Origin of the sequence: Oceanimonas sp. AH20CE76 (assembly GCF_039654065.1) — a bacterium.
GTDB classification, from domain to species: Bacteria; Pseudomonadota; Gammaproteobacteria; order Enterobacterales; family Aeromonadaceae; genus Oceanimonas; species Oceanimonas smirnovii.
In genome coordinates this window covers 132,672-189,644 of record NZ_CP155481.1, presented here as the reverse complement: position 1 = coordinate 189,644, position 56,973 = coordinate 132,672, and the positions used below count along the sequence as shown (strand labels likewise).

Annotated in this window: 53 protein-coding genes, 4 tRNA genes and 1 pseudogene (2 of these 58 running past the window's edge); 22 read left to right on the top strand and 36 right to left on the bottom strand. The window is 58.3% G+C overall.

Going from position 1 to position 56,973, the window contains the following annotated elements:
* The 4 genes from N2M06_RS00935 to N2M06_RS00920 all read right to left on the bottom strand — a co-directional run.
* Positions 1-1,085, bottom strand: the 5' portion of a protein-coding gene (locus tag N2M06_RS00935) for an NCS1 family transporter (RefSeq protein WP_346351324.1). Its footprint begins 304 nt before the window's first position; only the first 1,085 of its 1,389 coding nucleotides appear in the window; the start codon lies at positions 1,083-1,085; its stop codon lies beyond the left edge, outside the window.
* 87 nt (positions 1,086-1,172) lie between these two features.
* Positions 1,173-1,907, bottom strand: coding sequence for an aspartate/glutamate racemase family protein (locus tag N2M06_RS00930; RefSeq protein WP_346351323.1), 735 nt, complete (start codon positions 1,905-1,907; stop codon positions 1,173-1,175).
* A gap of 278 nt (positions 1,908-2,185) precedes the next feature.
* On the bottom strand, positions 2,186-3,568 hold the full coding sequence (locus tag N2M06_RS00925; RefSeq protein WP_346351322.1) for an ATP-binding protein: 1,383 nt from the start codon (positions 3,566-3,568) through the stop codon (positions 2,186-2,188).
* Positions 3,565-4,239, bottom strand: coding sequence for a response regulator transcription factor (locus N2M06_RS00920; protein ID WP_346351321.1), 675 nt, complete (start codon positions 4,237-4,239; stop codon positions 3,565-3,567). The genes N2M06_RS00925 and N2M06_RS00920 overlap by 4 nt, the downstream gene beginning before the upstream one ends.
* 168 nt (positions 4,240-4,407) lie before the next feature.
* Between N2M06_RS00920 and N2M06_RS00915 the strand changes: the two genes are divergently transcribed.
* Positions 4,408-4,737 carry a PepSY domain-containing protein gene (locus N2M06_RS00915; protein WP_317075667.1) on the top strand — a complete coding sequence of 110 codons (330 nt, stop codon included), beginning with the start codon at positions 4,408-4,410 and terminating at the stop codon, positions 4,735-4,737.
* Between the two features lie 140 nt (positions 4,738-4,877).
* Here N2M06_RS00915 and N2M06_RS00910 read toward each other — a convergent pair whose 3' ends face one another.
* From N2M06_RS00910 to bioH, 3 genes are all read right to left on the bottom strand, one after another.
* Positions 4,878-5,594 (bottom strand): YebC/PmpR family DNA-binding transcriptional regulator, encoded by a 717-nt coding sequence (locus N2M06_RS00910; protein ID WP_019934728.1) that lies wholly within the window; start codon positions 5,592-5,594, stop codon positions 4,878-4,880.
* A gap of 91 nt (positions 5,595-5,685) precedes the next feature.
* A complete protein-coding gene (locus tag N2M06_RS00905) occupies positions 5,686-6,006 on the bottom strand; it encodes a hypothetical protein (RefSeq protein ID WP_317075668.1) in 321 nt (106 codons plus the stop codon).
* Positions 6,007-6,082: 76 nt separating this feature from the next.
* Positions 6,083-6,853, bottom strand: a complete 771-nt coding sequence (bioH, locus tag N2M06_RS00900; RefSeq protein WP_019934726.1) for a pimeloyl-ACP methyl ester esterase BioH — start codon at positions 6,851-6,853, stop codon at positions 6,083-6,085.
* Positions 6,854-6,880: 27 nt separating this feature from the next.
* Between bioH and N2M06_RS00895 the strand changes: the two genes are divergently transcribed.
* Positions 6,881-7,576, top strand: coding sequence for a ComF family protein (locus N2M06_RS00895; RefSeq protein ID WP_346352141.1), 696 nt, complete (start codon positions 6,881-6,883; stop codon positions 7,574-7,576).
* 72 nt (positions 7,577-7,648) lie between these two features.
* Positions 7,649-8,227: a Fe-S biogenesis protein NfuA gene (gene nfuA / locus N2M06_RS00890; protein ID WP_019934724.1), complete on the top strand. Its 579-nt coding sequence runs from the start codon at positions 7,649-7,651 to the stop codon at positions 8,225-8,227.
* An 85-nt stretch (positions 8,228-8,312) separates the two neighbouring features.
* Here the strand turns inward: nfuA and gpsA are convergent, their stop codons facing one another.
* The 3 genes from gpsA to N2M06_RS00875 are packed head-to-tail and all read right to left on the bottom strand — an operon-like array spanning position 8,313 to position 10,267.
* Positions 8,313-9,317: an NAD(P)H-dependent glycerol-3-phosphate dehydrogenase gene (gene gpsA / locus N2M06_RS00885; RefSeq protein ID WP_019934723.1), complete on the bottom strand. Its 1,005-nt coding sequence runs from the start codon at positions 9,315-9,317 to the stop codon at positions 8,313-8,315.
* Positions 9,317-9,802: a protein-export chaperone SecB gene (gene secB / locus N2M06_RS00880; protein WP_019934722.1), complete on the bottom strand. Its 486-nt coding sequence runs from the start codon at positions 9,800-9,802 to the stop codon at positions 9,317-9,319. Before secB ends, gpsA begins: the two co-directional genes overlap by 1 nt.
* Positions 9,803-9,835: 33 nt before the next feature.
* Positions 9,836-10,267, bottom strand: coding sequence for a rhodanese-like domain-containing protein (locus N2M06_RS00875; protein WP_019934721.1), 432 nt, complete (start codon positions 10,265-10,267; stop codon positions 9,836-9,838).
* A gap of 215 nt (positions 10,268-10,482) precedes the next feature.
* Here N2M06_RS00875 and gpmM point away from each other — a divergent pair, with 215 nt between their 5' ends.
* Together gpmM and envC are read left to right on the top strand one after the other, a co-directional pair.
* Entirely contained in the window at positions 10,483-12,015 is a 1,533-nt protein-coding gene (gene gpmM, locus N2M06_RS00870) for a 2,3-bisphosphoglycerate-independent phosphoglycerate mutase (RefSeq protein ID WP_317075670.1), read from the top strand.
* A 10-nt stretch (positions 12,016-12,025) separates the two neighbouring features.
* Complete coding sequence (gene envC / locus N2M06_RS00865) at positions 12,026-13,231, top strand: murein hydrolase activator EnvC (RefSeq protein ID WP_019934719.1); 1,206 nt, start codon at positions 12,026-12,028, stop codon at positions 13,229-13,231.
* Positions 13,232-13,418: 187 nt separating this feature from the next.
* Here envC and N2M06_RS00860 read toward each other — a convergent pair whose 3' ends face one another.
* Entirely contained in the window at positions 13,419-13,670 is a 252-nt protein-coding gene (locus tag N2M06_RS00860; protein ID WP_019934718.1) for a YkgJ family cysteine cluster protein, read from the bottom strand.
* Positions 13,670-14,332 (bottom strand): gamma-glutamylcyclotransferase, encoded by a 663-nt coding sequence (locus N2M06_RS00855; protein WP_317075671.1) that lies wholly within the window; start codon positions 14,330-14,332, stop codon positions 13,670-13,672. Before N2M06_RS00855 ends, N2M06_RS00860 begins: the two co-directional genes overlap by 1 nt.
* A gap of 14 nt (positions 14,333-14,346) precedes the next feature.
* On the opposite strand from N2M06_RS00855, the gene N2M06_RS00850 reads away from it, so the two are divergent.
* Together N2M06_RS00850 and N2M06_RS00845 are read left to right on the top strand one after the other, a co-directional pair.
* A complete protein-coding gene (locus N2M06_RS00850) occupies positions 14,347-14,724 on the top strand; it encodes an acetyl-CoA sensor PanZ family protein (RefSeq protein WP_019934716.1) in 378 nt (125 codons plus the stop codon).
* Positions 14,725-14,752: 28 nt separating this feature from the next.
* Entirely contained in the window at positions 14,753-16,129 is a 1,377-nt protein-coding gene (locus N2M06_RS00845; RefSeq protein ID WP_346351320.1) for a class II fumarate hydratase, read from the top strand.
* Between the two features lie 57 nt (positions 16,130-16,186).
* Here the strand turns inward: N2M06_RS00845 and N2M06_RS00840 are convergent, their stop codons facing one another.
* From N2M06_RS00840 to N2M06_RS00820, 5 genes are all read right to left on the bottom strand, one after another.
* Entirely contained in the window at positions 16,187-17,032 is an 846-nt protein-coding gene (locus N2M06_RS00840; RefSeq protein ID WP_346351319.1) for an IclR family transcriptional regulator, read from the bottom strand.
* A gap of 183 nt (positions 17,033-17,215) precedes the next feature.
* Positions 17,216-17,292, bottom strand: a tRNA-Pro gene (locus tag N2M06_RS00835).
* Positions 17,293-17,408: 116 nt separating this feature from the next.
* Positions 17,409-17,495, bottom strand: a tRNA-Leu gene (locus tag N2M06_RS00830).
* A gap of 34 nt (positions 17,496-17,529) precedes the next feature.
* Positions 17,530-17,605 (bottom strand) — tRNA-His (locus tag N2M06_RS00825).
* A 25-nt stretch (positions 17,606-17,630) separates the two neighbouring features.
* Positions 17,631-17,707 (bottom strand) — tRNA-Arg (locus N2M06_RS00820).
* A 227-nt stretch (positions 17,708-17,934) separates the two neighbouring features.
* On the opposite strand from N2M06_RS00820, the gene N2M06_RS00815 reads away from it, so the two are divergent.
* The 7 genes from N2M06_RS00815 (at position 17,935) to pssA (ending at position 27,732) form a co-directional block, all read left to right on the top strand.
* Entirely contained in the window at positions 17,935-18,501 is a 567-nt protein-coding gene (locus N2M06_RS00815; RefSeq protein ID WP_019934713.1) for a TetR/AcrR family transcriptional regulator, read from the top strand.
* A 25-nt stretch (positions 18,502-18,526) separates the two neighbouring features.
* The gene (locus N2M06_RS00810) at positions 18,527-19,648 is read left to right on the top strand and encodes an efflux RND transporter periplasmic adaptor subunit (protein WP_019934712.1); all 1,122 of its coding nucleotides are present in this window, start codon (positions 18,527-18,529) and stop codon (positions 19,646-19,648) included.
* Between the two features lie 12 nt (positions 19,649-19,660).
* Positions 19,661-22,738 carry a multidrug efflux RND transporter permease subunit gene (locus N2M06_RS00805; protein WP_346351318.1) on the top strand — a complete coding sequence of 1,026 codons (3,078 nt, stop codon included), beginning with the start codon at positions 19,661-19,663 and terminating at the stop codon, positions 22,736-22,738.
* A gap of 76 nt (positions 22,739-22,814) precedes the next feature.
* Positions 22,815-23,723, top strand: coding sequence for a DMT family transporter (locus tag N2M06_RS00800; RefSeq protein WP_019934710.1), 909 nt, complete (start codon positions 22,815-22,817; stop codon positions 23,721-23,723).
* Between the two features lie 33 nt (positions 23,724-23,756).
* Positions 23,757-24,416: a GntR family transcriptional regulator gene (locus N2M06_RS00795; RefSeq protein ID WP_346351317.1), complete on the top strand. Its 660-nt coding sequence runs from the start codon at positions 23,757-23,759 to the stop codon at positions 24,414-24,416.
* Positions 24,417-24,425: 9 nt separating this feature from the next.
* The gene (locus tag N2M06_RS00790) at positions 24,426-26,216 is read left to right on the top strand and encodes an aminopeptidase P family protein (protein ID WP_346351316.1); all 1,791 of its coding nucleotides are present in this window, start codon (positions 24,426-24,428) and stop codon (positions 26,214-26,216) included.
* A 166-nt stretch (positions 26,217-26,382) separates the two neighbouring features.
* Positions 26,383-27,732, top strand: coding sequence for a CDP-diacylglycerol--serine O-phosphatidyltransferase (pssA, locus tag N2M06_RS00785; RefSeq protein ID WP_346351315.1), 1,350 nt, complete (start codon positions 26,383-26,385; stop codon positions 27,730-27,732).
* A 60-nt stretch (positions 27,733-27,792) separates the two neighbouring features.
* Here the strand turns inward: pssA and N2M06_RS00780 are convergent.
* Positions 27,793-28,547: pseudogene (locus N2M06_RS00780) on the bottom strand (IS5 family transposase).
* 119 nt (positions 28,548-28,666) lie between these two features.
* Between N2M06_RS00780 and recG the strand changes: the two are divergent.
* Together recG and N2M06_RS00770 are read left to right on the top strand one after the other, a co-directional pair.
* On the top strand, positions 28,667-30,739 hold the full coding sequence (gene recG / locus N2M06_RS00775; protein WP_346351314.1) for an ATP-dependent DNA helicase RecG: 2,073 nt from the start codon (positions 28,667-28,669) through the stop codon (positions 30,737-30,739).
* 309 nt (positions 30,740-31,048) lie between these two features.
* On the top strand, positions 31,049-33,073 hold the full coding sequence (locus N2M06_RS00770; protein WP_346351313.1) for a hypothetical protein: 2,025 nt from the start codon (positions 31,049-31,051) through the stop codon (positions 33,071-33,073).
* Here the strand turns inward: N2M06_RS00770 and N2M06_RS00765 are convergent.
* The 7 genes from N2M06_RS00765 to typA all read right to left on the bottom strand — a co-directional run bounded on the left by N2M06_RS00765 (position 33,070) and on the right by typA (position 39,589).
* Positions 33,070-33,960 carry a bifunctional GNAT family N-acetyltransferase/hotdog fold thioesterase gene (locus tag N2M06_RS00765; protein ID WP_346351312.1) on the bottom strand — a complete coding sequence of 297 codons (891 nt, stop codon included), beginning with the start codon at positions 33,958-33,960 and terminating at the stop codon, positions 33,070-33,072. The two genes, N2M06_RS00770 and N2M06_RS00765, sit on opposite strands and share 4 nt — an antisense overlap.
* A gap of 71 nt (positions 33,961-34,031) precedes the next feature.
* On the bottom strand, positions 34,032-34,469 hold the full coding sequence (dtd, locus tag N2M06_RS00760) for a D-aminoacyl-tRNA deacylase (RefSeq protein WP_317075687.1): 438 nt from the start codon (positions 34,467-34,469) through the stop codon (positions 34,032-34,034).
* Entirely contained in the window at positions 34,466-35,425 is a 960-nt protein-coding gene (pip, locus tag N2M06_RS00755; protein ID WP_317075688.1) for a prolyl aminopeptidase, read from the bottom strand. The genes dtd and pip overlap by 4 nt, the downstream gene beginning before the upstream one ends.
* Positions 35,425-36,321 carry a virulence factor BrkB family protein gene (locus N2M06_RS00750; RefSeq protein WP_317075689.1) on the bottom strand — a complete coding sequence of 299 codons (897 nt, stop codon included), beginning with the start codon at positions 36,319-36,321 and terminating at the stop codon, positions 35,425-35,427. Before N2M06_RS00750 ends, pip begins: the two co-directional genes overlap by 1 nt.
* Positions 36,322-36,433: 112 nt before the next feature.
* Entirely contained in the window at positions 36,434-37,015 is a 582-nt protein-coding gene (locus N2M06_RS00745) for a YceI family protein (protein ID WP_346351311.1), read from the bottom strand.
* A gap of 26 nt (positions 37,016-37,041) precedes the next feature.
* Entirely contained in the window at positions 37,042-37,563 is a 522-nt protein-coding gene (locus N2M06_RS00740; protein WP_346351310.1) for a cytochrome b, read from the bottom strand.
* A gap of 190 nt (positions 37,564-37,753) precedes the next feature.
* Complete coding sequence (typA, locus tag N2M06_RS00735) at positions 37,754-39,589, bottom strand: translational GTPase TypA (RefSeq protein ID WP_346351309.1); 1,836 nt, start codon at positions 39,587-39,589, stop codon at positions 37,754-37,756.
* A gap of 470 nt (positions 39,590-40,059) precedes the next feature.
* On the opposite strand from typA, the gene glnA reads away from it, so the two are divergent.
* Entirely contained in the window at positions 40,060-41,463 is a 1,404-nt protein-coding gene (glnA, locus tag N2M06_RS00730; protein WP_317074097.1) for a glutamate--ammonia ligase, read from the top strand.
* A gap of 225 nt (positions 41,464-41,688) precedes the next feature.
* Here the strand turns inward: glnA and N2M06_RS00725 are convergent, their stop codons facing one another.
* The 3 genes from N2M06_RS00725 to slyA are packed head-to-tail and all read right to left on the bottom strand — an operon-like array spanning position 41,689 to position 44,203.
* Positions 41,689-42,702, bottom strand: coding sequence for a DUF2955 domain-containing protein (locus tag N2M06_RS00725; RefSeq protein ID WP_317074098.1), 1,014 nt, complete (start codon positions 42,700-42,702; stop codon positions 41,689-41,691).
* Between the two features lie 5 nt (positions 42,703-42,707).
* Complete coding sequence (locus N2M06_RS00720; RefSeq protein WP_346351308.1) at positions 42,708-43,757, bottom strand: HlyD family secretion protein; 1,050 nt, start codon at positions 43,755-43,757, stop codon at positions 42,708-42,710.
* A complete protein-coding gene (gene slyA / locus N2M06_RS00715) occupies positions 43,754-44,203 on the bottom strand; it encodes a transcriptional regulator SlyA (RefSeq protein WP_346351307.1) in 450 nt (149 codons plus the stop codon). The genes N2M06_RS00720 and slyA overlap by 4 nt, the downstream gene beginning before the upstream one ends.
* A 207-nt stretch (positions 44,204-44,410) precedes the next feature.
* On the opposite strand from slyA, the gene glnL reads away from it, so the two are divergent.
* From glnL to add, 3 genes are read left to right on the top strand one after another with little or no spacing between them, the layout of a single operon-like run.
* Positions 44,411-45,460, top strand: coding sequence for a nitrogen regulation protein NR(II) (gene glnL / locus N2M06_RS00710; protein ID WP_346351306.1), 1,050 nt, complete (start codon positions 44,411-44,413; stop codon positions 45,458-45,460).
* Positions 45,461-45,471: 11 nt separating this feature from the next.
* A complete protein-coding gene (gene glnG, locus N2M06_RS00705; protein WP_346351305.1) occupies positions 45,472-46,905 on the top strand; it encodes a nitrogen regulation protein NR(I) in 1,434 nt (477 codons plus the stop codon).
* 33 nt (positions 46,906-46,938) lie between these two features.
* Positions 46,939-47,943: an adenosine deaminase gene (gene add / locus N2M06_RS00700; protein ID WP_019934684.1), complete on the top strand. Its 1,005-nt coding sequence runs from the start codon at positions 46,939-46,941 to the stop codon at positions 47,941-47,943.
* A 53-nt stretch (positions 47,944-47,996) separates the two neighbouring features.
* Here add and N2M06_RS00695 read toward each other — a convergent pair whose 3' ends face one another.
* Genes N2M06_RS00695 through N2M06_RS00685 form a run of 3 tightly spaced genes read right to left on the bottom strand, consistent with a single transcriptional unit; the run spans position 47,997 to position 51,516 of the window.
* Positions 47,997-48,704: a sulfite exporter TauE/SafE family protein gene (locus N2M06_RS00695; RefSeq protein WP_019934683.1), complete on the bottom strand. Its 708-nt coding sequence runs from the start codon at positions 48,702-48,704 to the stop codon at positions 47,997-47,999.
* Positions 48,701-50,113, bottom strand: a complete 1,413-nt coding sequence (locus N2M06_RS00690; RefSeq protein ID WP_346351304.1) for an amidohydrolase family protein — start codon at positions 50,111-50,113, stop codon at positions 48,701-48,703. Before N2M06_RS00690 ends, N2M06_RS00695 begins: the two co-directional genes overlap by 4 nt.
* Positions 50,114-50,163: 50 nt before the next feature.
* Positions 50,164-51,516, bottom strand: coding sequence for a solute carrier family 23 protein (locus tag N2M06_RS00685; RefSeq protein WP_346351303.1), 1,353 nt, complete (start codon positions 51,514-51,516; stop codon positions 50,164-50,166).
* A gap of 308 nt (positions 51,517-51,824) precedes the next feature.
* Between N2M06_RS00685 and N2M06_RS00680 the strand changes: the two genes are divergently transcribed.
* On the top strand, positions 51,825-52,856 hold the full coding sequence (locus N2M06_RS00680) for a LacI family DNA-binding transcriptional regulator (RefSeq protein ID WP_346351302.1): 1,032 nt from the start codon (positions 51,825-51,827) through the stop codon (positions 52,854-52,856).
* Between the two features lies 1 nt (position 52,857).
* Here N2M06_RS00680 and hemN read toward each other — a convergent pair whose 3' ends face one another.
* From hemN to N2M06_RS00655, 5 genes are all read right to left on the bottom strand, one after another.
* Positions 52,858-54,225, bottom strand: coding sequence for an oxygen-independent coproporphyrinogen III oxidase (gene hemN / locus N2M06_RS00675; protein WP_346351301.1), 1,368 nt, complete (start codon positions 54,223-54,225; stop codon positions 52,858-52,860).
* 14 nt (positions 54,226-54,239) lie between these two features.
* On the bottom strand, positions 54,240-54,698 hold the full coding sequence (locus N2M06_RS00670; protein ID WP_346351300.1) for a DUF2489 domain-containing protein: 459 nt from the start codon (positions 54,696-54,698) through the stop codon (positions 54,240-54,242).
* Positions 54,695-55,243, bottom strand: coding sequence for a Der GTPase-activating protein YihI (yihI, locus tag N2M06_RS00665; protein ID WP_346351299.1), 549 nt, complete (start codon positions 55,241-55,243; stop codon positions 54,695-54,697). The genes N2M06_RS00670 and yihI overlap by 4 nt, the downstream gene beginning before the upstream one ends.
* The gene (locus N2M06_RS00660) at positions 55,240-55,842 is read right to left on the bottom strand and encodes a class I SAM-dependent methyltransferase (RefSeq protein ID WP_346351298.1); all 603 of its coding nucleotides are present in this window, start codon (positions 55,840-55,842) and stop codon (positions 55,240-55,242) included. Before N2M06_RS00660 ends, yihI begins: the two co-directional genes overlap by 4 nt.
* Positions 55,843-55,943: 101 nt before the next feature.
* Positions 55,944-56,561, bottom strand: a complete 618-nt coding sequence (locus N2M06_RS00655) for a c-type cytochrome (RefSeq protein ID WP_026344787.1) — start codon at positions 56,559-56,561, stop codon at positions 55,944-55,946.
* A gap of 142 nt (positions 56,562-56,703) precedes the next feature.
* On the opposite strand from N2M06_RS00655, the gene yihA reads away from it, so the two are divergent.
* Positions 56,704-56,973, top strand: partial view of a ribosome biogenesis GTP-binding protein YihA/YsxC gene (gene yihA / locus N2M06_RS00650; protein WP_019934674.1) — the 5' end (the start) only. It continues 369 nt past the right edge of the window; 270 of the gene's 639 nt are visible here — the first part of the coding sequence; its start codon is at positions 56,704-56,706; the stop codon falls past the right edge of the window.

Sequence of the window (56,973 nt, the reverse complement as noted above, 5' to 3'; positions counted from 1 at the left end):
TCCTTCACCAGTTCCCAGGGGAAGGTGCAGAAGGCCAGCAGGCCCACCAGAATGGTGGAGGTGCGGAACTTCAGCTTGAACACGTCCATCAGAATGTAGGTGGGCGGCACCACGTTATTGAGCACGTTGGTAGTGACCTGGGCAAAGGCGATAAACAGCAGGGTGGTCACCAGCAGCGGCGTATTGTCCACGGCGCTGGAGAACACCTGAATCGGGTCGGACACGCCGGTGGCACCGGACACCATCAGGCCAATCAGACCCATAAACAGGGTGCAGGGCAGAATGGACATGGCATAGATGATGGTGAGCAGGCCGGGCTTGGTGCCTTCCTTCAGCTCACGGGAGTAGTCACTCACGTTCAGCATCATGGTGCTGTAAATGCCGAGGAACAGCATGGTCGCGCCCCAGAAGGGCACACCCCAGGTGCCTTCCATGTTCACCAGGTTGGCGGTGATTTCGTCGCCGTAGCGGTTGATCACGCTCCAGAACATGTACACCAGCGCCAGCAGAATAAAGCCGCTGCCAATATTTTCCAGCCACTTGATGCCCTGGAAGCCAAAAATGGACAGGCCAATCTGCAGAAACTGGAACAGCACAAAGAACAGCACCAGATTGTCGAATCCGAACAGGGTGGCCGACACCGCGTTCAGCGCCCCCGCCCCTATCCAGCTCTGAAAGCCGTACCAGACAATGGCCGGCACCGCCCGTACCAGTCCGGGAAAACGGGTGCCGGAAAAGCCAAAGGCGGCCCGGGCCTGCACCATAAAGGGAATGCCGTATTTGTAACCGGCGGCACCGTTCAGCGCCAGAGCAATACCGATCACAAAACAACCAATGGCAATGGCCACCACCGCCTGCGTAAGGTTAAGGGTGCCAACAATGCTGGAGCCCATGGTAAAGGTGCCGATCGACACGCAGCCACCGAACCAGGCCAGCAGGTAGGATAGGCGGCCCATAATACGATGCTTCTGGGGGGCCAGAGATTCTTCACCGGCTTTCTTGTCGTTGCCGGCAGTCTGAGCCGATTGGGCCTTGCCGGTGCTCATGGGAATGGCGGCTTCGCTGTTGATATTCTGAATAGCCATAGTCTAGTCCTCGGTATTCCGTCACGGGAGGGCACTGCCGCCCTCATTCATACGCCGGCCATCATGGCCGGGCGGTTACGAGCAAGCTCAGGCAATTTTCAGCCCCTTGCCCGGCATGGCCAGCTCGGGGCGTGGCCAGTTAAAGGTCAGCACCTTGCTGGTGCCCAGTTTCATGTCCACCATGGCTTCGCACAGTTTAAGTGCGGCCACTGTGCCATCGATCACCGGAATGCCGATCTCCTGTTCGATATATTCCCGGTAGGCGGACATACCGGCGCAGCCCAGCACTATGGCTTCTGCCTTGTCTTCTGCCATGGCCTTGCGGCACTCGGCAATCACCTTGGCAATGGCAGTGTCCGGCGATTCAGCCAGATCCAGCACTCGCATGGGTGTGGTACGAATGCCGCTGCAGTGCTCGCCAAAGCCGTAACGGCTGACCAGATGCTCAGTCATAAAGCGCACTCGGGGAGCCGTGGTGACTATGCTGAAGCAAGCGCCGGCCATGCTCGCCATATGAAAAGCTGCCTCGGCAATGCCCAGCACCGGCTTGTCGGTCAGCTCCCGGGCAGCATACAGGCCGGGGTCGCCAAAGCAGGCCAGCACATAGGCATCAATATTTTCTTCCCTATCTCCTTTGGCGATTTCTTCCAGCACACCGGGTACCGCCAGCGCTTCATCGTAAAAGCCTTCAATAGAGGCCGGACCGCTGGCCGGACTGACCGCCAGCACCTGGGTATCGGGACGGGCCACGCTGTCGGCCAGTCGCTGCAGCGCATCGGTAAACGCTCGAGTGGTGTTGGGGTTGATAATCTTGATCCGCATACTGACTCCTTGTTTACAGCAAACCTGATAAATCGTTAACAATTTAATTATGGAACCATCGTTAACGATTTGTAAACTTGTTTGTGAGTGATGCGTTAATCATTTAGACAGGTTTGGTTGACATGAGAAGTGCGTACTAAAAGTAATCGGACAGAAAATTAAGGTCATTAAAATCAAAAGTTTAAAAAACTTAGAGGATGAAAGGCATTCTGAATCGTCGATATACCATGCTTTCAGGCAGGTGCTTGAGTCACAAAAAACAGAAAAATTGTTAGCAATTATGTGATCCAAGGCACGCTCTGGCGAGCATCAGTGGGGGGCATAATACCGGGCAGCATGACTTCGGCAGCAAAGCCGTCGGACTGTCCTGGTGCCGGTGAAGACAACACCAGGCGAGTGCCGGCACCGCTGGCAATGGCATCCACAATGGCCAGTCCCAGGCCGGCCCCCGGACGGGACACATGAGCCCCCGCAGCACGGGCAAAGCGGGCGGTCAGTCCGGCCAGCTGATCCGCCGGCACCGGCGGGCCGCCATTACTGACTCGTACCCTTCCCTCACTCGACAGACTGACCCTGACCGGCTGCGTCTCATCACCGTATTTAAGCGCGTTTTCAATCAGGTTACGCACCAGAATGGCAACCGCATCCATATCGAGTGTGGTCATCACAGCACCCGTCTGCGGCAGCTCCAGCTGCAGACGCCATCCTGCCGGATCATGCCGGAACTCACTGGCCACCAGCCTGATAACAGCCACAGCGTTATGCGGCTCGGTGGCCAGCAAGGCTCCGCCTTCTGCCTTGGCCAGCTGCATCAGCTTTTCCGACAGGCGCGCCAGCCGCTGAAGTAACGCCTCAATATGATCAATTCGCTGCTGCCACTGAGTTTCCGGTGCTTCCTGCCGCAACCGCTGTACCTGAGCCAGCGCGGCGGCCAGCGGAGTGCGCAACTCATGGGCGCTGTTGGCGGTAAAGCTGCGTTCCGACTCCAGCGCCCGGCGCAGCCGCTCCATCAGCTGATCCACAGCCTGTGCCACCGGCTCAATCTCTTCAGGCAGCGCTATCTGGGTAACCGGTGACAAATCACCTGCTCCGCGGGTTTCAATGGCCGTTTTGTAAGCCAGCACAGGGCGCAGGCTGCTGCGCACCCACAGCCAGATACCGGCAAGACTGAGCGGGATCAGCAGTAACAATGGTGCCAGCAGCGCCATCACCGCTTGCCGCGCCGTTTCCTGCCGGTGCGCAAGCGGCTCCGCCACCTCAATAAAAATGGTATTACTCACCGCAGCTTCACCATAGATACGATGACTGTCCGAGGTACGGAATCCGATTACCGGACGCGCGGCAAACAGCGCCGGGTTAACATCATGAGACTGCAGCAACACTGTGCCACTGGCATCACGCACCAGATAACTGAGCATTTCGGTATGCGGCCGCAGCATGGCAATTTGCTGCGACAGGCCCGGCAGCTCTCTGTTTACAATTTCAGTCACTGCCAGCGGCAGTATGCGCTGGGCCGTTTCTTCCATGGCACTGTCAAAGGCCGCATCCAGCTCGTTACGTACCACCACCCCGGATGCCAGGGTGGCCAGCAACCACAATAAAGACACGCCCAGGGTCAGACCTAGGCCCAGGCGGCGCTGAAGGCTGGTGGAACCACTCATGGCCGTACCAGCCGGTAGCCCATGCCACGCACTGTTTCAATCAGCCCGCGCCCCAGACGTTTGCGTAACCGGCTGACATATACTTCTATGGTGTTGCTCTCAATTTCAGCACCAAACGCATAGAGATGATCTTCCAGCTGTGTCTTAGACAACAGGGTTCCGGGCCGTTGCAGAAACGCCTCCAGCAGTGCCCACTCACGGGCGGTGAGCTCAATGCGCTGCTCTGCTCGCCAGACGGCGTGCTCATTCAGATCCACCTCCAGATCGCCTATCTGCAGCCGCGGGTTAGAGTGACCATGGTAACGCCGGGTCACGGCATGAATACGCGCGGTCAGTTCGGCAAGATCAAACGGCTTGACCAGATAGTCGTCGGCACCGGCATTAAGTCCTTCAATCCTGTCGGAAATACGATCCCGGGCGGTCAGAATAATCACGGGAGTAACAGCTCCCGACGTCCCGACAGGTAATGCCCGCAGCCAGCGCAGAAAGTCCAGCCCGGCACCGTCGGGCAGCATCAGGTCGAGCAGAACCAGATCATATTCCGTGGTCCTGATACAGGCACGGGCAGGTGCCAGCTGCTGCATCCAGTCTACCGCATGGCCATCATCGGCAAGCTGATCCCGTATTGCCTCTCCCAGTCCGGCACTGTCTTCAATCAGTAATATACGCATGGATTCTTCCCGCTGTCGGTCTCTGTCTGCTTCAAGCATATCGCGTTTGGCTGACAGCCGGCTGAAGCTGTCCGTTATTACCGAATATCAGCACACATTTTTATGACATTCAGGTGTCTGTCAGGAAAACAGCGCACACTGAAACAAGACACCAGAAGGAGACAGACCATGAAATATCTTTCCCTGAGCGCAACCGCCCTGGCTCTGATGCTGGCCGCCGGCAGCGCCCATGCCGATGACGACTGTCACGATGCCGTTGCAGACTGGCAGCCCCGTGAAAACCTGCGCCAGATGGTGGAGCAGCACGGCTGGCAGGTGCACCGCATTAAAGTGGATGACGGCTGCTATGAGGTCAAGGGCCGGGACCGGCACGGTAACCGGATAGAAGCGAAATATGCACCGGCTTCCCTGCGTATTCGCAGCCTGGAAGTGGAATTCAGTGAAAACAGCGATCTCTCGGCTTATGATGATTTACCAACAGCGTCGCGGAGACACTAAACCGGATAATGGCTCCCCTGGGGCTGGATGTGCAGACCCTCAAGGCGGAAGGCCGATACCGGGAAGATGTGTACTGAGAGCGCAAAAGGGGCAGCCTGCCGGCTGCCCCTGTGACGATAGGTTTACAGAGTAAGGATGTATCAGTATTCGGCGTTGTGATACACGTTCTGAACGTCGTCCACATCGTTGAGCATATCAAGAAAGCGCTCCATCTGAGCCACATCATCACCGCTGATTTCTACCGTGGTCTGGGGCACAAACTGAATGGCATCCACCTCAAAGTCGATGCCTTCAAAAGCATCGATCAGCGCTTGTTTGGCCTTGGCATATTCGGTATTGGGCGCAAAGACGGTGATCTTGCCGTCTTCCAGCTCAATGTCAGTTACATCTACATCAGCCATCATCAGGGCTTCCAGTACGGCCTCTTCGTCGTCACCGTCAAATACCAGAATCGCGCAGTGATCAAACATGTGGCTCACTGTGCCCGAAGTACCCAGCTTGGCCTTGACCTTGTTAAAGCACTGACGCACGTCACCAATGGTACGGTTGGGGTTGTCGGTCAGGCAGTCCACAATCACCATGCAGTTGCCCGGGCCAAAACCTTCATAGCGGGCGGGTGAAAAATCTTCACCGGCACCGCTGGTGGCCTTTTGCAGGGCTTTTTCAATTACATGGGTGGGCACCTGGTCTTTTTTGGCGCGTTCGATCAGGCCACGCAGGCTCAGGTTACCATCGGGGTCGGCACCGCCGGCTTTGGCGACCACGTAAATTTCGCGGCCGTATTTGCTGTAGACCTTGCTCTTGGCATTGGCGGTCTTGGCGATGGATTCTTTGCGGTTTTGATAGGCTCTGCCCATGACGTGATCTCGTTGTTCAGCAAAAAGAGCACGAATTTTACACACAGCGCCGGATTATTTCTATTTTCAGTCAACGGCCACTGCGCGGTCGTCAGACCTCCACATCCAGCACGGCATCCGCCTGCCCTTCCAGGTCGTGATAACGCCGGTTGATCACTTCCAGCCGGCGGCTCATGGCCGGGCTGGTGCCAATCAGACAAACCGCGCCCTGATGCAGACTCAGCCAGGCTTCAAAGGCTTCTTCCCGCCGGCTGCGCTGGCGTTGCCGGTCACGCTGACGAATGGCCACATAAGGCTGTACCGCCCGAATAACCGGGATGGCAGGGCGGCGCACATTATCTGCCCGGGCCGCCTCGGTGGCGGGCTGGGCCGGATTGGGCGGCATATTGGGCAGAATGACGGGTATGGCCATAACGGTTTCCTTCAAGGCGAGATTGCCTGTCAGTTCTGACTATAGCCCAGAGCGTCCGGCGGGGCAGCAAGCTGGCTCACTTCAGCCGGTGCAAAAAGTCTCTTATTCTGTCCGCAGTGGCATCGGGGTGAGAAATAAAGGGCGCGTGAGAGGCTTTGGGCTCAATATGGCTGTCACTGTCAGGTGCCAGCTCGTCGGTCAGCACCGCCGCCTTGCGCGGCACCAGACCATCAAGCCGGCCATAAAGCCGTAGCAGCGGCATCTCCAGCTGTGCCAGCTGGGCCCGAAGGTCAGTCTCGCCCAGCAGACCAAGGCCAGCTGCCAGTGCCCGGGGATCCGGTGCCGGCCGGCTGGCCAGACTGTTACGCAGCCGACGAATGTCTTCTCTGGCATGCTCGCTGCCCATGGCCTGCAGTGCCAGGAAACGGTTCACTACCTGCTGATGGTCCTCTGTCAGTTGCTGTTCAAAACCACTCAGCACCTCGGGCTTAATACCAGGCCAGCCCGCTTCACTGACAAAGCGGGGCGAACTTGCTAGGGTAATTAACGCGCTTAGCCGCTGTGGTGCCTGCAGTGCCGCCTGAGTAGCCACCAGCCCGCCCAGCGACCAGCCCAGCCAGGCGGCGTGTTCCGGAACCACTTTCAGTACACTGGCGGCCCAGTCAGCCAAAGAGCTGCCTGCTGGCAACGGCGCGCTGTGGCCAAATCCCGGCAAGTCCACCATATGCAGACAAAAATCACTTTCCAGCCGGCCGGCCAGCTCATGCCAGACGCCGCCGTTCATACCCCAGCCATGCAGCAACACCAAATCAGGGCCACTGCCCCGCCGTTCTGTATATACACTCATTACATGTTTCCTTATCGTCTCCGGCCCATCATACGGCCCCTGCTGGCCCGCTTACAATCCGGCCCGTTGTGGCAGGGACAGTGCCTGTTGTGCCGGCAGGACTGTGATGAGCAGCCATTGTTATGCCGGCATTGCCGCACCGGTCTGCCGGTGCTGACTTATCCCTGCCCGGGTTGTGCTTTTCCGCTGCCAGTAGACGATGCCCACTGTGGCCGCTGTCAGAAACAGCCGCCGGCCTGGCAGCGCATGCGAGTGCTGGCCCCTTTTGATGCTCCCTTTAACCGGCTGATCCACGATCTGAAATATCACGGAAAAATGCTCAATGGCCGCCTGCTGGGGCACTTGCTGGCTGCTGAGCTGACCCCGCCATGGCCTGAAGCCATACTGCCGGTGCCGCTGCACTGGTGGCGACAGTTGCGCCGGGGCTTTAACCAGAGCCATGAAATAGCCCGTGGCCTGCAGTCATGCCTGGATCTGCACATAGATAGCCGGGTGCTGCGTCGGGTGCGTGCCACCGCAGCGCAAACCCATCTGAGCAGAGCAGAGCGCCGGCGCAATCTGACCGGAGCCTTTGCTGTTGCTAACTGCCGCTATCGCCACGTCGCCCTGCTGGACGATGTGATCACCACCGGATCCACCATGACGGAGCTGACTCACTTGCTGCACGACAATGGCGTGGAAACCGTCGAAGTCTGGGCAGTGTGCCGCACTCTTGAACGCTGATCACTATTCAAGCGCTGGCAACAGGAGTATGATTTAAAGTTGAGTTGTTTAGTCAGGTTTACGAGGATAGCGATGATTACGATTTCCGAAACCGCCCAGGGGCACTTCTGCAAGCTGCTGTCGCAGCAACCGGAAGGCACCAATATTCGCGTGTTTGTGGTTAACCCCGGCACACCCAATGCCGAGTGCGGCGTTTCTTACTGTCCTCCCGATGCAGTGGATCCGGAAGATACCCATCTGCAGTTTGATGGTTTTGAAGCCGTGGTTGACCCGCAAAGCGCCCCCTTTCTGGAAGAAGCCGAAATTGATTTCGTCACCGATCAGATGGGCTCTCAGCTGACCCTGAAAGCTCCCAATGCCAAAATGAGCAAGGTGCCGGATGATGCCCCTCTGGCCGACCGGGTCGAATATGTGCTGCAGTCCCAGATCAACCCCGGGCTGGCCAGTCACGGCGGTCAGGTAGTGCTGACCGAGATCACCGAAGACGGCCTGGCCATTCTGCAGTTTGGCGGCGGCTGTAACGGTTGCTCCATGGTAGACGTCACCCTGAAAGAAGGTATCGAGAAGCAACTGCTCGAGCTGTTCCCTGGTGAACTCAACGGCGTGCGCGACGCCACCGAGCACCAGCGCGGCGACCACTCCTACTACTGAGCGCATTCGCCCGAAAGCAAAAAGGAGCCACAAAGGCTCCTTTTGTTTGGGTGTTCACTTCGAGCTTATCGCTTCAAGCTCTCTGCTACTCCGCTTTGCGATCCCGGCTGAGCAGGGCAATAGCGGCCTCTTTGGCGTTCTTGCCTTCATACAACACCCGGTACACCTGATCGCAAATGGGCATTTCCACCCCATGACGACCCGCCAGCTGATGCACTTCGGCGGCGTTACGATAACCTTCCACCACCTGACCGATCTCGGCCATGGCGGTATCTACGCTCTTGCCCTGCCCCAGTGCCAGGCCAAAACGACGGTTACGGGACTGGTTATCGGTGCAGGTGAGCACCAGATCGCCCAGCCCGGCCATACCCATAAAGGTATCCTGCTGAGCACCCAGGGCCACGCCCAGACGTTGCAGCTCGGCCAGCCCGCGAGTGATAAGCGCAGTGCGGGCATTGGCACCAAAACCCAGCCCATCAGCCAGACCGGCACCAATGGCAATCACGTTTTTGACGGCACCGCCCAGCTGCAGCCCCACCATATCGTCGTTCAGATATACCCGGAACGAGCGGCCACAGTGCAGCAGATCGGCCAGCTCTCTGGCAAAGCCGGCATCGTTGGATGCCAGGGAAATAGCCGTGGGCAGGCCCATGGCCAGCTCTTTGGCAAAGGTTGGCCCCGACAATACCGCCAGCGCCCTGTTTTCACCCAGAATATCGGTCGCAACCTGCTGCAGCAGGTTGCCGGTATCCGGATCCAGCCCCTTGGTTGCCCAGGCAATACGACTGTCCGGGCGCAAAAACGGCTTTATTTGGCGTAACACATCGGCAAACACATGGCTGGGCACCACAATCAGCAAATTGCGGCTGGCCTGCACCACTTGCTGCAGATCCGCGTTCGGTATCAGGCTGTCGGGAAAGGCCGCATCGGGCAGAAAAACCTTGTTACAACGGTCTGCCGCCAGCGTGGCCACCTGCTCGGGCCTGTGGCTCCACAGCAGGGTACGGTGGCCGTTGCGGGCCAGCGCAATAGCCAGGGCCGTGCCGTAAGAGCCGGCCCCCAGCACTGAAATGGCAGCCTGCCGGGTCATCAGGCATCGGCCTGCTGCTGTTGCTCCTGAGCGCGCTGCATATGAGCGGCAAACAGAGCATCAAAGTTGACCGGCGCCAGATTCAGCTGTGGGAAGGAGCCCTTGTTCACCAGACCGGATACAGTTTCACGGGCATAGGGGAACAGAATATTGGGGCAGAAAGAACCCAGGCAATGAGCCAGCTGCGGCTCGGCCATGTTACCGATGGTGAACACACCAGCCTGCTGAATTTCACACAGGTAAACGGTTTCGTTTTCGCCCATGTTGCAGGTTACGGTCAGGGTCAGCACCACTTCAAATACATTGTCACCCAGGCGGGCGCTTTTGGTGTCGAGATCCAGTTTAACTTCAGGTTTCCATTCCTTCTGGAACACCACGGGCGTACCCGGTGCTTCAAAGGAAACGTCTTTCAGATAAATACGCTGGATCTGAAATTCTACCTGTTGTTGCGCCTGAGTGTCGGCACCGTTTGCTGCTTCAGCCATGAAACTATCCTTTTGCTCAATGGGTTATAAAAATTAACGCTTGGTGGTCACCGGCAGGTTCTGAGTGCGCCAGTCGGTCATGCCGCCGCGCAAAGTATGAACCTGGCTGAAGCCCGCCTTGCTCAGCAGGCGGCCGGCTCCGGAGGTGGTCATGCCGCTTTCACAGACCAGCACCAGCGGTTTGTCTTTATACTTTTCAATCAGATTGAGGTTGTTGGCCTTCAGCTGACTGTTGGGTACATTAATGGCACCGGCAATATGGCCTTTGCGGAATTCTTCTGCGGTCCGAATATCCACCACGGCAGCATTCTGCTTGTTAATCAGCATGACCGCTTCCTGAGCCGGAATCACCTTCACCTTGGAAAAACGGGCAATGATAAAGGTATATATCACTGCCATGGCCAACCCCAGCCAAACCATGCTCAGCAGCGGATGCCGGCCGGCAAAATCAAGGTATTCTTGCATGATGTTACTTCTTGCGAATTAAAGACGGAAAAGCCCGAGTATACATGGGGAAACATCAAATAACAGCCGCCGCTGTCCGCCCAAATGCGGGACGGATCACCCAATGGCAAATCCCACACCCCTTGTCTGGTGACCAATTCGGCAATTGTAGTAAAATGACACACAGTTTCAGTTTTCATCGCATGACACTTTAAATAACGATATAGGGTTACACCATGAACTCGACCAAAAAACCCCTGGTACTGCTGATTCTCGACGGCTGGGGGTACAGCGAAAAAACCGAACATAACGCCATTCACAGCGCTCATACTCCCGTGCTCGACGGCCTGATGAAGAACCGGCCTTCCACCCTGATCTCCACGTCAGGTGACGATGTGGGTCTGCCCGACGGGCAGATGGGCAACTCGGAAGTAGGTCACGTCAATATTGGTGCCGGCCGCATTGTTTATCAGGACTTCACCCGCATCGGCAAGGCCATTAAAGACGGCGACTTCTTTACTAACTCGGCCCTGACCAAGGCGGTGGATGGTGCCGTGAGCAAGGGCAAAGCGGTGCATATTATGGGCCTGCTGTCGCCCGGTGGCGTGCACAGCCATGAAGATCATATTGCTGCCATGATTGAACTGGCCGCCCAGCGCGGTGCCGAACAAATCTATCTGCATGGCTTTCTCGACGGCCGGGATGTGGCCCCGCGTTCAGCCATGAGTTCACTCCAACGTTTTGACGATTTGTTTACAAAACTGGGTAAAGGCCGGCTGGCCTCCGTCATTGGCCGCTACTACGCCATGGACAGGGACAACCGCTGGGAGCGGGTGCAAATTGCCTATGATCTGCTGACTCAGGGCAAGGCGGAATACAGCGCCGGATCAGGTCCTGCTGCCTTACAGGCAGCCTATCACAGAGACGAGAACGACGAGTTCGTAAACGCCACTGTGATCGGCGAGCCGGTTATCATGCAGGATGATGACGCCGTCATCTTTATGAACTTTCGTGCCGACCGGGCCCGGGAGCTGACCCGTGCCTTTGTGGAGAGCGACTTCGCCGGCTTTGAACGCAGCCACTATCCGGCCCTGTCCGATTTTGTGATGCTCACTGAATATGCTGCCGATATTCACACCAGTTGCGCCTATCCGCCGGTCCGGCTGGAAAACACCCTCGGAGAGTGGCTGGCCAATCACAACAAGACCCAGCTGCGCATCTCTGAAACCGAGAAATACGCTCATGTTACCTTCTTCTTTAATGGCGGCATGGAAGACTGTTTCAGGGGCGAACAGCGCGAGTTGATTCCAAGCCCTCAGGTGGCCACCTATGATCTGCAGCCGGAAATGAACTCTGAGCAGCTCACCGACAAGCTGGTAGACGCCATTGAAAGCGGCGAGTTCGACGTCATTATCTGCAACTACCCCAACGGTGACATGGTAGGTCATACCGGTGTATTTGAAGCGGCGGTCAAAGCCTGCGAAGCGGTAGACAGATCTATTGGCCGGGTGGTGAAAGCCCTGGAGAAAGTCGGTGGCGAAGCCCTGATCACCGCCGATCACGGCAATGCCGAGCAAATGGTCAACCCACAGACAGGTCAGGCTCATACCGCTCATACCAACCTGCCGGTGCCGCTGATTTACATCGGCCGGGATGCCACGCCGGTAGCAGGCGGCAGGCTGTCCGATCTGGCCCCTACCATACTGACCCTGATGGGGCTGGAGATTCCGCCGCAAATGACTGGCAAGCCTCTGATGGTTCTGAAATAATCACGGCCCTATGGGCACGCAAAGACTGATTGTTTCGTTATTGCTGAGCACCGGCCTGATGGCCGGTGCTTGCGCATGGGCGGACGACAGCAAGGACCTGGGCAATGTAAAAGGACAGATTGCCAGCCAGCAAAAGGATATTCAGACTCAGCAGCGGGAGCTGAAGGCATTGCAGCAACAGCTGGCCAAGGATGAAAAAGCCATTTCCGCCATGGCACGACAGCTGAACCAGACGCGCAACAAGCTGAAAGGCAACGAGCAGGAGCTGGCCCGGCTCGATCAGGAACACAAAGCCCTGAACCGTCAGGCTGATGAACAAAAACAGCAGCTGGCCACACAGCTGCGCGCTGCCTATCAGAATGGCCGCCACGATTATCTGAAGCTGCTGCTTAATGGTCAGGACAGCAGTGATATAGACCGTCTGCTGCACTATTACGCCCACCTTAACCAGGCCCGCGCCGATGCGCTGCACAGACTGGCCGACATTCGCCGCCAGCTGGCGGATAACCGCCGCCGGGCCGAGCAGAGCCGGGTTCAGCTCAAAGCGCTGCTGGCAGGCCAGCAACAACAGCAACAATCGCTGCAACAACGGCAAAATGAGCGTAACCAGACCGCTAAAAAGCTTAACGCTCAGCTGGAGCAGGGTAACCGCCGGCTGGCCAATCTCAAGCAGGCTGCCAGCCACCTTGAACAACAGATAAAAGCCGCCGCCGAGCGCGCCGAACGAGAACGGCTGGAGCGTGAACGCCGTGAAGCCGCTGCCCGTCGTCAGCCCGGCCCCTCGGGTCACACGCCGGTGGTGGCCAAAACTCAAGGAAACTTTGGCGGCCTGGCCAAAGGCAGCCTGCCCTGGCCACTGAAAGGCAAACTGCAGCATCGCTTTGGCTCATCGCGGACCAGTGAACTGAACTGGAAAGGCCTGCTGATTTCCGCTCCCGCCGGACGGCAAGTCAGTGCGGTGGCCAATGGCCAGGTCGTGTATGCCGACTGGCTGAACGGCTTTGGCATGGTGATGGTGATTGATCACGGAAAAGGTTATTTAAGCCTTTACGGTCATAATCAGTCTTTACTGCTGGGGCCCGGTGACAAGGTCAAGGCCGGCCAGGCCATTGCTCTTAGCGGTGAAAGCGGCGGCCAGGACAAGCCCGGCCTGTATTTTGAAATACGCTACAAAGGTCAGGCCGTGGATCCCCTGCCCTGGCTGCGCCGGGGTTAGGACGTTCTCAGAACACAAAATCGACGAATAGCAGCAGGCAACGTCGATGCTACCCGAAGCAGCAGTGGGGATTGCCGTAGCCGACCATTAAATGCCATGGATGGCATTTTCGAGCGTTACAGGGAAGTACTTGTAGCGTGTCGGCGGAGTGCAACCGCACTGATGCTTCGTTGCACAAGTGCAACAGTCAGGCCGTCGCCGCTTCCAGCTCGCTGATAAGCCAGATGGCGTTGTCCCGGCTGGTGCCGCATACGTCTTCGGCCGGGTTGAAACGGGCACACAACGCCGGCCGCTCGGGCCTGCCGAACAGCTCACAGCGCATGTCTGCCATTAAATGAGCACAGGGCACGCCCGCCGGTTTACCATTGGGCATGCCCGGCAAAGGTGCACTGATGCTGGGTGCAATACAACAGGCACCACAATTGGAGCGACACTCCATTAATACTCTCCTTCCGCCGGCAGCAAGGCGGCCAGTGCGGATACATGCTCGTCGTGAACGCCCTGGGCAGCCAGCGCACTCGCCAGATTCAGCAAATATTCCCGGTTACTGCCGCTGGGGCCGTGAGCGCGGGCGATGTGAGCTGCCATTTCCTTCAGCGGAGCGGCTCCCAAAAAAGCCGCATTATCTTCGGTGGCAAGATAAATCAGCCCTTCCTCACCCCGGCCGCCGTCAAACCGGATGATGACCCGCTCCCGCAAATAGCCGTTCTTTTCTCTGAGGTCGAGCCCGGCCAGCACCGCCGGCTCAATACGATAGGCCATGCCATAACAGAGCGCGTCCGGCTGACGGGTCAGGGTTGCCACCCGCCCCGGTAACTCCGGCGTGCCTCTGTGATCATGAGAACCCTGCCAGAACCGCCGCGCCCAGCCCTCAATATAAGCGGGCCTGCGTTCAATAAAGGCAAAGTCTGCCTTCCAGATCAGGGAGCCATAACCAAACAGCCAGAAGCTGTCGTGCTGATCGAAATGGGTCATGGCGCTGTTGTGCGCCCGGGTATCAAAGCTCATTGCAAACATCATGGTAGAAAACACGCCGCCATGATGCCGCTCGGGCCGGCGTTTGTCGAACCGGCCGCGTGTTAGAATAGGTATTTTCATCATCAGGGAGCGGCATTATGCGCCTTACCATACACCGGCTTACTCACCTTCCCGAGCAGCATCATCAGCATGCCGGACTTATTCTGCAGCAGCATACTCTGCCGGAGAAACAGCCCTTTTTACTGGCCACCTTCAACGATAAGGCGGTGGCCATGGCGTGGCACCGGCAGGAGCAAATTGTATTTTTTGCAGTACGGGACATTACCCGCCGCCGGGGCGTAGGCAGCGAGCTGCTGCGCCGGCTGAAAGAGCAGGCCAAAGCAGAGGGCCTGACCCGGCTGGAACTGAATTTGAACGACGCGCCTGAACAGCAAACCGAGGCACTGGCGGCGTTTTTTGAGCAGGCGGGCTTTCACCGTCAGCAAGGAGTGCTAAGCTGTTCTCTGTATTCCTAACATCCTGAAATGAAAGGGGGAAGCAGTAATGAAAATGCGAACAGAGCAAGACTCCATGGGCAAAATAGAGGTGCCGGCCAAGGCCCTTTATGGTGCTCAGACCCAGCGCGCCATTAACAACTTTCCCATTTCAGGCACCCCTCTTCCCGCCGGCTTTATTCATGCGGTGGCAGCCATCAAGGCAGCCTGTGCCCATGCCAATAGTGAACTTGGCCGGCTGGAACAAAGCAAGGCCGATGCAATTCTTCAGGCCGCCCATAGTGTGATGCAGGGTCAACATGACGATGCCTTTCCGGTGGATGTGTTTCAGACCGGCTCGGGCACCAGCACCAATATGAACGTTAACGAAGTACTGGCGAACCTTGCCAGTGACCATGCCGGTCTGCCAGTGCACCCTAATGACGACGTCAACATGGGCCAGAGCTCCAATGACGTGATCCCGTCGGCCATTCATGTCAGTGCGGCGCTCGCCTTCAGCCGGGATCTGCTGCCGGCGCTGCACCAGCTGGAGCAAACCATACTGGGAAAAGGAGAACAGCTGCAGAACAAGGTAAAAACCGGCCGCACTCACCTGATGGATGCCATGCCCCTGCGCTTTGATCAGGAGCTGGGTGGCTGGGCCACTCAGATACAATATGGCCGCGACCGGCTGCAGGGGCTGCAGAGCCGGCTGCAGCAGCTTGCTCTTGGCGGCACCGCCATCGGCACCGGTATCAATGCCGATCCGCGTCAGGCCAGGCTGGCTTGTGACTACCTCAATCAGCTCACCGGCCAGGCGTTTTGTCCGGCAGAAGACTACTTCTATGCGCTCAGCAGCCAGGACACGGCGGTGGAGCTGTCGGGCCAGCTGAAAACCCTGGCGGTGGCACTGATGAAAATTGCCAACGATCTGCGCTGGATGAACTCGGGACCGCTCACCGGTGTGGCCGAAATTCAGCTGCCGGCGCTGCAGCCGGGCTCATCCATTATGCCTGGTAAGGTCAACCCGGTTATTCCCGAGGCGGTGGCCATGGTGGCAGCGCAAGTAATAGGCCTGGATGCCGCCAATACCGTTGCCGGGCAGTCGGGCAATTTTCAGCTGAATGTGATGCTGCCGCTGGTGGCCAGCAACCTGCTCACCATGATCAAGCTGCTGGCCAACTGTACGCCCCTGCTGGCAGAAGCCATTGACGGCTTTATCCTGAACGAGGCACACATTGAAAAAAACCTGGCCCGCAATCCCATACTGGTCACGGCGCTGAATCCGGTGATCGGCTATGCAAAAGCCGCCGTCATTGCCAAAAAAGCCTATGCCGAGGGTCGCTCTGTTCTTGAGGTGGCGCAGGAAGAAACCGAGCTGTCTGACGCCGAGCTGCGCGAACTGCTTGACCCCGCCGCCCTGACCCGGGGCAGCCAGCAGCGTTAGGCCAGCCAGAGCAAGATGAGTGAATAAAATCGGCAGGTTGGAACGAAGCCCATCATGCTAGCGGTCAGCCTCCGGCTTTCGGCTGTTTGCTTTGGGAGTTTTGCCGCCAATCGCCTGCGTCACTTCCCTGGCAGCGTCCATTACCAGGGCACTGAGCTGGGGAATGCGCTCCCACTTTACCCGCACCGCCGGGCCAGAGATGGAAATGGCAGCCACCGCCTCGCCGTATTCGTTATAAATGTTGGCGGCAATGCAGCGCAGCCCTTCAAACTGCTCCTCGTCGTCGAGGGAATACCCCTGACGGGCAATTTTAACCAGTTCCTGCTCAAACTGACTGGGGTTGATAATGGTGTGCTCTGTGTAGGCTTTCATACCGCCATTACGTACCAGCTCCAGCGCCTCTTTCATGGGCAGGGCCGACAACAGCGCCTTGCCCACGCCGGCGGCATGCACTGGCGAGCGGCTGCCCAGAGACACCACCATACGCATGGTCTGGGGGGATTCCACCTGGCCCACATAAACCACGCTGCCCTGCTCCAGAATGGCCAGGTTGGAGGTTTCACCGGTTTCTGCCACCAGTCGCTTCATATGCGGCCTGGCCTGGGCAATAAAATCGCGCTTTTTAAGGTAGGCATTACCGATGGAAAAGGCATTAACGCCTATGCTCCACAATCCCTGAGTATCATCAAGATCGACAAAGTCATGGCTGCGCAGGCTGTTCAGCAGGCGATGGGCGGTAGAAGGTGCCAGCCCCAGGCTGCCGGCCACGTCGGTCAGCGACATGCCCATATCAGAGGCGGCCAGCCGTTCCAGCAGCAGCAGCGCCCGGGACAGGGACTGAACCTGGGTGGCACCACCCGCCTTGGTGTTTTTGGTTTTTTTGAGTTTTGTTTCGTCAGCCATTAAAAAGCCGTGTATTACAGAGACCTAGCTCACATTGTATGGTTAATTGTCGCGCAAGTCCCGCCCTGTGTGGCGCTAACTGTATACAGAAGAAAGGAAAATGAAAAACACGAATGCGCTAAACAGCGTCATGCCGATGCCGTGCTGCAGACGTAAAAAAACCGACCCTGAGGTCGGTTAATTTGGTCGGCGTTGCAGGATTCGAACCTGCGACCCTCTGGTCCCAAACCAGATGCGCTACCAGGCTGCGCTAAACGCCGGAAAACGTTGTATTACTTTAAATCTGTTCGGGTTGCGACCCTCTGGTCCGCTTATTCTCAAAACACGAGATACACTACCAGGCTGCGCTAAACGCCGTTAAACTGTTTGAAAGCAGTGGTGCGAAGGGGGGGACTTGAACCCCCACATCCGTAAGGACACTAACACCTGAAGCTAGCGCGTCTACCAATTCCGCCACCCTCGCATCGTGTACTGCTTTCCAGGCCGTGGCCTGAAACTGGGGTGACCGACGGGGCTCGAACCCGCGACAACTGGAATCACAATCCAGGACTCTACCAACTGAGCTACGGTCACCAGTATTACCTTGTCCAAAACCGAATGGCGCGCCCGACAGGATTCGAACCTGTGACCTCTGCCTCCGGAGGGCAGCGCTCTATCCAGCTGAGCTACGGGCGCTCTACATTTGGACGCTGCGAATACTAAGCGTCAGCCCTGCCCCTGTCCAGTACTTTTTTACTAACAAGACACGCCTGTCGCTTTTATCAGCACATTGCTGCTTTTTTTAACTAAAGTGATGATAAGGCCTGATGCAGACAATTGACTTGAGCCGGTAATTCTCTAGAATCCTCAAAAGAGGAATGAACGTTCATTCACTCTGGGTTTCAAATGACGATAAGCAAGACATGGTAAACAAACGCGAGCGCATTCTTAATGCAGCGGAACACCTGATCGCCCATAAAGGTTTTCAGGGCATGTCGATGCAGCAGGTGGCCAACGAGGCCAATGTGGCCGCCGGCACCATTTATCGCTATTTCAAGGATAAAGAAAGCCTGCTGCGTTGTGTGCATGAAGAGCGGCTGCAAGAAGTATCCCAGGCCTTGCTGAAAGGGGTGAACACGCAACAGCCTTGCCTGGCGCAATTTCGCGTGCTGTGGCGTAACTGCCTGCATTATTTGCTGAGCAACCCCGACTGCCTGCTCTATCGTGTGCAGTATGAAGCGTCTCCCCTGTTCACACGGGAGGAGGAAGTACGCATGGATGAACGTTACTTCAAGCCGGTGTTCGAGTTTTTTGAACACGGCCGTGAAACCGGCTTGTTCCGGGATCTGCCGGCAGAGCTGCTGGGCTTTCTTGCCATGGAAAACCTGATGTTGCTTACCCAAAAACACACCCGGGGCTGCATTCAGCTGAGTGATGCTATTTTTGATGAGCTGATGGATGCTGCCTGGAACGCTATTTTAAAACGCTAACAACCACGTCGCGGGAGTGACTTCGATGAAAAAGTGGACCCTGTCCATGCTGCTGCTGGTAATTCTTATCTTTGGCAGCGTCATTGGTTTTAATCTGTTCAAACAAAAAATGATGGCCCAGTATTTTGCCAATATGCCGGTGCCCAGCTTTCCTGTCACCGTTACCGAAGTAACACCACAAGACTGGACTCCTCGTATTGCTGCTATCGGCTTTATTGAGCCGATTCAGGGCATTAACGTCAGCAACGAGTCTGCCGGCATTGTCCGTGCCATTCACTTTGAATCGGGTCAGCAGGTTAAAGCCGGTGATGTGCTGCTGGAACTGGATGCCGATGTAGAGAAAGCCAACCTGCGCAGTGCCGAGGGCCGCCTGCCTGCAGTTCAGGCAAACCTGGAGCGTATGCGTCAGCTGTTCCAGCGTGGCTCAGTGTCTCAGGGCCAGCTGGATGAGGCAAACGCCAACTACCGGGAACTGCTGGGGCAAATTGACTCTCTCAAGGCCACCATAGAGCGCCGTACCATTCGTGCACCTTTTCAGGGTGTAATGGGCATTCGTAACGCCTTTCTGGGTCAGTACCTGAATGCCGGCACCGACATTGCCCGACTGGAGGATATCAGCCAGTTCCGCATTCGCTTTACCATTCCTCAGACCCGCATTGCCGATATTCAGGTGGGCCAGACCCTGAATATTCTGGTCGATGCCTACCCGGACACGCCCTTTGAAGGTGAAATCACCGCCATTGAGCCACAAATTAATCCTGAATCCGGCGTAGTACAGGTGCAGGCCAGCATTCCCAATCCGGAAGGCAAGCTGCGCTCCGGCATGTTTGCCAAGCTGGATGTACAGCTGCCGGTGAAAACTGACCAGATTCTGGTGCCTCAGCATGCCATTAACTTCACCCTCTACGGCCAGACCGTGTATGTGGTAAAAGAAGAGCAGACCGACGATGGCGAAACCGTGCAGGTGGCCAGCCAGCGGGTAGTGGAAGTGGCCGAGCGTGAACAGGACTACGCCCGCGTGGTAAAAGGCCTGGAAGCCGGTGAAACCATAGTCACTTCGGGTCAGGTGCGCCTGTCTAACGGCAGCCGGGTCAAGCCGGTGGAAAGCGACGCCCTCAACACCCCAGAGTCGGCCCCCCTGCTGTAAGCGGAGAATTCCATGCGTTTTACCGATATCTTCATAAAACGGCCGGTACTGGCCGTCTCGATCAGCCTGCTGATCGTGCTGCTGGGGCTGCAGTCCCTGCAGAACATGCAGGTGCGAGAATATCCGGAAATGACCAACACCGTCATTACCGTGAACACCGGCTATTACGGTGCCAGTGCTGATCTGATACAGGGGTTTATCACTCAGCCTCTGGAGCAGGCCATTGCCCAGGCCGACAACATCGACTTTATGTCGTCGTCGAGCAGTAACGGCAAGTCTGTTATTACCGTACAGATGAAGCTGAACACCGATTCCAACGCGGCGCTGTCCGATATACTGGCCAGGGTCAATTCGGTGCGCTCACAGCTGCCCCGGGAAGCGGAAGATCCCAGCCTGGAGATGACCACGGGGGCCTCTACCTCCATTATGTATATCTCCTTCAGCAGTGAGCAGCTTAACTCGCCCCAGATCAATGACTATCTGGAACGGGTGGTGCGGCCACAGTTTTATTCGGTGGATGGCGTTGCCAAGATCAACCTGTTTGGTGGTGCCAAGTTTGCTCTGCGCATCTGGATTGATCCCCTGCGCCTGGCGGCTCAGCAGCTGACCGCTGCCGAGGTGCTGTCGGTGCTGCAGGCCAACAACTACCAGGCAGCCGCCGGCCAGTCTACCGGCTATTACATGCTCTATAACAGCGACATCAATACTCAGATAGAAACTGCCGAGGAGCTGGAGTCACTGGTGGTAGCAACCCGAGACGATGCCGTGGTGCGCCTGCGCGATGTGGCTAATGTGTCGCTGGAAAAGAGTCATGATGTGGTACGCGCCCTGGCTGATGGTCAGTCGGCGGTGATCATAGGTGTGGATCCGACGCCGTCGGCCAACCCGCTGAGCGTGGCTGAAAACGTGCGTAATATGCTGCCGGATCTCGAACGCAATATGCCCGACACCATCAAGATGGAACTGCTCTACGATGCTACCGATGCCATCAACGAGTCCATTTTTGAGGTAGTAAAAACCATTCTCGAAGCCTCGCTGATCGTGGTAGTGGTGATCACTCTGTTCCTGGGCTCACTGCGCGCCGTACTGATCCCCATTATTACCATACCGCTGTCGCTGATAGGCGTGGCCATTCTGATGAGCGCCTTTGGCTTCAGTATTAACCTGATGACCCTGCTGGCCATGGTACTTGCCATCGGCCTGGTGGTGGATGATGCCATTGTGGTGGTGGAAAACGTCGACCGCCACATCAAGGCCGGAGAGTCCCCCTATCGGGCCGCTATTCTCGGCACCCGGGAAATTGCGGTGCCGGTGATCACCATGACCATCACCCTGGCGGCGGTATACGCACCCATTGCGCTGATGAGCGGCATTACCGGCTCTCTGTTCAAGGAGTTTGCGCTTACTCTGGCGGGGGCCGTATTTATCTCCGGCATAGTGGCACTGACCCTGTCGCCCATGATGTGTTCCAAGCTGCTCAAGCCCCACGACAACCCCAACCGCTTTGAGCGGGGCGTGGAGAATACCCTGGATCGCATGACCAACCGCTACAGTCGTATGCTGGATGCGGTGCTGGCCAAACGCCCGGTGGTCATCGCCTTTGCCCTGCTGGTGTTTGGCTCCATGCCGGTGCTGTTCAGCTTTATTCCCAGCGAGTTGGCGCCGAGCGAAGACAAGGGTGCCTTTCTGATGATGGCCAAGGCACCCAACACCGCCAACCTCGATTACATCGAAAATAATATGCGTGAAGCGGTGAAAGTGCTCAATAATGACGATGCTCTGTCCACTTCCCTGACCATTGCCGGCGTGCCCAACGCCAACCAGGGCCTGGCAATCGCCATACTCAAACCCTGGAGTCAGCGGGATGCGCAAAAAGCGGTGATTGAGCGGCTGACGCCACCGTTGCAGGCCATTCCGGCGGTGGCCATCAGTGCCTTTGAGTTCCCCGAGCTGCCCGGTGCCTCCAGCGGTTTGCCGGTGCAATATGTGCTGACCACCCCCAACAACTTTGAAAGCCTGTATGAAGTCGCCGCCGAGGTGCTGAAAAAAGTCAGCCAGAGCCCGCTGTTCGTCTACAGCGAGCTGGACCTGGCCTTTGACTCGGGCACCATGAAAATCAAGGTTAACAGAGACAAGGCCGGTGCCTATGGCGTGACCATGCAGGACATTGCCCTGACCCTGTCCACCATGATGAGTGACGGTTATGTTAACCGGGTGGATCTGGACGGCCGCAGCTATGAGGTGATCCCTCAGGTAGCCCGGGCCGACCGGCTTAATCCGGACTCCATTAAGGACTATTACGTGCGCGCCCATAACGGCGACATGGTGCCCCTGGCCAACCTGGTATCCATTACCATGGAAGCTCAGCCCCGCGCCCTGCCCCACTATAATCAGCTGAACTCGGCCACCATTGGTGCCGTACTCACGCCCGGAGTAAGCATGGGTGATGCCATTGGTTTTCTGGAGCAGGACGTCACCGCCGAACTGCCCAACGGTTATAACCACGACTATCTGGGCGCTGCCCGCCAGTTCGTAACCGAGGGCAATGCGCTGTATATGACCTTCCTGCTGGCGCTGTTCATCATCTTTCTGGTGCTGGCGTCCCAGTTTGAAAGTGTGCGCGATCCGCTGGTGATCATGGTGTCTGTGCCGCTGGCCATTTCCGGCGCTCTGGTGGCGCTGGCCTGGGGTCTGGCCACCATGAACATATACACTCAGGTGGGGCTTATTACCCTGGTGGGCATTATTACCAAGCACGGCATTCTGATGTGTGAAGTAGCCAAGGAAGAGCAGTTGCACCGGGGCCGGGATCGTACCGAGGCCATTCGGGTGGCAGCCCGCATTCGTCTGCGCGCCATTCTGATGACCACTGCCGCCATGGTGGCGGGCCTGATTCCGCTGCTGTTTGCCACCGGTGCCGGTGCCTTCTCCCGCTTTGGCATGGGCATCGTCATTGTGTCCGGCCTGAGCATAGGTACACTGTTCACCCTGTTCGTGCTGCCGGTGATCTACACCTTCCTGGCATCACGGCATCAGCCGCTGCCGGAGTTTGACGAAACTCAGGCACCCAAGGCATTGCCGGAACAGTAAGCTGATTCAAATAAACCAAGGGCTGCATCACGCAGCCCTTTTTATTGAGCAATGCTGTAACAAGACAGGCAAAGAGATGAAAAATCAGAAAAAAGCCTATTTATACGGGCTGGGCGCGGTGGCCTGCTGGTCTACCGTGGCCAGCGCCTTCAAACTGTCGCTGGGTTACTTTGAACCGGCCCAGCTGCTGCTGGTGGCCACCCTCAGCTCACTGTTGTTACTGCTGGGACTGCTGGTGCGCCAGGGTAAACTGCATCTGCTGGGCCGCACCTTTAAACAGAATCCCGGTTACTATGCCCTGCTGGGGCTGATCAATCCGGCGCTGTATTATCTGGTGCTGTTTCAGGCCTATGATCTATTACCGGCCCAGCAAGCCCAGACCCTCAACTACACCTGGGCCATTACCCTTACCCTGCTGGCGGTGCCCTTTCTGGGGCAGAGCATTCGCCGCCAGGACTGGATCGCCATACTGCTTGGCTACCTGGGTGCCATGGTCATCGCCACCAAAGGCAATTTGCTCAGCCTGGACTTTGACAGCCCGCTGGGGGTGGCGCTGGCACTGGCCTCCACCTTACTGTGGGCCGGCTACTGGATACTGAATACCCGCAACCAGGCCGAGCCGCTGGTTACTCTTACCCTGAGTTTTTTACTGGGGCTGCCGGTGATTGTGCTGGCCACCGCCTGGCTGTCGGATTTTTCCCTTACCGCCTGGCAGGGCTGGGTGGGAGCCATTTATGTGGGCCTGTTTGAAATGGGCTTTGCCTTTGTGATGTGGCTGCTGGCCCTGCGTTATGCGGAAAATACTGCCCGTATCTCAAATCTGATCTTTATCTCGCCCTTTGCATCTTTGCTGCTGCTGTGGCTGCTGGTGGGCGAACAAATTTACCCTGCCACTCTGGTGGGTTTGGTGATGATAGTCACGGCATTGCTCATTCAGCAATGGCAACCCCGCCGCCGGTTTGCCAACCATACAGAGGCAGAGTAGAGTGACTGATACCAAAAACGTATACGATTTTTCATGAGCCGAGCTCCCTATAAAACGCTTACCCAATCGGTGGTAGAAACGCTTCGGGCGCGCATTCTCAAAGGCGAGTTCAAGGCCGGCGCTCCTTTGCGCCAGGACACCCTGGCTCAGGAGCTGAATGTAAGCCGGGTTCCGGTGCGCGAAGCGCTGATGCAGCTGGAAGCCCAGGGTCTGGTCAAGTTTGAGGCTCACCGCGGTGCCGTGGTGACCGAGCTTGATGCCGAGGCGATTGACGAGCTGTTCTATCTGCGCGCCATGCTGGAAAGCGACTTGTTGTTTCAGGCCTTTGATCACCTCACTGAAGAACAGCTGAGTCAGGCCGATACCATTCTGGCCGAATTTGATCATATTCTGGAAACCGGCGATCAGATTGAACGCTGGAGTGAGCTGAACCGCCGCTTTCATACCACACTTTACGGCCCGGCTAACCGGCCGCGCACCCTGGCGCTGGTGGATCAAATTAACCTTAGTTGCGACCGCTACATTCAGCTGGAGCTGCTGCACTCCCGGCAAGGCATTATGACCGCCGAGCGGGAACATACTCAGCTGTTAAGCCTGTGCCGTCAGCGGCGCAAGTTTGAAGCCGCCGCCCTGCTGCGCCAGCATATAGAATCCGCCGGCCATTCCATTAAACATCTGCTCAAGACCCGTTAAGGAATCACCATGACTCATGCCCAACGCCTTGCCAGTGTTCGCCACGACCTGCAGCAACAGCAGCTGGATGCCTTTATTGTGCCCCACGACGACGAGCACCTGGGTGAATATATTCCTCCCTATGCCGAGCGGCTGCACTGGCTGACCGGCTTTACCGGCTCTGCCGGCGCTGCCGTGGTGCTGGCCCGCAAGGCGGCGGTATTTGTGGATGGCCGCTATACGGTGCAGGTGCGCCATCAGTGCGATGCCAGACTGTTTGAATATCGTCACCTGATTGAGCAGCCGGTGCTCGACTATGTGCTGAGCGAGCTGAATACCGGTGCTCGTGTGGGCTTTGATCCGCGTCTGCACAGCCGGAGCTGGTTTGATGCCGCCCAACAGAAACTGGCCGCCCGCGGCCTGCAGCTGGTGCCGGTGAAGCACAACCCTATAGACAATCACTGGCAAAACCGGCCCGAGCCGACAATTAACCCGGCCCTGTTGCTGAGCCAGGAATACAGCGGCCAGCACAGCGAAGCCAAGCGCAACCGCATTGCCGAACAGCTGGCTGCCGGCAATATCGACGCGCAATTACTCACTCAGGCCGAGCCCATTAACTGGCTGCTCAATATTCGCGGCCGGGATATTCCCTGCCTGCCGGCGGTGTTAAGCTTTGCCCTGCTGCATAAGGACGGCAGCGTGCAATTGTTTGCCGAGCCCGCCAAGTTTGAAGGCCTGGATCTGACCGCCCACTGCGGCCATAACGTGACCCTGGCGCCCTTTAACGCCCTGGAACAGGCACTGACCGAGCTGGGCAACAAGGGTGCCCGGGTGCAGCTGGACCCGGCCACCGCCAACGCCTGGAGCAGCCTGGTGCTGGAGCAGGCCGGTGCCAAAATCGTGTTTGCGGATGATCCCTGCATGCTGCCCAAGGCCTGCAAAAACCCGGTGGAAGTACAGGGCAGCCGTGCCGCTCACCTGCGCGACGGCGTGGCCGTGTGCCGCTTTCTGGCCTGGCTGGATCGCCGTCTTGAGCAGCCCGCTCCCGAGCGCGAAGACGAAGGCACCCTGGCCGACAAATTGCTGGCGCTGCGGGCCGAGCATGCCGATTTTGTCGAGCCCAGCTTCAGCACCATTTCGGCACTGGGGCCCAACGCCGCCATGTGCCACTACCATCATGACAACGGCACGCCGCGAAAGCTGGGTCAGGACGCTATCTATCTGGTGGACTCCGGCGGCCAGTATCTGGACGGCACCACCGACATTACCCGCACCGTAGCGGTAGGCGAGCCTGATGACGAGATGCGCAAACTGTTTACCCTGGTGCTGCGCGGCCATATTGATCTGGCCTCAGCCCGCTTTCCCGCCGGCACCGGCGGCCTGCAGCTCGACGCCCTAGCGCGCATGCCGCTGTGGCAGCAGGGCTACAACTTCGATCACGGCACCGGCCATGGCGTGGGCCATTACCTCAGCGTACACGAAGGTCCTCAGCGCATTTCACCCAAGGGCAGCACAGTGCCGCTGACCACCGGCATGATAGTGTCTAACGAGCCCGGCTATTACCGGGAAAACGCCTTTGGTATTCGCTGTGAAAACCTGGAAGTGGTGCAGCCCGCCGACACCTCCGGCGATATTCCGGTATTTGAGTTTGAAAACCTCACCTGGGTACCCTTTGACCGCCGGCTGATCGACAGCACCTGGCTGGAAGCCAAACACATCGAATGGCTCAACGACTACCACGCCACTGTCTGGGAAAAGATCAGCCCGCAACTGGAAGGCGAAGACCTCACCTGGCTCGAGCAGGCGACACGCCCGCTTTGAGGGATTAGGGATTAGGGACTGGGGAATAGGAAGTAGAACCATTCCCTATTCCCTGCTCCCCAATCCCCGCAGTGATTTGCTGCCCTTTGCCTTAATTCGGTAAACTGCACCGAATCTTGTCGTTTGAGTATGGTCTTAAACGGCAATGTTATTAATCAGGTTCATTATGCGACTAGCCAACTACTACCGAAGTCTGCTTCAGCGTTTGCCTGCTCTGTCGGTGAATGCCGATCAGGTGCGGGTGCTGCACTCCGCCGCCGATTTTAAATCCCGGCTGCTGGCGCTGATTGCCACCGCCAAAACCCGCATCTGTCTGGTGGCCCTCTATCTGCAGGACGACGACGCCGGCCGGGAAATTCTCACTGCCCTGCATGACGCCAAACAGGCCAACCCGGCGCTGGATGTGCGCCTCTATGTGGACTTTCACCGGGCTCAGCGTGGTCTGATTGGCCACAAGGGTCAGGGCGGCAACCACTGTATGTATCAGGAGTTTGCCGAACGTTATAAGCACCCCATCGCCATTTATGGCGTACCGGTCAAGGGCCGGGAGCTGCTGGGCGTGCTGCACCTGAAAGGCTTTGTGTTTGACGATACCCTGCTCTATTCCGGTGCCAGCATCAACGATATCTACCTGCACCAGAATGGCCGCTATCGTTTTGATCGCTACCACGAAATTACCGATGCCAGCCTTGCCGACACCATGCTCGGCTACGTAGACCGGCTGTTTGCCCACAACCCGGCGGTGCCGGCGCTGAACAGGGCGGACATTCCCACTGCCCGTCAGCTGCGCCAGTCCATACGGCAGTTTCGTCAGCAACTGCGCCGGGGCCAGTATCAGTTTGATGATAAATCCCGCCAGAGCGGCGAGGTGGCGGTCACGCCGCTGGCCGGCCTGGGCAAACGGGGCAACAAACTGAACAAGGCCATTCGGCTGCTGGTAAGAAGCACCCAGCAGCGGCTGTTTATCTGCACACCCTATTTTAATCTGCCCAAATCCCTGGCCCGGGATATTCGTGCCCAGCTGAAAAAAGGCCGGGAAATCACTCTGGTGATCGGTGACAAAACCGCCAACGATTTTTATATTCCGCCGGACCAGCCGTTCCGCACCATAGGCGGCCTGCCCTACCTGTATGAAGCCAACCTGCGCCGCTTTGCCCGGGCCAACCAGACCTTTATTTACAAGGGCCGGCTCAACATTATGCTGTGGCACCACGACCACAACTCCTATCACCTCAAAGGGCTGTTTGTGGACGACGATCTGGCCATGATCACCGGCAACAACCTCAACCCCCGAGCCTGGGGTCTGGATCTGGAAAACGGCCTGCTGCTGCAGGATCCGGAGCACAAGCTGCGGTTAGTTTTTGAGGAAGAAAAGGCCAATATTCTGCAGCACTGCCGCCGCCTGACTCACTTCACCGAAATCGAGCAGCTCAGTGACTATCCCGAGCCGGTGCAGCGCCTGCTGAAGCGGGTGCAGCGCACTCAGGCCAATGTGTTACTGAAACGCTTACTCTGAAAAACAGGGAACAGGGATTGGGGAATTGGGACTGGATTCGTCCCTAGGGGGCGTTCTCAATCATGCCAACCATATCACTGTTGATACGAGGTGGAGCATGGCAGTGTAGTGTTTCGCGACACGTTCATATCGTGTCGCGATACGACGGTAATGCTTGAACTTTTGGAAAGCGCGTTCAACCAAATTACGCTCTTTATACAGCGCCTTATCGTAATCCCGAGGGCTGCTCCGGCTCTTCCTGGGTGGGACCACCGGAGTGGCACCACTGGCACAGATTGCGGCCACGAAGTTATCCGAGTCATACCCTTTGTCGGCTATCACAACGTCCGCTTCCAAGCCTTCAATCAACTGATTGGCCTGACCATATTCCGACGCTTGTCCGGGCGTTAATAGCACGCGAATCGGGTTACCCAACGCGTCGACAGCGAGGTGAATTTTGGTGCTCAGTCCTCCTCGCGACTTACCTTGTGCTTGTTCGTCGCGTTCTGTTTTTTTGAGGCCCCATGCTGATGGACCCGGACGATACTGCCATCGACCATTAGGTGTTCAAGGTCAGGATCGTCCGAGACGGCTTCCCAAATACGTGCCCATACGCCTTTGTGTGACCAGCGGTTATAGCGAACATAGACCCGGTGCCAATGGCCAAAGGAGGCTGGCAGGTCCCGCCAGGGCGCTCCTGTTCGAGCAATCCACAACACGGCTTCAACAAAAAGGCGGTTATCCTTTGCGGTGACCCCACAGTCACTCGCCTTACCCGGAAGCAAGTCCTTGATCCGTTCCCACTGGTCATCTCTCAGTACTGTACGCTCACTCATTTACACTCCGAAGGCCCTGATGCTATCGGGAGGAGTTTACACTAATTGAGAACGCCACCTAGTCCCATTTTAATCCCGGCTTTGCTATTCTCTGTACATATTTACAGTGAAGGGCCGCCATGAGACCGGACAAAATGCCCCTTAACCTGCTCAAGGGCGTAGGTGACAAAATGCAGGAAAAGCTGCACCGGCTGGGGCTGGAAACGGTGCAGGATCTGCTGTTTCATCTGCCGCTGCGCTATGAAGACCGCACCCAAATCTGTCCGGTGGCCGAACTCAGGCCCGGCATGCATGTGTCTGTGGTGGGCGAAGTGGTCGACAGCCACATCAGCTATGGCCGCAAACGCATGCTGCTATGCCGGCTGCGGGACGACAGCGGCACCCTGACCCTGCGCTTTTTCAACTTTGCCGCCGCCCAGAAAAACAGCCTCACCGCCGGCACCCGGCTGCGCGCCTTTGGCGAAATTCGCCCCGGTCATCATGGCCTGGAGATCATTCATCCGGAATATACTCTGCTACAGGGCGATAATCCGGTCAGCGCAGAAGCCAGCCTGACCCCCGTTTATGGCACCACCGAAGGGCTGCGCCAGATCAGCCTGCGCCAGCTCACCGATCAGGCGCTGGCGCTGCTGGCGCAAACTCCGCTGCCCGAGCTGCTGCCTGAGGGCCTCTATCATCAGCAAATTCCCCTGAACGATGCCGTGCGCCTGCTGCACCGGCCACCCCCGGACGTGGCGCTGGATCAGCTGGAGCGCGGCCAGCATCCGGCCCAGCAGCGACTGGTCATGGAAGAGCTGCTGGCCCATAACCTGTCGGTGCTGCAGGTGCGCGAACAGGGTCAGACCCATCTGGCCCGGGCACTGCCCGCCGCCGAGGCGCTGGTGAATGACTTTCTGGCCCGGCTGCCGTTTTCTCCCACCGGTGCTCAGCAGCGGGTAGTAGCGGAAATTGGTGCCGATCTGAATAAAAACGTGCCCATGATGCGGCTGGTGCAGGGGGATGTGGGCTCGGGCAAAACCCTGGTGGCGGCACTGGCGGCGCTGCAGGTGATCGGCAACCAGGGGCAAGTGGCGCTGATGGCACCCACCGAGCTGCTGGCAGAGCAACACGCCGCCAACTTTGCCGCCTGGCTGGCTCCCATGGGTATAAAAGTAGGCTGGCTGGCGGGCAAGGTAAAAGGCAAGGCCCGCACCGAGCAACTGGAAAAACTGGCCAGTGGCGAGCTGGCCATGATAGTGGGCACCCATGCGCTGTTTCAGGAACAGGTGCAGTTTAACGCCCTTGAGCTGGTGATTATCGACGAGCAGCACCGCTTTGGCGTGCACCAGCGGCTGGCCCTGCGGGAAAAAGGCACTCAGGGCGAGCACTATCCGCACCAGCTGATCATGACCGCCACTCCCATTCCCCGCACTCTGGCCATGACCGCCTACGCCGATCTCGACACCTCCATCATTGACGAGCTGCCCCCGGGCCGGACGCCGGTGACCACGGTTGCCATTCCCGACACCCGGCGCGATGAAGTGATTGAACGAGTGCGCCAGGTGTGCCGTGAACAGGGCCGCCAGGCCTACTGGGTGTGCACCCTGATTGACGAGTCGGACATACTGGAATGCCAGGCGGCGGAAGACACCGCCGCCGCCCTGTCGGAACGGCTGCAGGAGCTGAAGGTAGGGCTGGTGCACGGCCGCATGAAAGCAGCAGAAAAACAGGCAGTGATGGCCGATTTCAAGGAAGGCAAACTGGACCTGCTGGTGGCCACCACCGTCATTGAAGTGGGGGTGGATGTGCCCAATGCGTCGCTGATGATCATTGAAAACCCCGAACGTCTGGGGCTGGCTCAGCTGCATCAGCTGCGCGGCCGGGTGGGCCGGGGGGCCACCGCTTCTCATTGTGTGCTGCTCTATCACGCTCCCCTGTCAAAGACCGCCACTCAGCGGCTGGGGGTGCTGCGCGATACCAACGACGGCTTCATCATCGCCCAGAAGGACTTGGAAATTCGCGGCCCGGGCGAGTTGCTCGGCACCCGCCAGACCGGGCTGGCAGATCTGAAAATTGCCGATCTGGTGCGGGATCAGGCGCTGCTGCCGGAAGTACAACGGCTGGCCCGCTATCTGGCCGACCGCCACCCCGACTGCGTGCAGCCATTGATCCGCCGCTGGCTCGGCACTCGGGATCACTACGGTAAGGTTTGAGAAAACAATATTGCATGCCGTATGTCATCTGCATCGGCGTGCAGATCCGTCGGGCACGGCGCACTACTTCACGACACGCTTCAAGTACCTCCATGTAGCGCTCGGCAAATGCATCTGACCGCCATGGATGGCGGGAATGACGAAAATGCAGGAGCAATTTTCGGCCATGGCATTTGATCGGTCGTGAAGCAGACACCCCGCACCCTCCTTATGCAGCTCCTGAGTAGCCTGAAGACTAAAAGTAAATCAGTTTCCGGCGAAGTCCTGCCTATGTATGATACAAGCAGCGGGTTTTAAAAGGATAAGTGCATGAAAAAACTGGCCAGAAGAGGTTTGACGGGGCTGCTGGTGCTGTTGCTCGGCGGCTGGTTGCTGCTGAACCTGCTGGATGTGAATCAGCTGAAAAAGCCGGTGCTTACCTGGCTGAACGAGAATACCGAGCTGGATGTGAGTATTGGCCGGCTGGAATTCAATCCGCTGTCACCCTACAAACTGCTGGCAGAAGACGTGCGGCTCGGAGACTGGTTCAGCGCCCGCCAGGTTTATCTGGAGCTGGAGCAGCTGGCACCGCTGGCCGGACGCACCGAGATCGCCATTCTCGATATTATCGACGGCAGGCTCAACCTTGAGCAGACCCGGCCCCCCGAACTGCCCGCCAATCTGGCCAATGTTTATATTCATGAACTGAATACCCGCAACCTCAGCCTCGCCGGCAACGGCTGGGAAGCCGGCGGTATTCGGCTGAGCGTCAGCAACTGGCAACCCCGGCAAAACGGCCAGTGGCAATGGTGGGCCGATGCCGATGTCAGCGGCAATCTGCGCCAGCTGTCTCATCCCGCCCTGGAGCTGGCCGGATTTGGCTTTACCGGCCAGTTACGCCAGGGCCGGCTGGAGCTGGATGATATGCGCAGCCGGCTGTTTGGCGGCCTGCTCAGTGGCAGTCTGGTGCTGGATCCGGTCAGCCGCGAGCTGCGTCTGAACAGACCCCGGTTCAGTCAGGTAAAGCTGCCGGTCAATCCGGATGTCACCCTGGCCGAAGGCTGGACCCTGCAACTCACCCGGGCCGGACTCGATAACGTCAGTCTGACCACACCTTCGCTTGTTGTTAACGGCATCAGAGGCGAGATCAGAGACCTGGAATGGACAGGTTCCGGGCTGCCACAAGGCCGGGGACAATGGCAGGCCAGTGAAGCCACCCTCGACTGGCTGCGCCTGGACAGCCATACACTGCAGTGGCTGGGAGACAAAGAGCGTCAGAGCATCACACTGGCAGGCAACGCCTGGGAAGGCAATATTGAGGCTGAACTAGGCTGGTATGCGGATCAGGGCAGGCTCGACGTAGACGAGCTGCGACTGAGCAACACCAAGCTGGTATGGCAGCCTGATATACACTGGCCGGTGCCGGATGTGCGTATTCATAAGCTCAACCTCACCAGTACAGAGCTGCTGTCGCTGGACAACGAGCTGCCGCTGTCTGTTTATAACGGCGATGTGTTTATCACGGATCTGGCCTGGTCGGCAGGATTATGGCGGCCACTCAGCACTCAGGCCCGAATTGAAGGCAGTGTGACCGAGCTGGTCTGGAACAGCCTGATCGGCCGCAATACTGAGTTCAGCGCTCGTCTTACCGACGAGCAATGGCTGCTGGATAACCTCAATGGCAACTGGCTCGACGGTCAGCTGACAATGAACGGCAGCATGGGGCTTTACCCGCCTCACAGCACAGAGCTTGAGCTTGCAGGCAAAGACTGGCAGCTGCGCCATCTCAGCAACTGGCTGCGGGCCGACAGAGGCTTTGCCGGTGATCTTACCGTTAATGTCAGCCTCACCGGTGAGCCCGGTAACGCCGACAGCTGGCAGGGAAAGCTGGCGCTGGACGGCCGGGATATTTTTGTGGAGCAGGCGGGACTGGATCACTGGCTGCACAACCGGCTGGCAGAAGACTACCCTCGGCCCAAACAGGTGGATGCGGCCCTGGCCGGACTGGATTTAATGCAACATGACGGCTTTATCTACCGGCTCGACTTACAGGGGCCGGTTCAGGCTGGCCGCTGGCAGCTGAACGGCAGCGCTCTGCAGAGCGTGCGCCATTTGCTGGCCCTGCGAGGCAGCATCAGCGCCGGCGGCCAGCTTGATCTCAACCTGGGGGTGATTAACGATGCCGGTTGCCGGGAGCTGGCCATTCGGTTAACCGAAGACTGGCACGCACCGCAACTGCGCCTGCATCAGCCGGTGTTGTCCGCGCCCTGCCAGCCCTGGTATACCGGCGCTGTGCCTTATCCGGCTGCCGGCCTGCCCGGCAAACTGACAGACGCGGTGCGGGCGCTGCCTTAATGCGGAAGGATCACATACCGGCCGGTAAAGAGAGCGGCGCGGGTATCGCCGCTATACAAGGTAACACTAAGCTCCACTTTAACCCGCTCTCCCCGGCCCAGCGGCTGCAGCTGTTCCCGCAGCCGGCCCTGCACTTCGGCGGTGGGCTCGTCCCACACCGGCGTCAGATATTTAATGTCACCACTGCTCTGCACTATGTCGCCGCTGAGGCCATATTCCTGCATTTGCAGCCAGATAAGCCCCCAGCCACTGAGTACACACTGACTGTAAATGCTGCCGGCAAACATGGACTCATGCATATTTAAATTGGCAGTGAGATTAGCCAGGGTTTTCAGCTTGCTGCCGGTATACTGAATAATCTTGACGCCCATTTTTTCACTGATGGGAATGCGCCTGTGCCACTGGCGCTGCAGCTCGTCGCACAGCTCTGGTCTGTGGCTTATCTCATGAATGGGGGTCAGCGCCTTAATCATCTGCCGGTGCGGAATTTTGCCAAAGCTGATGGGACCTTCCCCCACCACGGTAAATCCGCAGTGCGTATAAAACGCCACCGCCTCTTCCCGGGCGTTCATCACCAGCCGGCGCACTCCCTGCTGACGGGCGACCTGTTCCAGAGCCTGCACCATACGTGAGCCCAGACCGTGATCCCGGCACTCCGGGATGACCGCCATAAAGCGGATCTGAGCTTCATCGCCGCTTACATAAAGGCGGCCCACCGCCACCAGTTTGCCGGTGTCGTCCACCATCATGCGATGATGGGCATATTCGTCAAATTCATCTCGTTCCGAGCCCTTCGGCTGTTGCCAGGGCTTACGCAGCAGCTGCCAGCGCAGCTGATAATAGGCTTCCAGTTCCGCTTCCGTTTGCGGGGTGACCACACGATACATGGTCTGCTCCTGTTGTGGTTATTCGTAAGTAAGGAATGCCGGGTGGGGCATACGCCCTGAAGCGTGCAGGCTTATGCCTGCAGCCAAAAGGTAACGGGACCGTCGTTAGTCAGGCTTACCTGCATATCGGCGGCAAAGCGGCCCGCTTCTACCGCCACGCCCTGATCCCGGGCGGCCATCAGAAAATAATCATACCAGTGCTCTGCGTCTGCCGGTGCCGCACCGCGGGAAAAGCTGGGCCGCAAGCCACTGTTGGTATCGGCGGCCAGAGTAAACTGAGACACCACCAGCAGGCTGCCACCCGCCTGACGTACATTAAGATTCATTTTACCATTTTCATCGGGAAACACGCGATAGCCCAGCACCTTGGCCAGCAGCTTGTCGGCTTTAACCTTATCGTCGTCCCGCTCCACCCCCAGCAGCACCAGCAGGCCGGGGCCAATGGCACCTACTTGCTCGCCGGCCACGGTTACCGAGGCGTCTGTTACTCGTTGAATCAGGGCAATCATACTGCTGCCAACTCCCTTGCCATGTGATCGGTGGCCTTGATAAGCGCGTCCATAATACCCGGTTCAAAGGCCGAATGCCCGGCACCGGGCACAATTTGCAGGTGAAGTTCGGGCCAGCAGGCAGCAAGTGTGGTGGCAGCGGCGGGTTTGCAGATGGCGTCGTAACGGCCGTGCACCAGAACAGCGGGCAGGCCGCGCACGTTATTTATGTGCCGAATAATGTAGTTTTCTTCAAAGAAACAGTGATTTACAAAATAATGACACTCCAGCCGGGCCAGTGCCAGGGCGCTGTGCGCTTCACCATAATGGCTTTCGGCATCGTGCCGGGGCAGCAGAGTAGAAATGCGCCCTTCCCAGATGGCCCAGGCCCGGGCAGCATTGAGCCGGGCCAGCTCATTATCACTGGTAAGCAGCTGATAGTAACGGTGCAGCAGATCTTCTGCGTTACCGTTAAGGGGCGTCAGAAACTCCCGGTAATAGTCGGGAAACAGCTGGGCAGCACCGCCTTCGGGCTGATACAGCCAGTCAAGATCCTGCTGCCGGCCCAGAAACAAGCCTCTCAGCACCAGCCCCAGTACTCTGCCCGAATGCTCAATGGCATAGCACAGCGCCAGCGTCGAGCCCCAGGAGCCGCCAAACACCAGCCAGCGCTCAATGCCAAGATGAACACGAATTTGCTCCATATCGGCCAGCAACGCCTGCGTGCTGTTATCGGCAAGCTCCGCATGAGGCACAGACTGACCGGAGCCTCGCTGATCAAACAAAATAATGCGATAGCGCTCGGGATCAAAAAAGCGTCTGTGCTCCGGGCTGATACCGGCCCCGGGTCCGCCATGCACCAATACCACGGGAATACCCAGCGGATTACCACTTTCTTCCACATAAATCTGGTGTAAATCGGATACAGGCAGCCAAAACTGCCGGTTAGCATTAATTGCCGGATACAGGGTGCGCATCAGTCAGAGCCCTCGTCGTCTTTATCATCCTCAAAGCTTAGTCCGTGGCTGTGTTCATAATCACCCAGACTGGCGGTCAGCTCGGCACCAAACAGCGCTATCATCCAGCTGAAGTAAACCCATACAAATAAAATGGGAATGGTCGCCAGAGCACCGTAAATGGCCTGATAAGACGGAAACTGAGTGATATAAAAAGCAAAACCGCGCTTGGCAATTTCAAACAGCACGGCCGCCACCAGACCACCCACAATGGCATGGCTGAAGCGCACCCGCTTGTTGGGCACCACCATGTAAAACACCACAAACATCAGGGTAGACAGCAGAAACGGCAGCATACTCAGCAACAGGGTTCCCACACCAAAGAAACTGTCACCCTGAAACAAGCGCATAGACGTAATGTAGGACGTTACCGCCAGGCTGGCCCCGGCCAGAATGGGCCCAAGAGTCAGGATCATCCAGTAGGTGGAAAAAGCCACCGACCAGCGCCGTTTCTGGGAAACCCGCCAGATATGGTTGAAATTTTCATCAATGGCCGAGATCAGCAGCATGGCAGTCACTGCCAGTGCCGCCACACCGATGGCAGTGGTTTTGGATGCATTGTCGATAAAGCCCTGAATGTTCTTTTGCACCACGTCTCCGGCGGCCGGCACAAAATTGCTGAACACAAAGTTTTGAATGGTCTCGCGCAGCTCGGCAAACATGGGAAAGGCCGACATCATGGCAAACACCACCGCCAGCATGGGCACCAGCGACAACAGACTGATATAAGTAAGATAACCGGCAGTAATTTTAAGCCGGTCCTGTTGCATGCGCTTGAATACAAAGAGAGAAAAATCCACTCCATGCTCCCGAATAAAGCGCAAGCGATGCCCGATGCGGGCGGCAACCTGAGTCATGGCACATCCTGTTTAGGGTAAGTAAATGTTTATTGTGGCAAATTTAAGTCCCAAATGAAAAACCGCCCGGCTTTTGGGACCGGGCGGTGTGCATAACACAGGCGGGTTTTATTTACTGGCGTACGCCTTCCAGATGCATATCCAGATAAACAGTGGCAGCGGCCGGACCCAAATCATAGTCGATGCCGAAGTCAGCCAGTTTTATTTCCATCTCGCCTTCAAAGCCGCGACGGAAGCCCCCCCAGGGATCTTCACCGGCACCTACCTGCTCAATTTCAAATTCCACCGGCTTGGTTACGCCGTGCAGGGTCAGATCCCCTTTCACCACATATTCACCCTCGTCATCATCGTCTTTGGTGACGCTGGTACTTTTAAAGGTGGCTTCCGGAAACTTGCTCACATCGAGAAAGTCGTCACTGCGAATATGGCGATCCCGCTCACCGTGGTTGGTGTCGATGCTGGCCGTTTTTATCGTCATCTCCACGCTGTTGTTGGCGGCATTGCTTTCATCAAAGGTGAAGTTACCACTGAAATCATTAAACCGGCCCACAATCCAGCTGTATCCCAGATGGTTGATTTTAAAGTTTACCGAGGCATGCATGCCTTGCGTATCAACGGTGTAGTTTTCAGCAGCGGCAAACGCCGGTGAGGCAGAAACAGCCAGCAAAGCGGAAGCAATCAGTGTTTTTTTCATGTTATCTCTCCTGTGTGAGAAAAGGCTTACAGCATGCGTTTCAGTGTCTGGTCGCGGTCAAACCAGTGATGTTTAAGGGCCGCCAGGGCATGCAATGCCACCAGGCCAATCAGCGACCAGGCGCAGATTTCATGAATAAGCCCGGCTACATCTTCCTGATTTTCAAAGGCAGTAAACAAGGCCGGAATATCAAACCAGCCAAAAAACGAAGTGGGCCTGTTATCGGAGGTGGCCACCAGATAACCACTGATAAACAACCCGAACAATAATAAGTACAGCACCCAGTGCATCAGGTGAGCCAGCCGCTGCTCCCAGGCCTTGTGGCTGGCCAGCGGCGCGGGCTGAGCGCTAAACCAGCGGCTCAGCAGGCGCAGCACTATCAGGCCGGCCAGCAAAAAGCCCACGCTTTTATGCCAGTACGGTAATACCTGATAGAGCGGATCGTAATAACCCAGGCTGCGCATCCATAACCCCACCCCAAACAGGCCAAATACCAGCAGGGCGGTGAGCCAGTGAAAAAGGCGCATTGTAATTGAATATTTCTGCATGAATGGCTTCTCCTGCGCTGCCATAAGCAGCCATGCAATCAACTGTGTATGATTATTACTCTCAAGTCTAATCCCTTTGACTAAAAATCAAAGCGACCTTTACTGGCTTTGAGGTTCAAATTATTTGAATAAATTTCCCATAAAAAAAGAGGACGCCGAAGCGTCCTCTTGTATGTTCACTGAAGTCTTATCAGCCGCGGCCGGCGCGCTTACGCTCGTTTTCGGTCAGCAGACGCTTACGAATACGAATATGGTTGGGAGTAACCTCTACCAGCTCGTCGTCGTCGATAAATTCCAGTGCCTGCTCCAGGGTCATTTTGATCGGCGGCACCAGGGTCAGCGCCTCATCGGTGCCGGCGGCACGAATGTTGGTCAGCTGCTTGCCCTTGAGGCAGTTTACAGTCAGGTCGTTGGAGCGGTTATGAATGCCGATGATCATGCCTTCATACACTTCGGTGGCATGCTCGATAAACAGACGGCCACGCTCCTGCAGGTTGAACAGCGCATAAGCCAGCGCCTTGCCCTTGCCATTGGAGATCAGTACACCGTTGTTGCGCTGACCAATGTTACCACCCTTATGCGGACCATAATGGTCAAAGGTGTGATACATCAGGCCGGAGCCGGAGGTCAGGGTCATAAACTCGGTCTGAAAGCCGATCAGGCCCCGGGCCGGAATCATAAAGTCGATGCGCACGCGACCCTTGCCATCCGGCACCATGTCGGTCATTTCGGCCTTGCGCTCACCCAGTTTCTCCATAATGGAGCCCTGGCTGTCTTCTTCAATGTCTACGGTCAGGGTTTCAAAGGGTTCAAGCAACTCGCCGTTTTCTTCTTTCAGAATTACTTCAGGGCGGGATACCGCCAGCTCAAAGCCTTCACGACGCATGTTCTCGATCAGAATGCCCAGATGCAGCTCACCCCGGCCGGACACGCGGAACTTGTCGGGATCGCCGGTTTCTTCTACCCGCAGGGCCACGTTGTGCACCAGTTCCTGGGTCAGACGCTCCAGAATGTTACGTGACGTCACGAACTTACCGTCCTGACCGGCAAACGGTGAGGTGTTCACCTGGAAGGTCATGGTCACGGTAGGCTCATCCACCGACAGCGGCGGCAGCGCTTCCACGGCACCGGCAGCACAGACGGTATCGGAGATTTTCAGCTCACCCAGACCGGTAATGGCCACTATGTCGCCGGCAGAGGCTTCGGTCACATCGTGACGCTGCAGGCCCAGATAACCCATTACCTGGCCCACTTTACCGTTGCGGGTTTTGCCATCGGCACCGATCACGGTCACCTGCTGGTTTACCTTGACGGTACCGCGCTTGATGCGGCCCACGCCGATAACACCCACATAGGAGGAGTAATCGAGCTGGGAGATCTGCATCTGCATGGAACCTTCCGGGTCCGCGTCGGGTACCGGCACCTGATCCACTATGGTCTGGAACAGGGTGGTCATGTCTTCGGTGCGCTCATCGGCGTCGAGCGAAGCCCAGCCATTCAGGCCGGAGGCGTACACCACCTGAAAGTCGAGCTGATCATCAGTAGCACCCAGGTTGTCGAACAGATCAAATACCTGATCCATTACCCAATCGGGACGGGCACCGGGCTTGTCTACCTTGTTGATGATAACGATGGGCTTGAGACCCTGAGCAAACGCCTTTTGAGTAACAAAACGGGTTTGCGGCATGGGGCCTTCCTGCGCGTCTACCAGCAACAGCACAGAGTCCACCATCGACATTACCCGCTCTACTTCACCGCCGAAGTCGGCGTGTCCGGGGGTGTCTACAATGTTGATGCGGTATTCCTGACCTTCGGGAGAAGTCCAGCGAATGGCGGTGTTTTTGGCCAGAATGGTAATACCGCGCTCACGCTCGATATCGTTGGAGTCCATCACCCGCTCTTCGGCTTCGCCACGGCTTTCCAGGGTGCCGGACTGCTGCAGCAGCTTGTCGACCAGGGTGGTTTTACCGTGGTCAACGTGCGCGATAATGGCAATGTTTCTCAGATTATTGATTTCAGCTGACATTAAGTTCTTTCGCTCGCATATTTTGAGGCGGGCACAGGCGGTGCAGCCGCTCTCTGAAGGTGTCCGGCGCCAATAACTGCAGCGGACCCAAATAAAAAAGGGCTGCAAATTGTACACGCTTTAGCCGCTTCAATATACGCTTTTCTCATTTTTCATACATGGGGTGCGCTGACGTGCCGACAAAGCAGACCCGAAACGATCCTTGTTTTCTCCATGAATGGTATTATGCAGCAAGATGAAAGACGTCTGGCTGCACCAGAATGGCGCAGCCGGATAAGATCGCACTAAAAAGACTCACCAACGCACCAAATTGGTGCAATGCAAAAGATGAAGAATACAGAACCGTAATATTTAATGCTTAAATTACAAAAGCTTAGCAAGATGGCACGGTTCTGGCTTAAGAAATCACAACTGATGAATTTGTTCATCAGACCCTGGATGTTAATTTTTGGAGGTCGAAACCCATGTCAATTGAATCCGTAATGGACATGATCAAGGAACACGATGTCAAATTCATCGATATGCGCTTTACCGATATCAAAGGCAAAGAGCAGCACATCAGCCTGCCGGTAAGCCAGGTAAACGATGACTTCTTTGAAGAAGGCAAGATGTTTGACGGCTCATCCATGACCGCATGGAAGACCATTCACGAGTCAGACATGGTGCTGATGCCGGATCCGTCTACTGCCGTGATGGACCCCTTCACCGAAGATGCCACCCTCAATATTCGCTGTGACGTGCTCGAGCCTGCCACCATGCAGGGCTACGACCGTGATCCCCGCTCCATTGCCCGCCGCGCCGAGGAATATCTGGTGTCTACCGGCATTGCCGATACCGTGCTGATTGGCCCGGAGCCGGAATTCTTCATGTTCGACGACGTGCGTTTTCATACCGACATGGCCGGCAGCTTTTTCAAGGTGGACGACTCCGAAGCCAAGTGGAACTCAGGCCGTGATTATGCCGAAGGCAACAAGGGCCACCGCCCCGGCGTAAAAGGCGGTTATTTCCCGGTAGCTCCCATCGACTCTTCCCACGACATTCGCTCTGCCATGTGTCTGGTAATGGAAGAAATGGGTCTGGTAGTGGAAGCGCACCACCACGAGGTGGCTACCGCCGGCCAGAACGAAATTGCCTGCAAATTCAACACCCTGACCAAAAAAGCCGACGAAATTCAGATCTACAAATACGTAGTGCATAACGTGGCTCACGCCTTTAACAAGACCGCCACCTTTATGCCCAAGCCACTGGTAGGTGATAACGGCTCCGGCATGCATGTGCACCAGTCTCTGGGCAAAAACGGCGAAAACCTGTTTGCCGGTGATCTGTACGGCGGCCTGTCGGAAATGGCGCTGTACTATATCGGCGGCATTATCAAGCACGCCCGCGCCCTGAACGCCATCACCAACCCGGCCACCAACTCCTATCGTCGTCTGGTGCCCGGCTTTGAAGCCCCGGTGATGCTGGCCTACTCCGCCCGCAACCGCTCTGCGTCCATTCGGATTCCGCTGGTGGGCTCACCCAAGGCCCGTCGCATCGAGACCCGCTTCCCGGATCCGGCCGCCAACCCCTACCTGTGCTTCGCGGCTCTGCTGATGGCCGGCCTGGACGGTATTCAGAACAAGATCCACCCGGGCGATGCCATGGACAAGGATCTGTACGACCTGCCCGCCGAAGAAGCTGCCGAGATCCCGACCGTGGCCACCTCGCTGGACAACGCCCTGGACAACCTGGATCAGGATCGCGAATTCCTGACCCGCGGCGGCGTCTTCTCCGACGAGTTCATCGATGCCTACATCAAGCACAAGCGCGTGGAAACCGAGACCATCAATATGGCGGTACACCCGCTGGAGTTTGACCTGTACTACTCCGTTTAACTGAATAGCTGAAAGCGAAAAGCTGGAAGTGAAAAGCCCGGGAAACCGGGCTTTTTTGTTTTTACTTCCGGCTTGCAGGGCACGCCGATATTGCCCGAAGCAGCAGCGGGGATTATCGAAGCCGACCGTCAAATGTCATGGATGACATTTGCCGAGCGCCCCATGGATGGGCTCGAAGCGTGTCGGCGGAGTGCAACCGCGCTGCTGCTTCGCTGTGCACAAATTTCAAAGAACCTGATGCCGGGTAGACGGAAACAGATTAAGCAGTTTATGCACCAGATAGACGCAGCACAGGGTCACCAGAATGGCGATCGTCATTGAGCTCATGCGATAGAGGGCGCTGAACACCAGATCATGCTCCGGCGAGACATACTGGCCGAACAGAATGCCCACCGTGGTCAGGCCGGCAAAGCCGATGCCGGGCATGGCCTCCCTAGCATGCAGCCGGGCAAACACCATGGCGCAAATCCAGAACGCCAACCCCAGCAGCAACAGGTTGTGGTAATGGTCATACAGCACCAGCTGAAACAACAGGCCCGCCGAGCAGCCCAGCAGGGTGCCAATGCAGCGGGCCCGGCCCGAGACCACGGCACCGGCATAGCTCATGGGAAACAACACCAGCACGGTAGCCGCCTGAGCCGACAGCGAGTCCACCAGATCCACCATCTGAAACACCACAAAACTGAAGGTGGCCACTATGGCGCCCAGCAGGGCCTGATGGCGCAGCACATTGTCGCTTTTTTCCGGCAGTGCCCGGGCCACCGGCGGCTCACGGTTTGGCAGCAGGGCATAGAGCAGGGCCGCCACCGCCACCGACAAACAGGACGCCGCTATATTGCTGGCGGCCATATCGGCCAGATGAAACTGCGGGTAGCTGGCAAAGTGCAGCATAATGCTGAGGCTGACACAGCCGCTGGCACCAAACAGCATCAGCGGTCCTTTGGCCATCAGATAAAAGCGCCATAAAAACAGCATAAACACCACCAGGGTATAAACCGGTGGCCAGTGCCCCAGCAGACCCGGCAGCAGCATCACCTCCAGCGAGGTAAGCACAGACGAGCCGATAAACTGCAGCACCACAAAGCGGTTGAATACCGGCACCATGCCCAGCAGCAGCATGGGATAAACGGTAAAAAACACCCCCATCTGGGAGTCGGTTATCTTGGCAATCAGCATGCCCACGGTGCTGCCAAGAGCAACGCGTAAACAGCCCCTGAGTTTATCGTCGGTAAAGGTCATGGCGCTTAATACAGATAACGGAACTGACTGACCAGCCACAGCTGCACCCAGCCAAGACCATGCAGCCAGCTGCCCGACTCGGGAAACAACTGCACCGTGGCCCGGGCACCGGTGGCCAGGCCCGGCACCGGCTCGTCCAGGGCAATATGCACCCGCAGGCGCTGGGCATCGCGCACCCAACGGTCGGAGTTTTCCGGTTGCACCAGCTGGCCGTCGGCCTGCTGCTGACCATGACGCACGCCGCTGTCGATGCTGCTGACATGGGCATCAAAAATTTGTCCGGGCAGGGCATCAAACACCACCCCGGCTTTGGTGCCGGCAGTCACATGACGCAGGGTTTTTTCCCGCAGGTCGGCAAGCACCGTCAATTCGTTGGAAATCAGCGCCAGCAGCGGCTGGCCGGCCTGAGCCTGTACGCCTTCCTGCAATTGCAGATTACCGATACGACCGGCCATTTCTGCCTTGACCCGAGTGCGCTGCAGCGCCAGCCGGGCCTGCTCATGGGCATTGTTGGCCTGCTTGTGAGCCAGTTCGGCGGCCGCCAGCGCCTGTCTGGCTTCCTGCTGCCGCGCCTGTACCGCCTGCAGCGCACTGCTGGCCTGCTGTGCCTGATTACGGGCCTGCTCCGCCTGCTGCACCGACATATGCCCCAGCCGGTGCAGCCGCTCCAGGCGACTGGCCTCACGGGAGAGCTCTTCGGCCCGCAGCCGGGCCTGCTCTGCTTCAGCCTTTATGCCGGCCATGGCCGCCTGTAGCCGCTCTCTGTCGGCGCTGGCCAGCTGCTGCTGTAATGCCGCCCTGTCCAGCGCCAGCTGATAGTCGGTGTCGTCCAGGGTAAACAGCAGATCACCGGCCTTTACCGGCTGATTATTGCTGACCGCTACCCGCTCCACCTGCCCCGCGACTCTGGGTGCCACCGACAGCACGGGTCTGTGCGCCTGCGCCTGGGGCGTGATGGGAGCGAAGTTATCAATCAGCACAAAATACAGCAGCAGCACGCCAAAGGTGACCAACGCGATACGCACCCAGCGGTTAAAACTCTGCTCTGCGCTCATTCGGTCTCCTGTTTCGCGTTCAGTTGTTGGTTTATTTTTCGCAGATTGGCACTGATATGGCACACCATGCGCTCCAGCTCTGCCAGCTCGGCCTCGCTCAGCCCCTCCAGCACCTGCTGTCGAGTATGGCTCAGCACAGCATCCATTTCCGCTAACAACGGCGTGACCGCCGGCGCTAAATGCACGGTTTTGCCGCGCCTGTCGTTGGCACAGGGCCGGCGCTCCACCAGCCCCAGCTGCTCCAGCCCGTCCAGAGTGCGCACCAGAGACGGGCTTTCCACGCCCACACTGCGGGCCAGGCGGTGCTGCTGAATGCCGTCTTCCTGCTGCAGGTGAGTCAGGGTGATCCAGCGGCTCTGGGTCAGCCCCAGAGGCTTGAGCCGCTCGTCATTAATCAGCCGCCACTGGCGAACCAGTCCGGACAAGGCCATACCCAATGTTTTCATGGTGCACTCCAAATTAGTTAGCTAGCTAATTATATTCATGCTATCAATTGATGCAATAATCATCAGAGAGATCGGGCAAGCTTTTTGCAGAGTTTTATCAACGAGGCTGAAAAGCCGGTCTGATTGCACCATTTTGTGGCAACCCTGGCCCCATGGGTTACACTGTTTGCACTAAGTTGGTGCACCCGCATTCACCAAGGACAGCCTGTGAACAACCCGATCAATATTCAGACCATTATCGACAGCCAGCTTACCGCTGTGCTGGTGGTAGACGGCGATCTGGTGGTGCATTTTGCCAACACCGCCGCCGAGCAGCTGCTGACCCTGAGCAAACGCCGGCTGAAAGACGCCCGGCTGGATCAGCTGGTGGAAGACATCTCCCTTGATATGCGCCGTATTCAGCGCTGCATTGAGCTGGAGCAGAGCTTTACCAACAGTGAAGTACAAATCGTGATTGACGGCCTGCCCCGCTGGGTGGATGTGAGCGTGACCGCCTTTACCCTGAACCGGCGTATTCTGGCGCTGATGGAGCTGCGGCTGATCGACCAGCAGAAGAAAATCAGCCAGGAATTGCAGCAGCGGGCGCAGCAGCAGGCCGCCCGGGAGCTGGTGCGCGGCCTGGCCCACGAGATAAAAAACCCCCTTGGCGGTCTGCGCGGCGCGGCTCAGCTGCTGGAGCGGGAGCTGGAAAAAGAAGAACTGAAGGAATTCACTCATCTCATCATTGCCCAGGCCGATCGGCTGCGTAACCTGGTAGACCGGCTGCTGGGCCCGCAGCGTCCGGGCAAGCGGGAAGTGATCAACCTGCACTCGGTACTGGAGCAGGTGCGCCGGCTGGTGAGCATGGACATGGCCCCGGGCATCAGCCTGATGCGGGATTATGATCCCAGCATTCCCGACCTTGAAGCCGACCCCGAGCAACTGCAACAGGCGCTGCTGAATATGGTGCGCAACGCCGTTGATGCGCTGGGGGATCATGGCCACATCACCCTGCGCACCCGCACCGCCTTTCAGGTGATGCTGCAAGGCAAGCGCTACCGGCTGGCCGCCGAGATACGCATTATTGATGACGGCCCGGGCATTCCTGCCTCCCTGCAAGACACTTTGTTCTACCCCATGGTCACCGGCAAGGAAGGCGGCACCGGCCTTGGGCTGTCCATTGCTCAGGAGCTGATCCACCAGCACCAGGGCCATATTGAGTGCCAGAGCCGGCCCGGACATACCGAATTTATTATTTATCTGCCACTATCACGATAGGAGCACTTTTTATGGCTGAAATGATTTGGGTCGTCGATGACGACAGCTCCATTCGCTGGGTACTGGAACGGGCGCTGGCACAGGCCGGCTTTGAGAGCCGCAGTTTTGAAGATGGCGAAAGCGTACTCGATGCCCTGAGCTCGGCTCAGCCCCAGGTAGTGATCTCCGATATTCGCATGGGCGGCATGGACGGCCTGACGTTGCTGGGAGCCATTCATCAGCGCGTACCCGGCCTGCCGGTGATTATCATGACCGCCCATTCCGATCTCGACAGCGCGGTCAACGCCTATCAGCACGGGGCGTTTGAATATTTGCCCAAACCCTTTGATATCGACGATGCCGTGGCCCTGGTGCAGCGGGCCGTAGCCTTTGTAAAGGAAAGCCGGCACAAGCTGCCCACCGGGCAGGCAGAGACGGTGCGCACCCCGGAAATTATCGGTGAAGCGCCGGCCATGCAGGAAGTGTTTCGCGCCATTGGCCGGCTGGCCCGTTCTTCCATTTCGGTATTGATTAACGGCCAGAGCGGCACCGGCAAGGAGCTGGTGGCCCACGCCCTGCACAAGCACAGCCCCAGGGCAGCACAGCCCTTTATTGCCCTGAACATGGCGGCCATTCCCAAGGATTTGATCGAATCTGAACTGTTCGGCCATGAAAAGGGGGCCTTTACCGGTGCCAACAGCGTGCGCCGGGGCCGCTTTGAGCAGGCCGACGGCGGCACTCTGTTTCTGGATGAAATTGGCGATATGCCCCTGGATATTCAGACCCGGCTGCTGCGGGTGCTGGCCGACGGTCAGTTTTACCGGGTGGGAGGCCATCAGCCCATCAAGGTGGATGTGCGCATTATTGCCGCCACTCATCAGGATCTGGAAAGAAAGGTCGCCGGCGGCGACTTTCGGGAAGACCTGTTTCACCGCCTGAACGTGATCCGCGTGCATATGCCGGCCCTGAAAGAGCGGCGGGAAGATATTCCCCGGCTGGCCAGACATTTTCTTGGGCTGGCGGCGGCAGAGCTGGGGGTCGATGCCAAAACCCTGCATGCCGACACTCAGCGCCTGCTGCAGCAGTTGCCCTGGCCCGGCAATGTGCGCCAGCTGGAAAACGTGTGTCGCTGGCTGACGGTGATGGCATCGGGCCAGGAGGTGCTGGTGTCGGATCTGCCACCGGAACTGATGAAACAGGAAGCCGGGCCGGCACCCAAAGCCACAACTCAACCCACCGACTGGCGGCAGGCCCTGAAATACTGGGCGACCCATGAGCTGGCTCAGGGGCGCAAGGATCTGCTGGCAGAAGCCATGCCGGAGTTTGAGCGTATTTTACTCGACTGCGCTCTGGCCCGAAGCGGCGGCCACAAACAGGAAGCCGCCCGCCTGCTGGGCTGGGGCCGCAACACCCTGACCCGCAAGCTGAAAGAACTGCAGCCGGAAGAATCGGCCACCAAAGAGTAAGCTGTATAGTGTCATGCTTACTCAGGAGTTTTTATGATCGACCCCAGCCTGCCGCTTATCGATTTACATCGTCATCTGGACGGTAATATTCGTCCGGCCACCATACTGGAGCTGGGCCGGGCCTTTGATGTTCGCCTGCCCGGCAATACGCTGAGCGAGCTGCTGCCCCATGTGCGGGTGCAGGGCAACACGCCGGATTTATTGTCGTTTCTGGCCAAACTTGACTGGGGCGTAAAGGTGCTGGGCAATTATGATGCCTGCCGCCGGGTGGCCTATGAAAACGTGGAAGATTTGCTCAGCGCCGGCATCGACTATGCCGAGCTGCGCTTCAGCCCGGGTTATATGGCCATGAACCATGGGCTTGATCCCCAAGGGGTGGTGGAAGCGGTATGTGACGGCGTGGCGGCCGGCAGCCGGGATGTTGGCGTGCCGGTAAAACTGATTGGCATTATGAGCCGCACCTTTGGCAAAGCCGCCTGCGAGCAGGAGCTGAATGCCTGTCTGGCTCACGCCGGCAAACTGGTGGCCATGGATCTGGCCGGTGACGAAGGCGGCTTTCCCGGTGAGCTGTTTACCGGGCATTTTAACCGGGTGCGGGACGCCGGTCTCGCCGTGACCGTGCATGCCGGTGAGGCCGCCGGCAGCGCCAGCGTCTGGCAGGCGGTGCGGGAGCTGGGCGCGGTGCGCATTGGTCACGGCGTGCGGGCGGTGGAAGACGAGGCGCTGCTCGATTATCTGGCCAAGCACCACATCGGTATTGAGTCTTGCCTGACGTCCAACCTGCAGACCAGCACAGTGTCTGATCTCGCTCATCACCCCATTCACCGTTTTCTGGAAAAAGGCATTCCGGTTTGCCTGAACACGGACGACCCGGCAGTGGAAGGCATAGAGCTGCGCCATGAATACCACAGCGCTGCCAGCGCCGCCGGTCTCACCTCGCAGCAACGCCGCCAATGCCAGGAGAATGCCCTTAATATGGCCTTTATCAGCCCGGATGAAAAAGCCGCCCTGCTGCTGGCCTGCGCCGGGCGGGAATAAAAAAGGGCTGCCGACGCAGCCCCGTTTCATGTTCCTTACTTGCCGGCCCTGAATTACTGGAACAGCACCAGGGTGCCGGAGGTAAAGGCGAACAACAGCACAAAGCGGCGCAGAGACCGTGCGTCCAGCCGCCGGTGCACCAGCTGGCTCAGCACCAGACCCACCGCCAGCGCCGGCAGCAAACCGGCCACCGGCTGCAGCAGCTCGGGCTGAAGCCGGCCATTCAGCGCCAGCACCAGCAACGACACCAGCTCGCCGATCAGAAAGCAGGTAGCCACCGAGGCACGCAGGGTCGCCACCGGCATATGCTGGTACACCAGCGCCAATGGCGGGCCACCGATGCCAGTGGCGGTTTCGGTGATGCCGGTGATCACCCCGGTAGACACATAGGCCCGGCGGTTGGGCGAAAACGCCGGTGCCAGCCAGCTGGCCAGCACCGCGGCTATGGTTGACACCCCGATCAGCACATTGAGCTGATTGAGGGGCAGCACCACCAGCACCCATAGCCCGCCAAAGGTGCCTACCACCCGCCCCAGAGAAATCCACCTGGTGCCCAGTAAATCGATGGATCTGCGCTCGCGCCAGGCGATCATGGCATTGAGCGGCAGCATCAGCACCAGCAGGCTGACCGGCAGCAGCGCCGGGGCCAGCAGCCCCAGCACCGGGGCCACGATCAGCGCAAAGCCCATGCCGGTGGAGCCCTGCACAAAGGCGCCGGCGGCCACCGCCAGGGCGCTCCACAACCAGACGTCACCGGTCACGCGTGCCCCTCCTCACGCCGCCCGGCCTGCCAGTCGCGGCGGTGGGCATCGCTATAAGGGTGGATTTTCTGAATCGGTGCCCCGGACACCACTGCCTTGGCCAGCTCGTTCACCTCGGCCATCAGCGCCCGGGCGTCCCAGTCCAGCGGCCAGCCCTGCCACAGCCGCAGCCGGCCGGCGACAAACACCCCCTGGATCTGATCCCGGTTCGCCAGCCGCACCAGCTCCCAGCTCAGATCCCAGGACGGCAGCAGCTCGGGCACCTCAAGATCGACCAGCAGAAAGTCCGCCGCCTTGCCGGGAGCGATCTCGCCGGTGTTCAGCCCCAGCACCCCAGCGCCGCCACGGGTGCCCTGATCCAGCCAGGGCCAGCCGCCGCCGCAGGAAGAGTCGCCCACCGCCATGCCAAAGGCAAAGCGCTGGGCCGCCTCGGCATAGTCCAGCAGCCGAAAGCCATCGCTGCGGGTGCCGTCGGTACCCAGGGCAACGCGAATACCCAGGCTGTGCATCAGCTGAGCCTGAGCCACGGCGTTGCCCTTCCAGGCGCTGGCCACCGGGTTGTAGCTGACGGCGCTGTCGGTGTCGCGCAACATCATCAGCTCGTCAGGGGTCAGAAGGGTGGCGTGGGCCAGCAGCGCCTGGGGCCCAAGGGCTCCGGCCTTGTACAGTTGCTCCAACGGACGCAGCCCGCGCTGCTCCAGGGAGCGTTCCACCGCCACCAGGTGCTCGTTAACGTGGGTCTGAAACACTATGCCCGCCTCGGCGCACAGGGCAGAAATGCGGTGCAGCATGGCATCGGTGGCGATTTCCGGAATCGGCACCGCCAGCGACGGCGTCACCAGCGGGTTGGACTGCCAGCCGGCGATGTGCCGCTCGGCCTCGGCCAGAATGGGCGCGGCCTCCAGCACTTGGTTACCGCGCTTGTCGTTGCATACCCGGCCCAGCACACAGCGCAGCCCCGCTTCGGTGGTGGCTTGAGCGATGGCGTCCAGTCCCTCGCTGGCCCGGGTGCCCGCATCACAGACGGTGGTGAAACCACCACGCAGGGCTTCCAGCGAGGCCAGCTTGGCGGTCAGGTAAAGCATGTCCGGGGTCAGCCCCGACTCCATGGGCACCCATACCCGGCGAAAAATTTCCGACGGCTCGCCAAACACCAGCGCCTTGCCAAAGGCCTGGGTCAGATGGTGATGACTGTCGACAAAGCCGGGCATGACCAGCTTGCCCGGCAACGTCACCACCGCCACCTCAGGATGCGCGGCACGCAGGGTGGCGAGCGGGCCCACATCTTTGAAGTGCTCGCCGTCGAGCAGCACGGCGTGATCGCGTACCGGCCCTTCGGCCAGCATCAGCCACTCGGGTGCCAGCAGGCAGGGTTGTTCGAACTGTTCGGGAGCAAGTTGGGTGTTCATGTTTCTCCTTTACTGTGCTTGGCCGGGCCGCCGCTGGCCGCCCGGGAAAATCAGCGGCCCTGCAGCCGCGCCTTGTCTGCCGGCCCGGCGTCCGCCCCAGTGGATCGGCAATGAAACAGGGCGTTCATCAGGGCGGCGGTCAGTGCCCCCATGGCCACGCCGTTGCCCAGCAGGGAGGCCAGGCCGGACGGGAACTGGCTGTAGGCACCGGGCACCAGAATGGGGAACAGGCCCACCGCCAGCGCTACCGCCACCACATACATGTTGCCGTGCTGGCGCAGGTCGACCCGGCGCAGCATGTCGATGCCCATGGTGCCGACGATGGCGAACACCACCATGCCGGTGCCGCCGACCACGGCCTCGGGCACGGCGTGGATCACCCGTGCCAGGGGGGCCAGCAGGGCAAAAAGGATCAGCAACAGGCCGGACATCAGGGTGACATAGCGAGAGCGAATGCCGGTGGCCCGCACCACGCCGATGTTTTCGCCGCTGGTGATGATAAGCGAAGTGCCGAACAGGCCACCGAGCAGGGACACGGCGGCGTCGCCACGAATGGTCTTGGCCACGTCCACTTCCGGATCCAGCTTCTTGTCGACCACCTCGCCGATGGCCAGGGTCTGGCCGGTGGCTTCCACCATGGAGATCAGGCAGAAAATCATCAGCGGCAGCGACGCCACCAGATCAAACTTGGGCATGCCAAAGGGCAGCAGGGTCGGCAGGCTGAACAGCGGAAACAGCGCCAGGCCGTCGAGGGCAACGGCACCGCACAGCACCGCGACCAAAGTGCCGCCCAGCAGGCCCAGCAGGATCGCCAGCTGGCCCAGCATGCCCTTGAGCACCCGGGCAAACAGCAGGGTAAAGCCGATGGTGGCAAAGGCCAACAGCAGGTTGAGGGGATCGGCATAGCCCTCGCTACCGGCCTTGCCCACCACCAGAAAGCCCGAAATCTTGATCAGGTTGATGGCCACCAGCAGCAGCATGGTGCCCACCACCACGGACGGAAAAAACCGCAGCAGCCGGCGAAACAGCGGCAACACCAGAAAATAGAACAGCGCCGTCAGGATCACCGCCCCCGAGGCGGTGGCCACGTCGGTTTGCTGGGCCACCAGAATAAACAGGATAATGGGGGCGCCGCCGGGCAGCATGATAAACGGCAGGCGGGCACCGAAGCCGCGCCAGCCCACGGACTGCAACAGGGTGCCGAGACCGCAGACGATAAAGGTGGCGCTCAGCAGATTGATGGTCAGCTCGGGGGAAAAATCCAGCGCCGTGGCCATCAGAAACACCGAGGCGATGGGCGACGCCGCCATCACCAGTACGTGCTGCAGACCAAAGGCCAGCAGGGTTTTCAGGGGCAGCTTTTCATCAACGGGCGGAATAACGTCCTTGTGGACTTGGGACATGGTGGACTCCTGGAAAAACATGGCCGTCATGGGGGGAACCGGCACTCCAAACCCTAACCCAAATCGATTTGGGTTAGGGCAAATAATAAACCGCCATCCGCAAGGGACCACGGTGACTCCGGCACAACCACACCGGACGATTTCGGCGGAAAACCGCAACCAAATCGATTTGGCGAACAATATTCAAAGTTGAATGGCCTGTCAAGGCGACGGTTCCCAATCGAAAATGCCGGGTAAATCGATTTGGCCTCGCTCAAACTCAGCAATGGTATACTCGGCGCATCGCTCTTCAGTTCGCAGAAATTCACATGAGTTCAGCCAAAGCCGGCGCCCGGCGTCGCCTGACCATCGCCGATGTTGCCGCCGCCGCCGGGGTGTCCCGCACCACCGTCTCCCACGCCCTCAACGACCGGGGCCAGGTTGATCCCCAGACCCGGGCCCGGGTCAAGCAGGTGGCGCGCGAGCTGGGCTACAGCCCCAACCTGCGCGCCCAGCGGCTGCGCACCGGCCGCACCCACACCATCGCCCTGCTCTCCTCCATGCCCTTTGCGGTGGCCGGCGGGCCGTCCCGGCTCGGTTTTATGATGGAGGTGGCGGCGTCGGCAGCAGAAGCGGCGCTGAAACAGGGGCTGGCCCTGGTGCTGGTGCCGCCGCTGGCAGAAGCCAGGGGCCTGCTGGATGAGCTGGATGTGGACGGTGCCATCATTATCGAGCCGGTGGCCCATGACCCCCAGGTGACCCAGTTGCAGCGCCGGGGCATCAAGGTGGTGTCCATCGGCCGCCAGCCCGAGGCCGGGCCCGCCGTGCCCTATGTGGACATGCAGGCCGGCGTCACCGGCCGGTTGCTGCTGGAGCACCTGGCAGATCAGGGCGCACGCCATATTGCGCTGCTGATCGGTCAGCAGTCCCGTCACTCCTACGTGGATGTGGAGCAGGCCTACCGGGACTTTAGCGAACGTCACAGCCTGCCCTGTTTGACCATCAAGGCGGACGAAACCGGCGGTGAAGACGCCGGTGCCGAAGCCTGCCGCCGGCTGCTGGCCGACCATCCCGAACTGGACGCCATTTGTGCGCCGGTGGATGCCTTTGCGGTGGGTGCGGTGCGGGCCCTGCAGCAAGCCGGAAAGCGGGTACCGGAAGACGTGCGGGTGGTCACCCGCTATGACGGACTGCGTGCCCAGAAGTGCGAGCCGCCGCTGACGGCGGTCAATCTGCATCTGGCGGAGGTGGCCAGCCAGGCCATCGGCCTGTTGCTGGGCCATATCGGCGGCAAGGCGACGGCGGACATAGTGCAATGTCCGCCGCCCGAGCTGATTGTGCGCCCTTCTTCGGCGAACTGAATCAGATCACCCGGGAAAACTGCTGGCGGCGGGCCTGTTTGCGGGAGTGCACATCAAAGCACATGCAGATGTTGCGGATCAGCAGCCGGCCCTTGGGAGTGACGCTGATGCGACCGGCTTCACGCACCACAAGGCCGTCGTCCACAAAGGTCTGCAGCAGTTGCAGATCTTCGGCAAAGTAGTCGTCAAAGTCGATGCCGTATTGCTGTGCCAGCGGCGCAAACGCCAGCTCGAAGTTACAGATTAAGGTCTTGATCAGATCCCGGCGCAGGCAGTCATCCTCGTTCAGGGCATAACCCACTGTCTGGGCATGGCCCAATTCATCAAGCTGAGCGTAATACTGCTTCAGATCCTTGTGGTTCTGGGAGTAGGCATCGCCAATCATGCTGATGGACGAGACCCCCAGCCCCAGCAGATCACATTCACCCTGAGTGGTATAGCCCTGAAAGTTGCGGTGCAGCTTGCCGTGGCGCTGAGCCACCGCCAGGCTGTCGTCGGGCAGGGCAAAGTGATCCATGCCGATAAACTGATAGCCCTGCCCGGTAAGATAGCGAATGCTGTCCTGCAGCATAGAAAGCTTTACCGCCGGTGCCGGCATATCTTCGTCTTTCAGTTTGCGCTGGGCAGAGAAACGGCTGGGCAGGTGGGCATAGTTGAATACCGACAACCGTGCCGGCTGCATGGCCACCACCTGCTCCAGGGTATGATGAAAACTTTCCTTGGTCTGCAACGGCAGGCCGTAGATCAAATCCAGATTGGTGGACTCCAACCCCAGCTCATTGGCCCGGGCCACCAGCGCCTTGATAAAGTCGTTGTCCTGCTCCCGGTTCACCACCTTTTGCACGTCTTTATTAAAGTCCTGCACGCCCAGGCTGATGCGGTTAAAGCCTTCCGCCTTGAGCACATCGAGCAGCTCCAGCTCAATACGGCGGGGGTCAATTTCAATACTGAACTCGCCTTCATTAGCAAAGTGAAAGTGCCGGCGCAGCAGGCCGTTCAGCCGCTGAATTTGCGGTGCAGTGAGAAACGTGGGGGTGCCACCGCCCCAGTGCAGCTGGGTCACGGTGCGGCCGGAAAAACGCGGGGCCATGGCCTCGATTTCCCGCTCCAGATAGTCCAGATAGATATCGGCCTTGCCCTGATGACGGGTAATGACCTTGTTGCAGCCACAGTAGTAACAAAGCTTGTGGCAGAACGGAATATGCACATAAAGCGACAGCGGACGCTCTGGGTAGCGGGCGGCAGCGGCGTCGAACTCGGCCATGCCAAAGTCACTGTTAAACTCGAGGGCGGTAGGATAGGAAGTATACCGCGGCCCCGAGTAATTATATTTTTCGATGAGGGCCTGATCCCACTCGATGATTGACATTGTCTCCTCCCCGGTCAGCGACCAGGCAGTTCCATCGTTGCCAGGCGCTCGACCTCAATTTTTATGGTGGCTTCCAGCTCGCCTTCATGGCCGGCTCGCTGCAGATCCTGGCGCATGCGCTCATTGCGTTTGAGTTGCTTGCGGGCCTCGTGGGTCGGCAGCTCTTTCACTCTGTCATAGAGATCGTAGAGGCCGGGATAGTCCTCGGCAAAGCTTTTGGGCTGGTCAAACTGCAGGGCATTCAGCAGGTTGGTCAGGCGAATGGCCCCTTCCGACAGATTGCACTGGTCTTCTTTTACCGCCTTGGCAATAACTCGCACACTTTCCAGAATGCGGTCGTTGCGCTTGGCAATGGCCTGTTGCCGGAACTGGGTTTGCTGACGCAGACGCGCCAGCAAAATGCCTGCATAGACGGCCAGACCCACTATGATGACGCCGCCCGCGAGGGCGGCAATCAGCCAGGGTGAGATCATGACTTGTCTTCCTCTTTGCGATATTGAGCAGGATCAAGCTCGGCGTCCATAAAGCGATCCCAGAGGTCATCGCCGGGCTCGCCGTCGTCTTCTTCCTCTTCATCCAGCAGGCCGAGCTGCTCCAGCAGCTGCTGATGGCGGGCCAGGGTACGGTCTAGCCAGCTTTTGTCTTCCTTGCTGAGCTTGTCGCCTTCTTCCACTCTGTCGAGCAGGGTGTTGAGCCGCTCGTCATTTTCCAGCTGCTCCAGCTCCTGCTCGGGGCTGAGTTTGGGCCTGGCCACAGGCCGGGCACGAGCCACTGCTACCTGCTGCTGGTTATCTTCCTGCACCAGTGCCACCGGCTTGCGGGAGCCCAGGCGTGGATCCTGAGCAGATTTCTGGTTGTGGCCGCTCTGCTTGCCGCCCTCTACATTATGGCGTGAACCCGGGGCCAGGCCTTTACGCTTGGCCTTGCGCTTGCGTTCCCTGCTTTGCTCGGCGGTTTCGCGGTTTTCCTTGCGGGCACCGATACGACCCGGAGTGCGGGCCTTTTTGATACGTGTCATAACAACTCCGGTTTGTGCAGAAGAATAACATCGGCACCGATAAATTCGATGCCGAGCCCGTCCCGTTCTGCCAGCCACATAAAGGTGTCGCGGCTGAAAAAGCAGACATGGGTAGGATCCTGTTTATAGTGCCAGGTGGCAAAGGCCGCCTGATCCCGGGCCAGCTTGGTCATGATTCCCAGCCAGCCGCCCGGCTTGAGCATGGTCAGCAAGCGCTGCCATTCCCGCCCGGGTTGATAAAAATGCTCGATTGCCTCGGTACAGGTTACAAAATCATACTGCTGCTGCAACCGTTCAGGGTAATCCGCATAGTAAGGGTCATAGGTAGTGACCGTAAAACCCGCCTCGTTAAACATGGCCGCCAGCGCCGGCCCGGGTCCACAGCCAAAATCCAGCCCTTTGCTGCCCGCGCCCAGGCGTGCCATCAGCGGACTGGCCAGCCGGCTTAAAAAGCGCCGGTAACCAGCGTCCTGAGCATCATTCTGGTGCAGATCATACTCGGCTTTTTCTGCATTTTGAGTCAGCCGGGCAGCAGGATCCACAAAAATCAGCCGGCAGCGGGCGCATTGATAGTAGGCTCGGTGATCCTGATAAAACAAACTGTGGTCGGGGGCAGCACAAAGCGGACAGCAAACGCTGAGGGAAAGAGGGGGCATCAACAAACCAGAAAAGTGAGGGGCCGTCCGGCCCCCGTCATCAATCAGTGCAGGCCAGCCACATACTGTGACAGCACGGCAATATCGTCGTCGGTCAGCTTGGTGGCGATATCGCGCATCATGCCGTTGGGGTCGTTATTGCGCTCGCCGCTGCGGAACATTTCCAGCTGAGACTTGATGTAAGCCGGGTGCTGGCCGCTCAGGCTGGGGAATTTGGCAGACTCCAAGCCTTCGCCGCGGGGGCCGTGGCAGGCAATACAGGCAGTAATGCCGCGCTCGATGTCACCACCCTGATACAGGGCAGAACCACGCTCAACCACCTCTTCTGCAACCGGTACCGGCGTAATGGCCTGAGTCGCATAATAGGCGGCCAGATCGGCCATGTCCTGCTCGGACAGCGGCATGGCCATGCCACCCATGATGGCGTTGGCACGACCGGTGCCACCAGTGGCGGCAGCCTTGAACTCGGCCAGCTGCTTCTCGAGGTAAGAGGCGTGCTGTCCGGCAATTTTCGGATACATGTCGGTCGGGCTGTTACCGTCGCTGCCATGGCAGGCAACACAGGTGGCGGATTTGGCCTTTCCGGCTTCGACATCGCCCTGGGCCTGTGCGGTACCGGCCACTCCGAGCATTAAGGCTAGCGTGAAAACAATTTTTTTCATGACGTTCCGACTTCTCGTTGTTAGAGCTTCCAGATCACATACCTGCAAGGGCATGTTACAATGCGATTCAAAAAACCGCACTATTCTACACAATTTTGCCGGAAAGTAATCAGGGCGACGTCATAACCTCGGGGAATTCACATTGAACAACAACAAGATAAACTTTAATGCCGTCCGCTTTGTTACCAGCGCACCCAACATACGGCAGATGCCGGAAGACACCGGTGTGGAGATTGCCTTTGCCGGCCGCTCTAATGCCGGCAAATCCTCTGCTTTAAACACAATCACCCAGCACAAATCACTGGCCCGCACCAGTAAAACCCCCGGCCGCACTCAGCTGATCAACGTGTTTGAGCTGAGCGAGGGCAAGCGCCTGATCGACCTGCCCGGCTACGGCTACGCCAAGGTGCCG

Coding starts and splice junctions, on each gene's coding strand:
- N2M06_RS00930 (WP_346351323.1), bottom strand. CDS start 1,907: ATGCGGATCAAGATTATCAACCCCAACACCACTCGAGCGTTTACCGAT.
- N2M06_RS00925 (WP_346351322.1), bottom strand. CDS start 3,568: ATGAGTGGTTCCACCAGCCTTCAGCGCCGCCTGGGCCTAGGTCTGACC.
- N2M06_RS00920 (WP_346351321.1), bottom strand. CDS start 4,239: ATGCGTATATTACTGATTGAAGACAGTGCCGGACTGGGAGAGGCAATA.
- N2M06_RS00915 (WP_317075667.1), top strand. CDS start 4,408: ATGAAATATCTTTCCCTGAGCGCAACCGCCCTGGCTCTGATGCTGGCC.
- N2M06_RS00910 (WP_019934728.1), bottom strand. CDS start 5,594: ATGGGCAGAGCCTATCAAAACCGCAAAGAATCCATCGCCAAGACCGCC.
- N2M06_RS00905 (WP_317075668.1), bottom strand. CDS start 6,006: ATGGCCATACCCGTCATTCTGCCCAATATGCCGCCCAATCCGGCCCAG.
- bioH (WP_019934726.1), bottom strand. CDS start 6,853: ATGAGTGTATATACAGAACGGCGGGGCAGTGGCCCTGATTTGGTGTTG.
- nfuA (WP_019934724.1), top strand. CDS start 7,649: ATGATTACGATTTCCGAAACCGCCCAGGGGCACTTCTGCAAGCTGCTG.
- gpsA (WP_019934723.1), bottom strand. CDS start 9,317: ATGACCCGGCAGGCTGCCATTTCAGTGCTGGGGGCCGGCTCTTACGGC.
- secB (WP_019934722.1), bottom strand. CDS start 9,802: ATGGCTGAAGCAGCAAACGGTGCCGACACTCAGGCGCAACAACAGGTA.
- N2M06_RS00875 (WP_019934721.1), bottom strand. CDS start 10,267: ATGCAAGAATACCTTGATTTTGCCGGCCGGCATCCGCTGCTGAGCATG.
- gpmM (WP_317075670.1), top strand. CDS start 10,483: ATGAACTCGACCAAAAAACCCCTGGTACTGCTGATTCTCGACGGCTGG.
- envC (WP_019934719.1), top strand. CDS start 12,026: ATGGGCACGCAAAGACTGATTGTTTCGTTATTGCTGAGCACCGGCCTG.
- N2M06_RS00860 (WP_019934718.1), bottom strand. CDS start 13,670: ATGGAGTGTCGCTCCAATTGTGGTGCCTGTTGTATTGCACCCAGCATC.
- N2M06_RS00855 (WP_317075671.1), bottom strand. CDS start 14,332: ATGATGAAAATACCTATTCTAACACGCGGCCGGTTCGACAAACGCCGG.
- N2M06_RS00850 (WP_019934716.1), top strand. CDS start 14,347: ATGCGCCTTACCATACACCGGCTTACTCACCTTCCCGAGCAGCATCAT.
- N2M06_RS00845 (WP_346351320.1), top strand. CDS start 14,753: ATGAAAATGCGAACAGAGCAAGACTCCATGGGCAAAATAGAGGTGCCG.
- N2M06_RS00840 (WP_346351319.1), bottom strand. CDS start 17,032: ATGGCTGACGAAACAAAACTCAAAAAAACCAAAAACACCAAGGCGGGT.
- N2M06_RS00815 (WP_019934713.1), top strand. CDS start 17,935: ATGGTAAACAAACGCGAGCGCATTCTTAATGCAGCGGAACACCTGATC.
- N2M06_RS00810 (WP_019934712.1), top strand. CDS start 18,527: ATGAAAAAGTGGACCCTGTCCATGCTGCTGCTGGTAATTCTTATCTTT.
- N2M06_RS00805 (WP_346351318.1), top strand. CDS start 19,661: ATGCGTTTTACCGATATCTTCATAAAACGGCCGGTACTGGCCGTCTCG.
- N2M06_RS00800 (WP_019934710.1), top strand. CDS start 22,815: ATGAAAAATCAGAAAAAAGCCTATTTATACGGGCTGGGCGCGGTGGCC.
- N2M06_RS00795 (WP_346351317.1), top strand. CDS start 23,757: ATGAGCCGAGCTCCCTATAAAACGCTTACCCAATCGGTGGTAGAAACG.
- N2M06_RS00790 (WP_346351316.1), top strand. CDS start 24,426: ATGACTCATGCCCAACGCCTTGCCAGTGTTCGCCACGACCTGCAGCAA.
- pssA (WP_346351315.1), top strand. CDS start 26,383: ATGCGACTAGCCAACTACTACCGAAGTCTGCTTCAGCGTTTGCCTGCT.
- recG (WP_346351314.1), top strand. CDS start 28,667: ATGAGACCGGACAAAATGCCCCTTAACCTGCTCAAGGGCGTAGGTGAC.
- N2M06_RS00770 (WP_346351313.1), top strand. CDS start 31,049: ATGAAAAAACTGGCCAGAAGAGGTTTGACGGGGCTGCTGGTGCTGTTG.
- N2M06_RS00765 (WP_346351312.1), bottom strand. CDS start 33,960: ATGTATCGTGTGGTCACCCCGCAAACGGAAGCGGAACTGGAAGCCTAT.
- dtd (WP_317075687.1), bottom strand. CDS start 34,469: ATGATTGCCCTGATTCAACGAGTAACAGACGCCTCGGTAACCGTGGCC.
- pip (WP_317075688.1), bottom strand. CDS start 35,425: ATGCGCACCCTGTATCCGGCAATTAATGCTAACCGGCAGTTTTGGCTG.
- N2M06_RS00750 (WP_317075689.1), bottom strand. CDS start 36,321: ATGACTCAGGTTGCCGCCCGCATCGGGCATCGCTTGCGCTTTATTCGG.
- N2M06_RS00745 (WP_346351311.1), bottom strand. CDS start 37,015: ATGAAAAAAACACTGATTGCTTCCGCTTTGCTGGCTGTTTCTGCCTCA.
- N2M06_RS00740 (WP_346351310.1), bottom strand. CDS start 37,563: ATGCAGAAATATTCAATTACAATGCGCCTTTTTCACTGGCTCACCGCC.
- typA (WP_346351309.1), bottom strand. CDS start 39,589: ATGTCAGCTGAAATCAATAATCTGAGAAACATTGCCATTATCGCGCAC.
- N2M06_RS00725 (WP_317074098.1), bottom strand. CDS start 42,702: ATGACCTTTACCGACGATAAACTCAGGGGCTGTTTACGCGTTGCTCTT.
- N2M06_RS00720 (WP_346351308.1), bottom strand. CDS start 43,757: ATGAGCGCAGAGCAGAGTTTTAACCGCTGGGTGCGTATCGCGTTGGTC.
- slyA (WP_346351307.1), bottom strand. CDS start 44,203: ATGAAAACATTGGGTATGGCCTTGTCCGGACTGGTTCGCCAGTGGCGG.
- glnG (WP_346351305.1), top strand. CDS start 45,472: ATGGCTGAAATGATTTGGGTCGTCGATGACGACAGCTCCATTCGCTGG.
- add (WP_019934684.1), top strand. CDS start 46,939: ATGATCGACCCCAGCCTGCCGCTTATCGATTTACATCGTCATCTGGAC.
- N2M06_RS00690 (WP_346351304.1), bottom strand. CDS start 50,113: ATGAACACCCAACTTGCTCCCGAACAGTTCGAACAACCCTGCCTGCTG.
- N2M06_RS00685 (WP_346351303.1), bottom strand. CDS start 51,516: ATGTCCCAAGTCCACAAGGACGTTATTCCGCCCGTTGATGAAAAGCTG.
- N2M06_RS00680 (WP_346351302.1), top strand. CDS start 51,825: ATGAGTTCAGCCAAAGCCGGCGCCCGGCGTCGCCTGACCATCGCCGAT.
- hemN (WP_346351301.1), bottom strand. CDS start 54,225: ATGTCAATCATCGAGTGGGATCAGGCCCTCATCGAAAAATATAATTAC.
- N2M06_RS00670 (WP_346351300.1), bottom strand. CDS start 54,698: ATGATCTCACCCTGGCTGATTGCCGCCCTCGCGGGCGGCGTCATCATA.
- yihI (WP_346351299.1), bottom strand. CDS start 55,243: ATGACACGTATCAAAAAGGCCCGCACTCCGGGTCGTATCGGTGCCCGC.
- N2M06_RS00655 (WP_026344787.1), bottom strand. CDS start 56,561: ATGAAAAAAATTGTTTTCACGCTAGCCTTAATGCTCGGAGTGGCCGGT.